The 57671-nt window shown below is 56.1% G+C and carries 54 protein-coding genes and 4 tRNA genes (1 of these 58 running past the window's edge); 42 read left to right on the top strand and 16 right to left on the bottom strand.

Going from position 1 to position 57671, the window contains the following annotated elements; all coding sequences use genetic code 11:
- From hslU to rpe, 16 genes are all read left to right on the top strand, one after another.
- Positions 1–383, top strand: the final stretch of a protein-coding gene (gene hslU / locus II896_08115; protein MBQ4444595.1) for an ATP-dependent protease ATPase subunit HslU. It extends 928 nt beyond the left edge of the window; 383 of the gene's 1311 nt are visible here — the last part of the coding sequence; its start codon lies off the left edge, out of view; its stop codon occupies positions 381–383.
- 10 nt (positions 384–393) lie between these two features.
- On the top strand, positions 394–1638 hold the full coding sequence (locus II896_08110; GenBank protein MBQ4444594.1) for a histidine--tRNA ligase: 1245 nt from the start codon (positions 394–396) through the stop codon (positions 1636–1638).
- A gap of 1 nt (position 1639) precedes the next feature.
- A complete protein-coding gene (locus tag II896_08105; GenBank protein MBQ4444593.1) occupies positions 1640–2776 on the top strand; it encodes a cysteine desulfurase in 1137 nt (378 codons plus the stop codon).
- Between the two features lie 206 nt (positions 2777–2982).
- Complete coding sequence (locus tag II896_08100) at positions 2983–5196, top strand: UvrD-helicase domain-containing protein (protein MBQ4444592.1); 2214 nt, start codon at positions 2983–2985, stop codon at positions 5194–5196.
- 8 nt (positions 5197–5204) lie between these two features.
- Positions 5205–7145, top strand: a complete 1941-nt coding sequence (gene ligA, locus II896_08095; protein ID MBQ4444591.1) for an NAD-dependent DNA ligase LigA — start codon at positions 5205–5207, stop codon at positions 7143–7145.
- A gap of 163 nt (positions 7146–7308) precedes the next feature.
- A complete protein-coding gene (locus II896_08090; GenBank protein ID MBQ4444590.1) occupies positions 7309–8184 on the top strand; it encodes a YicC family protein in 876 nt (291 codons plus the stop codon).
- 3 nt (positions 8185–8187) lie between these two features.
- Positions 8188–8805 (top strand): guanylate kinase, encoded by a 618-nt coding sequence (gene gmk / locus II896_08085; protein ID MBQ4444589.1) that lies wholly within the window; start codon positions 8188–8190, stop codon positions 8803–8805.
- On the top strand, positions 8799–8993 hold the full coding sequence (gene rpoZ / locus II896_08080) for a DNA-directed RNA polymerase subunit omega (protein MBQ4444588.1): 195 nt from the start codon (positions 8799–8801) through the stop codon (positions 8991–8993). The genes gmk and rpoZ overlap by 7 nt, the downstream gene beginning before the upstream one ends.
- The gene (coaBC, locus tag II896_08075) at positions 8993–10165 is read left to right on the top strand and encodes a bifunctional phosphopantothenoylcysteine decarboxylase/phosphopantothenate--cysteine ligase CoaBC (protein MBQ4444587.1); all 1173 of its coding nucleotides are present in this window, start codon (positions 8993–8995) and stop codon (positions 10163–10165) included. The genes rpoZ and coaBC overlap by 1 nt, the downstream gene beginning before the upstream one ends.
- Positions 10162–12363 (top strand): primosomal protein N', encoded by a 2202-nt coding sequence (priA, locus tag II896_08070; protein MBQ4444586.1) that lies wholly within the window; start codon positions 10162–10164, stop codon positions 12361–12363. The genes coaBC and priA overlap by 4 nt, the downstream gene beginning before the upstream one ends.
- A gap of 28 nt (positions 12364–12391) precedes the next feature.
- Positions 12392–12841 (top strand): peptide deformylase, encoded by a 450-nt coding sequence (gene def / locus II896_08065; protein MBQ4444585.1) that lies wholly within the window; start codon positions 12392–12394, stop codon positions 12839–12841.
- Positions 12834–13763, top strand: coding sequence for a methionyl-tRNA formyltransferase (gene fmt / locus II896_08060; GenBank protein MBQ4444584.1), 930 nt, complete (start codon positions 12834–12836; stop codon positions 13761–13763). The genes def and fmt overlap by 8 nt, the downstream gene beginning before the upstream one ends.
- The gene (locus tag II896_08055; protein ID MBQ4444583.1) at positions 13760–15025 is read left to right on the top strand and encodes a hypothetical protein; all 1266 of its coding nucleotides are present in this window, start codon (positions 13760–13762) and stop codon (positions 15023–15025) included. Before fmt ends, II896_08055 begins: the two co-directional genes overlap by 4 nt.
- A complete protein-coding gene (gene rlmN / locus II896_08050) occupies positions 15022–16059 on the top strand; it encodes a 23S rRNA (adenine(2503)-C(2))-methyltransferase RlmN (GenBank protein ID MBQ4444582.1) in 1038 nt (345 codons plus the stop codon). The genes II896_08055 and rlmN overlap by 4 nt, the downstream gene beginning before the upstream one ends.
- Entirely contained in the window at positions 16049–16915 is an 867-nt protein-coding gene (gene rsgA / locus II896_08045; protein MBQ4444581.1) for a ribosome small subunit-dependent GTPase A, read from the top strand. The genes rlmN and rsgA overlap by 11 nt, the downstream gene beginning before the upstream one ends.
- Complete coding sequence (rpe, locus tag II896_08040) at positions 16908–17555, top strand: ribulose-phosphate 3-epimerase (GenBank protein ID MBQ4444580.1); 648 nt, start codon at positions 16908–16910, stop codon at positions 17553–17555. The genes rsgA and rpe overlap by 8 nt, the downstream gene beginning before the upstream one ends.
- 264 nt (positions 17556–17819) lie before the next feature.
- Here the strand turns inward: rpe and II896_08035 are convergent, their stop codons facing one another.
- Genes II896_08035 through maf form a run of 3 tightly spaced genes read right to left on the bottom strand, consistent with a single transcriptional unit; the run spans position 17820 to position 20149 of the window.
- Positions 17820–18584 (bottom strand): type III pantothenate kinase, encoded by a 765-nt coding sequence (locus II896_08035; protein MBQ4444579.1) that lies wholly within the window; start codon positions 18582–18584, stop codon positions 17820–17822.
- Positions 18585–18586: 2 nt separating this feature from the next.
- Entirely contained in the window at positions 18587–19591 is a 1005-nt protein-coding gene (locus tag II896_08030; protein MBQ4444578.1) for a rod shape-determining protein, read from the bottom strand.
- A gap of 3 nt (positions 19592–19594) precedes the next feature.
- Complete coding sequence (gene maf / locus II896_08025) at positions 19595–20149, bottom strand: septum formation protein Maf (GenBank protein MBQ4444577.1); 555 nt, start codon at positions 20147–20149, stop codon at positions 19595–19597.
- A 148-nt stretch (positions 20150–20297) separates the two neighbouring features.
- Between maf and II896_08020 the strand changes: the two genes are divergently transcribed.
- The 9 genes from II896_08020 to rpmA all read left to right on the top strand — a co-directional run bounded on the left by II896_08020 (position 20298) and on the right by rpmA (position 26382).
- The gene (locus II896_08020; GenBank protein MBQ4444576.1) at positions 20298–21506 is read left to right on the top strand and encodes a tyrosine--tRNA ligase; all 1209 of its coding nucleotides are present in this window, start codon (positions 20298–20300) and stop codon (positions 21504–21506) included.
- Complete coding sequence (locus tag II896_08015; GenBank protein ID MBQ4444575.1) at positions 21503–22129, top strand: YigZ family protein; 627 nt, start codon at positions 21503–21505, stop codon at positions 22127–22129. The genes II896_08020 and II896_08015 overlap by 4 nt, the downstream gene beginning before the upstream one ends.
- Positions 22126–22734, top strand: a complete 609-nt coding sequence (locus II896_08010; protein ID MBQ4444574.1) for a RecX family transcriptional regulator — start codon at positions 22126–22128, stop codon at positions 22732–22734. The genes II896_08015 and II896_08010 overlap by 4 nt, the downstream gene beginning before the upstream one ends.
- The gene (locus II896_08005) at positions 22712–23419 is read left to right on the top strand and encodes a biotin--[acetyl-CoA-carboxylase] ligase (GenBank protein ID MBQ4444573.1); all 708 of its coding nucleotides are present in this window, start codon (positions 22712–22714) and stop codon (positions 23417–23419) included. The genes II896_08010 and II896_08005 overlap by 23 nt, the downstream gene beginning before the upstream one ends.
- Positions 23413–24300 carry a P1 family peptidase gene (locus II896_08000; GenBank protein ID MBQ4444572.1) on the top strand — a complete coding sequence of 296 codons (888 nt, stop codon included), beginning with the start codon at positions 23413–23415 and terminating at the stop codon, positions 24298–24300. The genes II896_08005 and II896_08000 overlap by 7 nt, the downstream gene beginning before the upstream one ends.
- A gap of 66 nt (positions 24301–24366) precedes the next feature.
- Complete coding sequence (locus II896_07995; GenBank protein MBQ4444571.1) at positions 24367–25254, top strand: hypothetical protein; 888 nt, start codon at positions 24367–24369, stop codon at positions 25252–25254.
- A 212-nt stretch (positions 25255–25466) separates the two neighbouring features.
- Entirely contained in the window at positions 25467–25772 is a 306-nt protein-coding gene (gene rplU, locus II896_07990; protein MBQ4444570.1) for a 50S ribosomal protein L21, read from the top strand.
- Entirely contained in the window at positions 25772–26107 is a 336-nt protein-coding gene (locus II896_07985; protein ID MBQ4444569.1) for a ribosomal-processing cysteine protease Prp, read from the top strand. Before rplU ends, II896_07985 begins: the two co-directional genes overlap by 1 nt.
- A complete protein-coding gene (gene rpmA / locus II896_07980) occupies positions 26104–26382 on the top strand; it encodes a 50S ribosomal protein L27 (GenBank protein ID MBQ4444568.1) in 279 nt (92 codons plus the stop codon). Before II896_07985 ends, rpmA begins: the two co-directional genes overlap by 4 nt.
- Before the next feature lie 127 nt (positions 26383–26509).
- On the opposite strand, the gene II896_07975 is transcribed toward rpmA, so the two are convergent.
- Positions 26510–27184 (bottom strand): uracil-DNA glycosylase, encoded by a 675-nt coding sequence (locus II896_07975; GenBank protein MBQ4444567.1) that lies wholly within the window; start codon positions 27182–27184, stop codon positions 26510–26512.
- Positions 27185–27193: 9 nt separating this feature from the next.
- The gene (locus tag II896_07970; GenBank protein MBQ4444566.1) at positions 27194–28339 is read right to left on the bottom strand and encodes a class I SAM-dependent RNA methyltransferase; all 1146 of its coding nucleotides are present in this window, start codon (positions 28337–28339) and stop codon (positions 27194–27196) included.
- Between the two features lie 81 nt (positions 28340–28420).
- Here II896_07970 and II896_07965 point away from each other — a divergent pair, with 81 nt between their 5' ends.
- Entirely contained in the window at positions 28421–29569 is a 1149-nt protein-coding gene (locus II896_07965) for a 1-acyl-sn-glycerol-3-phosphate acyltransferase (GenBank protein ID MBQ4444565.1), read from the top strand.
- A gap of 108 nt (positions 29570–29677) precedes the next feature.
- On the opposite strand, the gene II896_07960 is transcribed toward II896_07965, so the two are convergent.
- From II896_07960 to II896_07945, 4 genes are all read right to left on the bottom strand, one after another.
- On the bottom strand, positions 29678–31354 hold the full coding sequence (locus tag II896_07960) for an alpha-galactosidase (protein MBQ4444564.1): 1677 nt from the start codon (positions 31352–31354) through the stop codon (positions 29678–29680).
- Positions 31355–31551: 197 nt separating this feature from the next.
- On the bottom strand, positions 31552–32268 hold the full coding sequence (locus tag II896_07955) for a hypothetical protein (protein ID MBQ4444563.1): 717 nt from the start codon (positions 32266–32268) through the stop codon (positions 31552–31554).
- Positions 32265–32555, bottom strand: a complete 291-nt coding sequence (locus II896_07950) for a TfoX/Sxy family protein (GenBank protein ID MBQ4444562.1) — start codon at positions 32553–32555, stop codon at positions 32265–32267. The genes II896_07955 and II896_07950 overlap by 4 nt, the downstream gene beginning before the upstream one ends.
- Positions 32556–32566: 11 nt before the next feature.
- Positions 32567–33073 carry an HD domain-containing protein gene (locus tag II896_07945; protein ID MBQ4444561.1) on the bottom strand — a complete coding sequence of 169 codons (507 nt, stop codon included), beginning with the start codon at positions 33071–33073 and terminating at the stop codon, positions 32567–32569.
- Between the two features lie 154 nt (positions 33074–33227).
- On the opposite strand from II896_07945, the gene II896_07940 reads away from it, so the two are divergent.
- Both II896_07940 and II896_07935 read left to right on the top strand, forming a co-directional pair.
- A tRNA-Gly gene (locus tag II896_07940) sits at positions 33228–33302 on the top strand.
- 466 nt (positions 33303–33768) lie between these two features.
- Positions 33769–34512 carry a class I SAM-dependent methyltransferase gene (locus tag II896_07935; protein MBQ4444560.1) on the top strand — a complete coding sequence of 248 codons (744 nt, stop codon included), beginning with the start codon at positions 33769–33771 and terminating at the stop codon, positions 34510–34512.
- A gap of 520 nt (positions 34513–35032) precedes the next feature.
- Here II896_07935 and II896_07930 read toward each other — a convergent pair.
- Positions 35033–35755, bottom strand: coding sequence for a folate family ECF transporter S component (locus II896_07930; protein MBQ4444559.1), 723 nt, complete (start codon positions 35753–35755; stop codon positions 35033–35035).
- Between the two features lie 209 nt (positions 35756–35964).
- Complete coding sequence (locus II896_07925; protein ID MBQ4444558.1) at positions 35965–37488, bottom strand: oligosaccharide flippase family protein; 1524 nt, start codon at positions 37486–37488, stop codon at positions 35965–35967.
- 49 nt (positions 37489–37537) lie between these two features.
- On the opposite strand from II896_07925, the gene II896_07920 reads away from it, so the two are divergent.
- On the top strand, positions 37538–37810 hold the full coding sequence (locus II896_07920) for a LysM peptidoglycan-binding domain-containing protein (GenBank protein MBQ4444557.1): 273 nt from the start codon (positions 37538–37540) through the stop codon (positions 37808–37810).
- 79 nt (positions 37811–37889) lie between these two features.
- On the opposite strand, the gene II896_07915 is transcribed toward II896_07920, so the two are convergent.
- Positions 37890–42002 carry a hypothetical protein gene (locus II896_07915; protein ID MBQ4444556.1) on the bottom strand — a complete coding sequence of 1371 codons (4113 nt, stop codon included), beginning with the start codon at positions 42000–42002 and terminating at the stop codon, positions 37890–37892.
- A 104-nt stretch (positions 42003–42106) separates the two neighbouring features.
- Here II896_07915 and II896_07910 point away from each other — a divergent pair, with 104 nt between their 5' ends.
- From II896_07910 to rny, 13 genes are all read left to right on the top strand, one after another.
- Positions 42107–42574 (top strand): sulfite exporter TauE/SafE family protein, encoded by a 468-nt coding sequence (locus tag II896_07910; protein ID MBQ4444555.1) that lies wholly within the window; start codon positions 42107–42109, stop codon positions 42572–42574.
- Positions 42562–42966 (top strand): sulfite exporter TauE/SafE family protein, encoded by a 405-nt coding sequence (locus tag II896_07905; GenBank protein MBQ4444554.1) that lies wholly within the window; start codon positions 42562–42564, stop codon positions 42964–42966. The genes II896_07910 and II896_07905 overlap by 13 nt, the downstream gene beginning before the upstream one ends.
- A gap of 118 nt (positions 42967–43084) precedes the next feature.
- Entirely contained in the window at positions 43085–43795 is a 711-nt protein-coding gene (locus II896_07900; GenBank protein ID MBQ4444553.1) for a nucleotidyltransferase family protein, read from the top strand.
- A 160-nt stretch (positions 43796–43955) separates the two neighbouring features.
- The gene (locus II896_07895) at positions 43956–45614 is read left to right on the top strand and encodes a ribonuclease J (protein ID MBQ4444552.1); all 1659 of its coding nucleotides are present in this window, start codon (positions 43956–43958) and stop codon (positions 45612–45614) included.
- Between the two features lie 47 nt (positions 45615–45661).
- Positions 45662–46843: a hypothetical protein gene (locus tag II896_07890; GenBank protein MBQ4444551.1), complete on the top strand. Its 1182-nt coding sequence runs from the start codon at positions 45662–45664 to the stop codon at positions 46841–46843.
- A gap of 9 nt (positions 46844–46852) precedes the next feature.
- The gene (locus II896_07885) at positions 46853–47389 is read left to right on the top strand and encodes a peptidylprolyl isomerase (GenBank protein ID MBQ4444550.1); all 537 of its coding nucleotides are present in this window, start codon (positions 46853–46855) and stop codon (positions 47387–47389) included.
- Complete coding sequence (locus II896_07880; GenBank protein MBQ4444549.1) at positions 47389–48693, top strand: DUF512 domain-containing protein; 1305 nt, start codon at positions 47389–47391, stop codon at positions 48691–48693. Before II896_07885 ends, II896_07880 begins: the two co-directional genes overlap by 1 nt.
- Positions 48686–50005: a ribosome biogenesis GTPase Der gene (der, locus tag II896_07875; protein ID MBQ4444548.1), complete on the top strand. Its 1320-nt coding sequence runs from the start codon at positions 48686–48688 to the stop codon at positions 50003–50005. The genes II896_07880 and der overlap by 8 nt, the downstream gene beginning before the upstream one ends.
- Positions 50006–50093: 88 nt before the next feature.
- A complete protein-coding gene (locus II896_07870) occupies positions 50094–51359 on the top strand; it encodes an aminotransferase class I/II-fold pyridoxal phosphate-dependent enzyme (protein ID MBQ4444547.1) in 1266 nt (421 codons plus the stop codon).
- Positions 51360–51371: 12 nt separating this feature from the next.
- Positions 51372–52190, top strand: a complete 819-nt coding sequence (locus II896_07865; GenBank protein ID MBQ4444546.1) for a bifunctional hydroxymethylpyrimidine kinase/phosphomethylpyrimidine kinase — start codon at positions 51372–51374, stop codon at positions 52188–52190.
- Positions 52191–52312: 122 nt separating this feature from the next.
- Complete coding sequence (gene spoIVA, locus II896_07860; protein ID MBQ4444545.1) at positions 52313–53785, top strand: stage IV sporulation protein A; 1473 nt, start codon at positions 52313–52315, stop codon at positions 53783–53785.
- Positions 53786–53986: 201 nt separating this feature from the next.
- Positions 53987–54610, top strand: a complete 624-nt coding sequence (locus II896_07855; protein MBQ4444544.1) for a helix-turn-helix domain-containing protein — start codon at positions 53987–53989, stop codon at positions 54608–54610.
- Positions 54611–54839: 229 nt separating this feature from the next.
- Positions 54840–56417 carry a ribonuclease Y gene (gene rny / locus II896_07850; protein MBQ4444543.1) on the top strand — a complete coding sequence of 526 codons (1578 nt, stop codon included), beginning with the start codon at positions 54840–54842 and terminating at the stop codon, positions 56415–56417.
- 162 nt (positions 56418–56579) lie between these two features.
- Here the strand turns inward: rny and II896_07845 are convergent, their stop codons facing one another.
- The 4 genes from II896_07845 to II896_07830 all read right to left on the bottom strand — a co-directional run bounded on the left by II896_07845 (position 56580) and on the right by II896_07830 (position 57634).
- Positions 56580–57128 (bottom strand): shikimate kinase, encoded by a 549-nt coding sequence (locus II896_07845; GenBank protein MBQ4444542.1) that lies wholly within the window; start codon positions 57126–57128, stop codon positions 56580–56582.
- Positions 57129–57349: 221 nt separating this feature from the next.
- A tRNA-Lys gene (locus tag II896_07840) sits at positions 57350–57425 on the bottom strand.
- Between the two features lie 5 nt (positions 57426–57430).
- Positions 57431–57505, bottom strand: a tRNA-Gly gene (locus tag II896_07835).
- 26 nt (positions 57506–57531) lie between these two features.
- Positions 57532–57634, bottom strand: a tRNA-Gly gene (locus II896_07830).
- Positions 57635–57671: the final 37 nt, after the last annotated feature.

The raw sequence follows: 57671 nt of genomic DNA, 5'->3' as shown, positions 1-57671 counted from the left end.
AAGACCTCATCCCCGAGTTGCAGGGGCGTTTCCCCGTGGTGGTGGACTTGCTGTCCCTCACCGAAGAGGACTTCGTGCGCATTTTGACCGAGCCGAGTAACGCCATCACCAAGATGTACGCCGAATTGCTCAAAGTGGACGGCGTGGAGTTGACCTACACCGAGGACGGCATCAAACGCATCGCCGAGATCGCCGTGTACGACAATGCCAACCACGAGGATATAGGCGCGAGACGCTTGCACGCTCTATTAGAGAAACTCCTCGAGGAAGTGAGTTTCCAAGCGTGCGGCAACGAGATGAAAGTGACGGTGGACGCCAAGTACGTGGACGAACACCTGAACGCCAAGTCTTTGCAAGAGGACTTGCGCAGATACATTATTTGAGGAAAAATATATGATTACGATACCCAAGGGCACGAAGGATTTGCTGCCGCAAGACAGTTATAAATGGCACTATATCGAGGAGAAGATCCGCCGCATCGCGGGGTTGTTCGCCTTGCAGGAGATACGCACGCCGACTTTTGAACACACCGAACTCTTTTTGCGCGGCGTGGGCGATACGACGGATATCGTCAATAAGGAGATGTACACCTTCGACGACCGTAGCGGGCGTTCTATTACGTTGAAGCCCGAGGGCACGGCCTCGGTGGCCAGAAGTTTCATCGAGAACAACCTCAGAGAGAGCGTGCTACCCCTACGGTGCTACTACCAAACGTCCGTATTCCGCTACGAGCGTCCCCAGGCGGGGAGATTGCGCGAGCACCATCAATTCGGTGTGGAAGTGTACGGCGCGGAGGGCGCGGACGCGGACGCGGAAGTGATTGCCATCGCCAAGTATTTGTTCGACGACCTCGGACTGCACCCCACGTTGTACGTCAATTCCATCGGCTGTAAGACCTGCCGCAAGACCTATCACAAGGCGTTGGTGGGCTACTTCGAGAGCCAAAAAGAGGGGCTGTGCGAGACCTGCCGCGAGCGATTGACGACCAATCCCTTGCGCATACTCGACTGCAAAAACGACCGCTGTGCCGCCATCGCCAAGGGCGCGCCCAGCATTTTGGACTATTTGTGCGAGGATTGCAACGCCCACTTCGAGGCGTTGAAACACAACCTCGACGCGATGGGTATCGCCTACCAAGTCAATCCCACCGTGGTGCGCGGATTGGACTACTATACTCGTACCGTGTTTGAGTTCGTGTCCGAGGATATCGGCGCCAAGAGTACGGTGTGCGGGGGCGGTCGATACAACGACCTCATCGAGAGTATCGGCGGCAAGGCGTGTCCCGCCGTCGGCTTCGGCATGGGCAAAGAGCGCCTGCTGTTGACGATGGAAGCCGAGGGCGTAGAGATACCCAACGAGGAGTTGCCCACCGTATACGTCGCCAATATGGGCCAGGCGGACGCTTGTATCCGCTTGACCGAAGAATTGCGCCGCGCGGGCGTATCGGCCGCGACGGACATTATGGGCAGAAGCCTCAAAGCGCAGATGAAGTACGCCGACAAGTTGGGCGTGCGGTACTGCGTGGTGCTGGGCGAGAGCGAAGTGGAAAGCGGCGTCGTAAAAGTGAAAAATATGCGTGAAAACGCGGAGGAGACCTGCGCTATCGCGGACTTGACCAAGTATTTCGGCGGTAAATAATATGGCGATCTACCTCGACCACGCGGCGACTACGGCCATGGACGGCGACGTATGGGAAGCGATGCTTCCCTATTTCGGCGCGGCCTACGGCAATGCGAGTAGTCGTCACGCGTTGGGACGAGAGGCCGAAACGGCCGTGGACAGAGCGCGCGAAAAAGTGGCGAAGGTTTTGGGCGTATTGCCCGCCGAAGTCTACTTTACGTCGGGCGGTACCGAGAGCGACAACTGGATATTGAAAGGCGTAGCCTACGCCAATCGCGACAAAGGAAGGCACATAGTGGCGACCGCCGTAGAGCATCACGCCGTGCTGTCGGCGCTCGAACAGTTGGCGAAAGAAGGCTACGAGGTGGACTACGTACCCGTGGACGAAGCGGGGCTGGTGCGCCCCGACGTCTTCGCCTCGTACCTGCGCCGCGATACCGTGCTGGCGACATGTATGTACGTCAATAACGAAGTGGGCGCGGTGGAGCCCGTAGGCGAGATTGGCGCGATTTGCCGCGAACGTGGGGTACTTTTCCATACCGACGCCGTGCAAGCGGTGGGGGTCTTGGACCTCGACGCGGGGCGGCTGAACGCGGACTTTTTGAGCCTGTCGGCACATAAGTTCTACGGGCCGAAAGGCGTGGGAGTGGCGTATATACGCAAGGGCGTGAAGATAGAGCCGCTACTTGCGGGCGGCGCGCAAGAGCGAGGTCTGCGGGCGGGAACGTACAACACCCCCGCCATCGTGGGCCTTTCGGTCGCTTTGGAAAAAGCGGTGGCGAACGCGGAGGCGAATCGCGCCTACGTCAAGGGGCTTCGGGACGACTTCGTCCGCAAAGTGCTGGCGCGTATCGAGGGCGTAACGGTGAACGGCGACCTCGGGCAAACGGCGCCCTCTATCGTCAATCTGCGTTTTGCGGGAACGTCGGGCGAGCGGATACTCAACCAACTCGATTTGGCGGGGATTTGCGCTTCGGCGGGTAGCGCGTGCACGGCGGGTACGTTGGAAGTAAGCCGCGTATTGCGGGCGATGGGCCTTAGTGAGCAAGCGGCGCGGGAGTGCGTGCGCTTCAGTTTCGGACGGGACAATACGCCCGCCGAAATAGACGAAACGGCGGACGTTTTGGCGAAAGCGGTGGCGAGGTTGCGAAAATAGACCTATCCTAATTGTGGGATAAATTGGCAACGAAGGAAAGCGGGGCTGCCTTGGCGGCGGCGCATACTATCCGAAAAGGAGGTGTGCCTATGAGACGATTCAGCCTTGGCTTGTTTGTCGGTATGGTGCTCGGTATGAGCGCCGTGGTGGCCAACAAAAACAGCAAACAACTCATCAAGAAAGCAAAGAACGCATTGAACATCTAAATGGAGTGGGAAAAATTACTGAATGAACAGCAACTGAAAGGCGTGTACCAGACCGAAGGCGCGGTGTTGGTGATAGCGGGAGCCGGCAGCGGCAAAACCCGCGTTTTGACCTACCGTATCGCGTATCTATTGCAAGTGATGCACGTCGCGCCCACGCGCATTTTGGCCATTACCTTTACCAACAAGGCGACCAAAGAAATGAAAGAGCGTATCGAGAGCCTTTGCGAAAATTCGCAGGGGCTCTGGATATCTACGTTCCACGCAATGTGCGCGCGCATTCTTAGGCGGCACATAGACCTTTTGGGGTACACCAAGGACTTCACCATCTACGACGACGTGGAGTCCATGCGTTTGATAAAGAAAATCATCAAGAACAAGCAACTCGACGAGAAAATGTACCTCAATAAGTGCATTTGGCATATATCCAACGCCAAGAACAAGGGGTTGTCGCCCGATAAGTACGTGCTGGCGGTGGGAGACCCCAACGCCAATATCATTTGCGAAGTTTACGAGCGATACGAGGAGGAGATGAAACTCAACAACGCCTTGGACTACGACGATCTCTTGCTCAAAACGGTCATACTTTTTATGCAGTTCCCCGACGTGTTGCGGCAGTACCAAGAGCGTTTTTTGTATATACATATCGACGAATACCAAGACACCAACAAGATACAGTACGCGTTGGTGAAAATGCTGGCCGAACTCCACGGCAATATCTTCGCCGTGGGCGACGAAGACCAGAGTATCTACGGCTGGCGCGGCGCGGACATCAACAACATATTGAGTTTCCGCAAGGATTTCGCGGACGCGACCGTCATCAAGTTGGAGCAGAATTATCGCTCGACCGAGAATATTTTGGCCGCATCCAACGCCCTCATCAAGAATAACCGCAACCGCTTCGGCAAGACGCTGTGGTCGGACAAGGGCAAAGGCGACGCGGTCGTGGTGGAACACCGCGCGACGGACGGCGAAGAGGCCGAATACGTGGTGTCGCAGATAGGCAGTATGCTGCGGTCGGGCGAGTATGAGGCCAAGGACTTTGCCGTATTGGTGCGGTTGAACGCATTGACGAGCAAGTTCGAGGAGCGGTTCAACAGTTACAACATACCGTACAAGGTGTTCGGCGGCTTCCGCTTCTTCGAGCGCAAAGAAATAAAAGACGTGCTGGCCTATTGCCGCCTACTCGTCAATCCGCGCGACAGCGAAGCGCTACTGCGCGCCATCAATACGCCCAAACGCGGCATCGGCGACAAGGTGGTGCAAGACCTCGTGATCTACGCCGCCGAACGCAGTATGGCGCCCGGTGAAGTGCTCTTTGACGGGTTGGAGTTCGCCGAAGAGTTGAGCCAAACCACGCGCAAGAAATTGATGGTATTCCGCGACCTGTACGCCGATATTTTCAACTACCATCTCGAGCACGGCGTGGGCGATACCGTGCGGTACATAGCGGAACGGGCGGGCTTCGCCATGGCCTACGCGGGCGACGACGAGGAAAACTACAACAAGCGCCTGAATATCGACGAGTTGATACAAAGCGCGGAAGAGTACGAGCGCGAGAACGAGGGCGGCAGCCTCAGCGAATACCTGCAATCGGTGACGCTCAGTTCGGACTCGGACGAGATATTGGAAGACAATTACGTCACCGTGGCCACCGTGCACGCGGTCAAGGGATTGGAGTTTCCCGTCGTGTTCGTGGTGGGCTTGGAAGAGAATATCTTTCCGTCGGGCGCGTACAGCAAGACGGACGTGGAGATAGAAGAGGAGCGCCGCGTGATGTACGTGGCGATGACGAGAGCGCAAAAGAAGTTGTATATGACCTATTGCGACAGCCGCTTCCGCTTCGGTCACTACGAATACAACCGCGAGAGCCGCTTTTTGACCGAGATCAAAGAGGCGATGGGTTGGGAAAAACCGCGTCCCAAACAAAAACAATGGAACACGCAAGGCCAAAGAGAGTGGGGCGCAAGAGCCACTGCGGCCTCTACGCAGTCGGGCACCTTGGACGGCAACCTCAATCAGGTGTACCGAGGCGGCACGACGCCCGCCGCAACCGCGCGCCCGCAAGGCGCTTTCCGCGTGGGCGACCGAGTGGCACACCCCAAGTTCGGCAAGGGTATGATCATCGGGGTGGACGGCGATACGGCGACCATCGCTTTCGAGTCGGTCGGCGTGAAGAAATTGAGCCTGAAGATCGCGCCTTTGAGCAAGCTGTAGGAGGAAGTATGGAGAGAATGATAGAATTGGTGGCACTGCTTAACCGCTACGCCAAGGAGTATTACGAAGAAGACAATCCTACCGTATCCGACGCCGAATACGACGCTTTGTACGACGAATTGCTGGAACTCGAAAAGCAATACTACGTGTTGCCCGATTCGCCGACGAGACGGGTGGGCGGCGCCGTGCAAAAGGGCTTCCAGACCTATACGCACCGCGAAAGACTGTACAGCCTCGACAAGAGCAAGACCAAGGATGGCATCGCCGACTGGATAGACAAGGTGGTGGAAGAAAACGGGGAATGGGCGCCTTTGACGCTCGAATACAAGTACGACGGCTTGACGCTCAATCTTTCGTACGAAAAAGGTCACTTCGTGCGCGCGGTCACCCGTGGCGACGGCGTGACGGGCGAGGACGTGACGCAACAGGCCCTGACCATCAAGGATATACCGCGCAACATTCCCTTCGAGGGAAGCGTGGATATACAGGGCGAATGTATTATGCGCCTGTCGGTATTGAAGGCGTACAACGACGTCGCAGAGGTGCCTCTCAAAAACGCGAGAAACGCCGCGGCGGGCGGCATACGCAACACGGACGTCAAGGAAGCCGCCAAACGAAAATTGTCCTTTATGGCCTATAACGTGGGGTACGTGGAGGGGGAATCCTTTACCACGCAACGCGATATGCACGCTTTTTTGGAGCGTAACGGCTTCTGTCAAAATCAATACTTCAAAGTGGTCGAAAAGGGCGACGATTGGAAAAAATGGCTGGACGAAGTAGAGGTGGCGCGCCCCGACCTCGACTACCTCATCGACGGTATGGTATTCAAGGTGGACGACCTCGCTTTGCGCGAAGAGTTGGGCGTGACGGCCAAGTTCCCGCGGTGGGCCATGGCCTACAAGTTCCACGCCGAAGAAGTGACCAGCCGCGTGCTGGACGTGGTGTGGCAAGTGTCCCGCACGGGGAAACTGAATCCCCTGGCCGTATTGGATACGGTGGATATAGGCGGCGTGTCGGTAAGCCGCGCCACATTGTCGAATATCAGCGAAATACGGCGCAAGGATATCCGCATAGGCTCGGACGTTTTCGTGCGAAGAAGCGGGGACGTGATACCCGAAATCCTCGGGATTGCACGACATAACGAGGATAGCAAAGAGGTGGAAGTGCCCGCCGTTTGCCCCGCCTGCGGCGCCAAAACCGAGCAACGCGGCGTGTTCGTGTATTGCACCAATCCCGAACATTGCGCCCCGAGAGTGATCGCGACCATCGAGCATTTCGCGGGGAAGGACGCGATGGACATAGACGGCTTGAGCGCGAAGACCATTGAATTGATGTACAACGAATTGAACCTACGGCGCGCGGACGAATTGTACGACCTGACGATGGAAAAACTGCTGACGCTGGACGGGTTCAAAGAGAAGAAGGCGAGCAACTTGCTGAAGTCCATCGAAAAGAGCAAAACCACTACGTTGCCGCGCTTCCTCACCGCCCTGGCCATACCCAATATCGGCAAGCGCACGGCAGAGCAAATGACCGCGGCGTTCGGCAGTCTGGAGGCTATTGAAAACGCCACCGTGATGGAACTCATCGCCTTGGACGACTTCGGTCAGGTGATGGCCGACAGCGTGGTCAATTACTTTGCGGATGAGGAAAACCGCAACTTTGTTGCGGCGCTACTGGGAAAAGGCGTGCGGATAGAGGAACAAAAGACGACGGACGGCGTGTTCGCGGGGGAGACCGTGGTGCTGACCGGCGCGTTGGAAAGCTACAAAAGAAGTCAAGCCGCAGCCCTCATCAAAGAGCGGGGCGGGCAGGTGGCCGATTCGGTATCCGCCAAGGTGACCTTGGTGGTGGCGGGCGCGGACGCGGGCAGCAAGTTGGCCAAGGCCGAGAAGCTGGGCATAAAGATCATCGACGAGAGCGTCTTTTTGGATATGTTGAAAGCGTAAAAGGCTATTTTCGTGCTTTGCACGACCGATTGAAAAGAAAATGCGCAAGGATTTTGGCGAAATTGAGCAAAGTCCTTGCATATTTTTTGTTTTAGTGCTACTATAATCTTAATTACGCGGGCGTATGCCCGTCTACGCCCACGACGGGCGCAAAGAGGTGTGTATGAACAGTATGACCGGATACGGCAAAGGCGAATGCTCCATCGAGGGGAAGAAAGTGGTGATCGAACTCAAATCGGTCAACAACCGCTTTTTGGATTTGAATATCAAAATGCCCCGCGTCTTTAACTTCGCCGAGGACTTTTTGCGCAAGTCTCTTTCCGAGCGGCTGGCGAGAGGACACGTGGACGTGTTCGTCACCTACGAGGACCACAGCACGGACCGAGTGGGGCTTACCCTCGACAAGGCCGTGGTGCAGAATTATCTGGATATGGCCAAGACGTTGGAGAGCGAATTCGGTCTCGTCAACGACCTGACCGCCGACCGCGTGCTGCGCCTCAAAGACGCGGTGGTGGAAGAGGTAGCCGAAGCGGACGAGGGGCAGTTGTCCCTATTGCTGTCCGTGGCCCTGTCGGGTGCGTTGGACAACCTGTGCGCCATGCGCGAGAAAGAGGGCAACGCGCTCCTTATGGACTTGCAGACGCGCTTGGACGTGGTGGCCGCTTTGGTCGACGAGGTCGCCCAAAAAGCGCCCTCGGTGGTGGAGGACTACCGCGTGAAATTGCGCGAGCGCGTGACCGAAGCCTTGGGCGAGGTGCCCTTGGACGAGGTGCGGCTCATCAACGAAGTGTGCGTGTATTCCGACCGCGTGAATATCGACGAGGAGATAACGCGTATGCGGTCGCATATCGACCAATTCGAGCACTTGCTGGCGCAAGAAACTCCCGTGGGGCGCAAGGCCGACTTTTTGATGCAGGAGATGAATAGGGAAGCCAACACGATGGGCAGTAAGGCCAACAACGCCGAATTGCTGACCTTGGTGGTGGCCATCAAGAACGAATTGGAAAAAATGCGCGAGCAAATACAAAACCTGGAGTAGGCTATGAAAAATGCGAAAATCGTGGTATTGTCCGGCCCGTCCGGCGTGGGAAAAGGCACCGTGCACGCGGCGTTGCGAGAGAAGTGCGAAGACTACGGCTTCTCGGTGTCCGTGACGACGAGGGCCCCGCGCGAGGGAGAACAAGAGGGCGTGCATTACTTCTACCGCACGCAAGAAGAGTTCGACCGTATGATAGAGGAAGGACTGTTCGCCGAATATATCCGCATTTACAACAACAGTTACGGCACCTTGAAGAGCGAACTCGAGCGCATCACCAAGAGCGGCAAGCACGTCCTATTGGACATTGAGTTCGAGGGCGGGCTGAACATCAAGAAGGCCTTTCCCGACGCCGTGCTCATCTACCTGTTGCCCCCGTCCTTGGCCGAGTTGAAAGCGCGCATCGAAAAGCGGGGCAGCGAAACGCCCGAAACCCTCGCCGTGCGCTACGGCAAAGCCGTCGCCGAATTGGAATACGCCAAGCAATACGACTACGTGCTCGTCAACGACCGCGTGGACGCGTGCGTGGCGAAAATCAACGAAATCGTGTCCGCGGAGCAACAGCGCTCCAAAGATAATCTGGATTTGATAGAAAGCCTGAAAGGAGGATACAGAATATGTTAGCAGACCCCCCCATTGATAAGTTGTTGGAAAAGACCGAGTGCCGCTATATGTTGGCGGTGGGCGTGGCAAAACGCGCCAGACAGTTGATGCAACAATCGCCCGAAATGTTTCAAAACGACAAGTTGAAACCCCTCTCGGTGGCCGCTAAGGAAGTGTACGAAGGTACGGTTACCATCAAGCGCGACTGATGAGAAAACGGGTACTGTTGGGCGTAACGGGCGGTATCGCCGCGTATAAGGCGGCGTATATCGCTTCGCGGTTGACCAAGTTCAACCTGGACGTCGTGGTGGTGATGACAGACGCCGCCACGCAGTTTATTACGCCCCTCACGATGGAGACTTTGTCCAAAAACCGCGTGATAACCGATATGTTTTCGCGCGATTTTCCCTATGAGGTGGAGCATATTTCGCTGGCGAAAAGCAGCGATTTGGTGCTGGTAGCCCCCGCGACGGCCGACTTTATCGGCAAGGCGGCGGGCGGATTGGCGGACGATATGCTGTCCACCACCTATATGGCGTGCAAGGGTATCAAGGTGATGTGCCCCGCTATGAATACGGCTATGTATATGAGCGAGGCCAACCAACGCAATATGCGTATGCTCGAAGAGCGCGGCGTAGTGATGATAGAGCCCGAGGACGGTTTGTTGGCCTGCGGCGACGTAGGCAAAGGCAGATTGGCCGAACCCGACTACATAGTGGATAGGGTGCTGGACCTCTTGTCCGTCAAGCCCGACCTCGCGGGGTGGAACGTGCTGGTGACGGCGGGCGCAACCCAAGAGAATATCGACGGCGTGCGCTATCTGTCCAACCATTCATCGGGGAAGATGGGCATCGCCATCGCCGAGGCCGCACGCGATAGAGGCGCCGCGGTGACTTTGGTGGCCGGCAACGTGTCCGTGCCCTTGCCCGACGGAATGGAGATCGTGCGCGTGACCTCGACCGCCGATATGTACGAGGCGGTCCTCGGCAGAGTGGGCGATATGGACGTGGTGGTCAAGGCCGCCGCCCCCGCCGACTACACCGTGGAAAAGGCCTTCGACAACAAGTATAAGGGCGATACGCTCAACCTGCGGTTGGTGAAAACGCCCGATATAGCCGCCGCCGTCGGCAAGGTGAAGGGCAACTGCAAGTTGGTGACTTTCGCCGCCGAGACCGAGCGACTTATCGAAAACGCGCAAGAGAAGTTGAAGAAGAAAAACGCCGACTTGATGGTCGCCAACGACCTGACGCAAGAGGGCGCGGGCTTCGCGGTGGATACCAATATCGTGACGTTTATCACCGAAAACGCGGTGGAGCCGCAACCTTTGATGACCAAGGAGAAGTTGGCGCACGTCATTTGGGACAAGGTGCTGACGCTGTGATCGCCGAAGTCATCGTCGACATATCCACGGCGGAGATAGATAGAGTATTCGATTACGCGGTGCCCGAAGATATGGTTATCTCGGTGGGCGACCGCGTTTTTGTCGGTTTCGGCAGGCAACGCATCGAGGGTATCGTGGTCGGGCTGAAAGAGACCAGCACGGTGGAAAAACTGCGCCACATCGAGAAAAAGGCGGACGACTTCACGGCCGTCATTCCCGAAATGGTGGCGTTGATGGATTATCTCGCCAAGCGATGGTTTTTGCGCAAAGCCGACGCGTTGCGCCTTTTCGTGCCCGCACAGATGCGCGGGGGCAAGGTGCGCGAGTTGGAGCGGTTGGCCGCTACCGTCAACAAAGAGATACCGTTGGACGAAATGCTCGCCAAACTGCGCCAAACGGCCGTCGCGCAAAGAGGACTGCTTATGCACCTCGCGGGGTGCGCGTGGGAGTGGTGCGCCTCGCTGGCCGAGCAGTTCGGCACGTCCGCCGTCAAGGCGTTGGAAGAGAAGGGGTTTATCGTCGTAGAGCCGAAAAAGGTGGGGCGTAAACCCTATACCGCGTTGGTGGGGAAGGCCCCCAAAGTGCCTTTGACCGCCGAACAGCAGGCCGCCGTGGCCGCCATAAGCGACAACCCCACGGGCACGTTTTTGCTGCACGGCGTGACGGGTAGCGGCAAGACCGAAGTGTATATGACCTGCATAGAGCGGTGCGTCAAAGAGGGGAAGGGGGCCATTATGCTGGTGCCCGAAATATCCCTGACGCCCCAGACCATGCAGCGCTTCCGCGGGCGGTTCGGCGACAACGTGGCCCTGTTGCACAGCGGGTTGTCGGCGGGGGAACGCTACGACGAATGGCTGCGTATATTGCGGGGCGAAGCGCGTATCGTGGTGGGCGCCCGTAGCGCCGTGTTCGCGCCCATACGCGACGTGGGTATGGTGATCATCGACGAGGAACACGACGGCAGTTACGTCAGCGAGTCCAACCCCCGCTACGAGACCATAGATATCGCCACCTTCCGCGCAAAATACAACAAGGCCGCGTTGGTGCTTGGCTCGGCGACGCCCTCGTTGGAGAGTTATCGCAAGGCTATGACGGGCGAATATACGCTCGTGAAAATGTCGCACCGCGTGGGCGACCGCGTGATGCCCACCATGCAGATAGTGGATATGTGCGAGGAACTCAAAAAAGGCAATAAGAGCATATTGTCGGACGCGTTGCTCACTGGCTTGGCCGAGACCTTGGCCAAGAAACAGCAGGCAATGGTGTTTTTGAACCGTCGCGGGTATTCGAGTTTTATGATTTGCCGAGAGTGCGGCAAGGTCATCAAGTGCGCGGCGTGCGACGTCAGCCTGACCTGGCATAGAGAGGAAAACCTCTTGAAATGTCACTATTGCCGCAATCAATACACCGTGCCGACGAAGTGCCCCTCGTGCGGCTCGCCCTCTATTCGATACGGCAGAGACGGCACCGAAAAGGTGGTGGCCGATCTGCAAGCGCATTTCCCCGAGGCGCGACTCCTCAGAATGGACAACGACACCACGCGCGGCAAGACGGGGCATTTGTCCATACTGACCGCGTTCGGCAACGGAGAGGCGGATATATTGGTGGGCACGCAGATGATCGCCAAGGGACACGACTTTTCCAACGTGACCTTCGTGGGCATATTGGACGCGGATATGAGCCTGTATATCGGGGATTATCACAGCGTGGAGCGCACTTTTCAGTTGGTGACGCAGGTGGCGGGGCGCGCAGGCCGTGATAAGTTGCCCGGTCGCGTGGTGTTGCAGAGTTACAGCCCCAAGCACTACGTGTTCTACTTCGCGTCGCTGTACGACTACGAAGGGTTTTATAAGAAAGAAATCAACGTGCGTGAGGTGACGGAGTTTCCGCCTTTCACCAAAATCGTGCGGATATTGGTGGTGTCGGATACCGAGGACGAGGCCTTCCGCTACGTCAAGAAAGCGTTGAGCAGCGCAAGGATCGTCGCCACCGAATACCCCAACCAGGTGTTGCGCTTGCAAGGTATGCGCGCACCCATCGGGCGAATGGAAAACAAGTACCGCTTCCAACTGATCATGCGCCTCAAAGGCGACAAGGTGGACGAGATAACCACCAAGATGTTCGAGGTGGCGACGGCTTCGCTCGAGGGATGCAACGTGCGTATGTTCTTCGAGCAAAACCCGCAAAACATTACGTAAGAGGGGCTACCCCCAAGGAGTGTTATATATGGCATTGAGAGACATTGTAAAAGACGGAGACAGCACTTTGCGCCGCACTTGCCGCGAAGTGACCACGTTCGACGAGAAGTTGGGACGCATATTGGACGATATGCTCGAGACTATGGTCGCGGCGGACGGCGTGGGCTTGGCCGCCCCTCAAGTGGGAATCGCAAGGCGGTACGCCGTGTGCCTGATGTCGTCCAAAGAGGTGGTCGAATTGATCAACCCCACCATTTTGGAAGCGTCGGGCGAGGAGATCATGAAAGAAGGGTGCTTGTCCTGCCCCAACAAATATCTGCCAGTCAAGCGGGCCGCCAAGGTACTCATTCGCTACCAAAACAGACAGGGCGAGTGGATAGAACGCCGCTTCGAGGGCTTCGACGCCAGAGTGTGTCAGCACGAGATGGATCACTTGGACGGCATTCTCTTCTACGACAAGGCGGTCAAAGATGAGTAGGATATTATTTGCGGGAACGCCCGACTTTGCGTTGCCTTCCTTAGAGGCGTTGGTCGAAAACGGCTACGACGTGGTGGGCGTTTTGACGCAACCCGACCGCGTGGGCGCCAAGAATAAACTCTTACCGCCGCCGACCAAAGTGATGGCCGAGCGGTTGGGCATACCCGTATTGCAATTCGAAAAGGTGCGCCGCGACGGCGTGGAAGCCATACGGGCGCTTCGTCCCGACGTCATCGTGACGGCGGCGTACGGCCAAATCATTTCGCAGGAGATCATCGATATACCGCGCTGTGGCGTGATCAACGTGCACGGCAGTTTGCTACCACTTTTGCGCGGCGCAAGTCCCATACAGCAGGCCGTGTTGGACGGCATGGACAAAACGGGTATCACCATCATGCGCACGGCTTTGGCCGTGGACAGCGGGGATATCGTGTTGCAAAAGGAATTGCGCATCACCGAGGACGACACGGCGGGCACCTTGTTCGACCGTATGGCCGTTTTGGGCGCGATGGCCCTATTGGAAGCGTTGCCCGCCGTCTTGGACGGTACGGCCGTCTATACGCCGCAAGACCACAGTAAAGCCACCTTTTGCAAGATGCTCAAAAAAGAGGACGGCGCGATCGATTGGAATAAGACACTTTGGGAATTATCCTGCCACGTGCGGGGTATGAACCCGTGGCCCTCGGCGTTTTGCACAGTGGGCGGCAAACTGTTCAAAGTGTGGAAAGTGGCGAAGTACGACGACGAAGTGGTCGCACCCGTGGGTACCATAGCGATCGCCAACGCCAAAGAGGGCATCGTCGTGCAGGTCCGAGACGGCCGCGCGGCGCTCGTCGAAGTGCAACCCGAAGGGGGACGACGCATGAGCGGCAAGGAGTATATGGTGGGGCACAGCCTACCGGTGGGCGAGGTGATAGCATGAATAATTGTATCCTTTTCGCCTACAACGTGTTGGCCGACGTGTATAGACGGGGCGCCTATCTTTCGGTGGCGTTGGGGGACGTGCTACCCGCGCTCGGGGAGCAGGATCGCAAGCAGGTGAAACGCCTCACGATGGGGGTGGTGGAACACGAGATGGAGTTCGCCTACCAAATCGGCCGCTTGTGCGCCAAGTCGCCCAAAGCCGTGGTGCGCGTGATACTCAAATTGGGTATGTATTTGATAAAATACACCAATTCGATGCCCGATTACGCCGCCGTCAACGAAACGGTGGAGTTGGCCAAGGCCGTCAAAAAGGACTTGGCGGGGCTGGTCAACGCCACGTTGAAACACTATATCGAAGTGAAAGACGACCTGCCCGAGACGGGGTTGGAAAGCCTGTGTATCAAGGCCAATATGCCCGCATGGCTCGTCAATAGGTATTTCGACCAATACGGCATAGACGAGGGAACGCGTTTGGTCACGGCAAAGTATAACCACACGCATATACGGTGGAACGAAAAGAAATATTCGCGCTACGAATTGCGCAATTTCATCCTGGGCAAAGGGTTGCCCGCCGTGGATACGCCGTACGGCTATCTGGTGGGGGCGACCGAGCCTTTCGCGGCGCTCATCGCCGAGGGCAAGGTGACCGCGCAGGCCTTGGACAGCGTGTATATCTGCCGCGCCGTGATGGAAGACGGCATAACGGGCGAAGTGCTCGACCTGTGCGCGGCGCCGGGCGGTAAGAGCGTGTATTTGGCCGAACATAACCCGGTGGAAGTGACCGCGTGCGACGTGCACCCGCACCGCGTGGGTTTGATAGAGGCATACGCGAAGCGTATGGAGGTGGAAAACGTCAAGGCGATATGCCACGACGGCACCGAGTACGTCGAGGAATGGGCGCGGCGATTCGACGCCGTGTTGGTGGATGCGCCCTGTTCGGGATTGGGTACGCTGGGCGAAAACCCCGATATGATATTGAACCGCACGGAAGAGGACATAGCGTCCCTTGCCAAATTGCAAAAGAAATTGCTGACCATCGCCTCGCGCTACGTCAAGCAATTCGGCGTGCTGGTGTATAGCACCTGCACCAATCTGCGCGAAGAGAATACCGACGTGGTGACCGCGTTTTTGTTGGATAATCCCGACTTCGCCTTGGAAGGTATGAGCGCGTTGCCCGAAAACGAGGGTATGAAGCAATTTATGCCCGACGAAAAGGGAAACGACGGCTTCTTCGTGGCGCGTATGCGTAGAAAAGTATGAAAGCGTTGCTGTCCGATATGAATATAGAGGCGCTTCGGGCCGTGGCGGAAGCATACGGCGAAAAGCCCTATCGCGCCAAACAACTGTTCGAGGGGATTTGCCAAGGCAAAGACTGGGACGAGTTGACGACCTTTTCCAAGTCGTTGCGGGCGCGTATGGCCGAGACCTACGACGTGCAAGGCGTGCGCATCGTGGAGAAGTTGGTGGCCAAGGACGGCACGACCAAGTATTTGTTCGGCCTGAGAGACGGCAATATCGTGGAGGGCGTGGTGATGCAATACCGTTACGGCAACACCATTTGCATCAGTACGCAGGTGGGGTGCCGCATGAATTGCGCCTTTTGCGCGTCGGGAATAGACGGCTTGGTGCGCAACCTCTCGGCGGGCGAGATGCTGGGCGAGGTGGTCGTGGCCAACCGCGATTTCGGCGGAGACCTCACCAAACGCGCCATCACCAACGTGGTGTTGATGGGCTCGGGCGAGCCGATGGACAACTACGACAACGTGGCCGCGTTTTTGCGCCTGTTGTCCGACGAAAACGGGCTGAATATCAGCCTGCGCAACGTGTCGCTGTCTACGTGCGGCGTGGTGCCCGGGGTGGATAGGCTCATCGAGGACAAACTGTGGGTGACATTGACCTTTTCGCTACACGCGCCCTTTGACGAGACGCGTAGCAGTATTATGCCCGTCAACAAGGCCTACTGTATAGGCGAAGTGATGGCCGCCGCCCGTCGCTACTTCGAGGCGAGCGGCAGGCGCGTCGTCTTCGAGTACACCTTGATAAAGGGTACGAACGACAGCAAAGAATGCGCGCGGGCGCTGGCGAAACTCGTGCGCGGTTTCCCCACCCACGTCAACCTGATCGTGCTGAATTACGTCAAAGAGAAAGGATTGAAAGGGACGGGAAGAGAGGAAGCGAAAGCGTTTTTGCAAGAGTTGGAAAAAGAGGGCGTGTCGGCGACCATCCGCAGGACGATGGGCGCGGATATCGACGGCGCGTGCGGACAACTGAGGAGAAAACACGTTGGCAGTTAAGAGTATAGAGGGTATCATCGTCAAGAGCGTGGGCGGCATTTTTAAGGTGCAGACGGCCACCAAAACGTACAAGTGCACGGCGCGCGGTATTTTGAAGCGCGACGATAAGTTGTACGTGGGCGACAGAGTGGTGTTGCGCGAGGAGCGCGGCACCTACTACGTCTACGACCTTTTGCCCCGCAAAAACCTGTTGATACGCCCCTACGTCAGCAACGTGGATTGTTTGGCCGTCGTCATCGCACCCGTGCCCTTTTGCGACTGGGTGATGGTGGATAAAATGCTGTTGGCGGGCGAAGTACACGGTATACGTGTGGTGCTTATTTGTAACAAAGCCGACCTGGACGACGCCAATTATACCTATGCGAAAAAGGTGTATGCCGACCTCGCGGACGTGTATTCGGTGAGCGCGGAAACGGGCAAGGGCGTGGGCGAATTGGCGAAGAATCTGTCGGGCGTCGTGTGTCTGGCGGGGCAATCCGCCGTGGGCAAAAGCAGCCTGATGAACGCGTTGGCCGACATAGGCCAGGAAACGGGCGGATTGAGCAAGATACAAAGGGGGCGCAACACCACCAGACATATCGAGTTGTTCGGGATACGCGAGGACCTGCGCATTATGGATACGTGCGGTTTTTCGCTCCTCGAGCCCGAGGACGTCAAAGAGGGCGAGTTGGCGCTTTATTATCCCGATTTCGTGCGGCTGGGGCGGTGTAAGTTTCACGGCTGTACGCATACGGCCGAGCCCGAGTGCGTGGTGAAAGAGGCCGTTGAAAAGGGCGCGTTGGACAGAGGCAGATACGAACGCTACGTGGCGATTTATAACGAACTTGCGGAAAGGAGAAAAAACAGTTATGATTAAGATTGCACCGAGTATTTTGAGCGGCGATTTCGCCAATATGGGCAAGAGCGTGGAAGACGCGACCGCCTGGGGCGCGGATTATATCCATTTCGACGTGATGGACGGCGTGTTCGTGCCCAATATCACCTTCGGTATGCCCATGTGCAAGGCCATTCGCAAGCATACGACTTTGCCCATCGACGCGCACTTGATGATCACCTTGCCCGAGAAGTATGTGCAGGCCTTTTGCGACGCGGGCGCGGATATCGTGACCTTTCACCCCGACGCGTCCCAAGACGTGGCGGGCGCGTTGAACGTCATCAAGAAGAACGGCAAGGCGTGCGGCCTCGTGCTCAATCCCGACAAGGGGTTGGAGTTGGTGGCACCCTATATGGATAGGATAGATATGCTCGTTTTGATGGGCGTGTACGCGGGGTTCGGCGGGCAGAAGTTCATCCCCGAAGTGCTGGGTAAAATCAGCGAGGCCCACCGCATGATCGTAGAGTCAAGGAGGGATATACGGCTCGAGTTGGACGGCGGCGTGACCGAAGAAAACGCCAAGTCCATGACCGACCGCGGCGTGGACGTCGTGGTGGGCGGCAGCAGCGTGTTCCGTAGCGCGGATCCCGCGAAGACCATTCGCATTCTGCGCGGCGAATAAGGGTGGCGTTGCTCGACGGATATATTTCGTTTGGTACGCTTCGAAACCTCTTTGCATATACTGCTACAAACGAGGAGGCTTTATGAAGTTTATTTGTATCAATCCGCCCGAGTGCGTCAAGGCGTTTTTGCGCCTGTTCAAAAGGAAAGAAAAGTGATCGTGCGTATCCCGTCGCGCCGTGGCGGCGCGAAAAAGGGGGTAACGTACATACGAAAATACGGCATTCCACAAAGGAGTGCCGTATTTTTGCCTTGCGAAACGCGGTCAGGCGTTCAGTAGATAGAGTTGCAATAGGCCTTTGAGCGTAAGCGCGCGGTCGTAGACGTCGATGAAGGTGCTGTCGTTCAACAGTTCGGTCAGTCCGCCCGTGGCGATGACTTTGACCGTATCGTCCCCGAGTTCCGCTTTGATTTGCTGTACGACGCTTTTGACCAACCCGCTGAAGCCGTAGATGGCGCCCGCCTGAATGTTGGTGATGGTGCTGTCGGCTATGATGGAGGCGGGCTTGGTGAGTTCGACCAAAGGCAGTTGGGAGGCCTGCTTGGACAACGCGTCCACGCCCGTCTTGATGCCCGGGGCGATGCAGCCGCCCAAGAAGCACTTGTTGCGGTCGATGACGCCGAACGTGGAGGCCGTGCCCAAGTCCACGACAATGGCGGGCGCGCCGTAGTGGGACACCGCGCCCACGGCGTTGGCGATGCGGTCCGCGCCCAAAGAGTGTGGATCGGCATAGCCGAACGTAAGCCCCGTGCGGAGCGTGCAGTCCACCATGATGGGCGTGCGCTTCATATAGAACTTGCAGGCGTGCGTCAAGGTGTAGTTGAGAGAGGGGACGACCGAACTCATGATGACGCCCTCCACGTCGGCGAACGAATAGCCGCGCGTGGCGAACAGATTGCCGATCTCCACCCCGAACTCGTCCGCGGTGCGCCCCGTGCGGTTGCTGACGCGCCAGCTCATTACGATGGCTTCACGCGAGCAGAGGGCCAGCTTGATATTGGTATTGCCTACGTCGATGACAAGAATCATAATTATTCCCCGCGAAGACCGATCATACGGTATAGTTTCGCACGGTCGTCAAAGAATACGGCCGCGCCGCGCGCCACAGACGAAACGTCGGGGTGAACCTCGACGGCAAGGTTGAGTTGATTCGTCAGATAGGTGTCCAGATAGCGTATGCCCGAAAGACCGCCGTACAGTTGCAACCCGCCGTGCTTCAGCGAATCCGCCAAGTTTTCGGGGCACAATTTGGACATGGCGATGATGCTGTCCACCAACGCGTTGACGATGGGCAGAATGGCGTTGCGCACGTCCTGCGAAGAAATCTCTATCTTTTTGTAGTCGCCCGTGGCTACGTCCTTGCCCGAAATGAGGGTGACGCCGTTCTCACGCTCAAAGAGCGTGCTACGCTCGTTGAGAAGTTGCTCGGCACGGGCTTGGCTGATGGTGACGTTGTAGTGACGGTAGACGTACTCGTAGATGGCCTCTTGCATCTTCGCGCCCGAAATGCTGACGCTGCAACCCGTGGCGATGCCGTTCTCCTTGACGATGGCGATGTCCGTGACGCCGCCGCCCATGACGACGACGAAACTGCACCCCGTCACCACCGACGAAGCCGCCGCGATGGGCGCTTCGAGCAAGGTGACCGTCTTGATGCCGAGGTGATAGAACACGTTTTCGAACTCCAGCCGTTCGGTGGTGTGCAGACCGCAACTGACGACGCATATCACGTCGATTTGCGGACGGACGATCATGGGCTTGGTGATGCGCTCGATGAAGGCTTTGAGCATAAGACACGCCGCCTCGGAATTGACCACGTTGCCGTCCTTGACGGGGTAGACGTAGTACACGTCCTGGGGCTTGTGCTTGGAAATCTTCATCTTGTACGCCTCTTTGCCCACGGCGACCGTGCGCATTTTGCCGCCCACTTTTTTGACGGCGATGAGCGTCGGCTCCTCGACGACGCGGCCTTGCTTGCGCTCCACGATGACCGTGTTGGACGTACCCATATCCACGATTAAACTCAATTTACACATACTTTACTCCTTATAACCGAACGCGGCGAGGTGTCGACGAAGGGCCTCGACGGGGAGACCGACGACGTTGTCCAAACTGCCCGACAGCGTGGTGGCCGTGAGCGTGGGGTCCTGTATGCCGTAGGCACCCGCTTTGTCGCGGGCGTAGCCTGCCGACACGTAGGCGTCGATGGCTGCGTCCGTCATGTCTATGCGTACCTCGCTGGCCTCGAAGAACAGGTCGTACCGCGTGCCGTCCGTAAGACAAACGCCCGTGTAGACCGTGTTGACCGAGTGATTGAGCGAGGTGAGCATACGCTTGGCGTCCTCGTCCGAAGTGGGCTTGCCGAGGAACGCGCCCTTGTGGCACACGATGGTGTCCGCGGTGACGAGCCATTCGCCCTCGGCGAGGCGCACGCCCCTTGCCTTTTTGGCGGCCGTGTACATCACGTATTGGGCGGGAGAAGTCAGTAGACAGCGCTCGTCCGCAGAGGAACGGCGTACCTCGAAGTCGGATACGACGCGTCCAAGCAGTTGTTTGCGTCTCGGGGAGGCGCTACCCAATACGATTTTGCTCATAGACCTATTATATACCATACGAGCGCCCATTGTAAAGTGTAAATTGCGCGACTTGGCGTATTCGGGGGATAAACGCTTGCAAGAAACGAACGATTATGGTATGATAGTATAAGATTATATTTGCGCGAGCGCATTAGGAGGTACGTAGATGAGCAACGTGATGGATACGTTACGCGAAAGAGGATTTATCAAGCAAGTCGTGTTCGAAGAGGACTTGTACAAGCTTTTGGACACCGAAAAGGTGAGTTTTTATATCGGCTTCGACCCCACGGCGGACAGTTTGCACGTGGGACACTATTTGGCGATGATGGCCATGGCGCATATGCAGAGAGCGGGGCATCGCCCCATCGTCCTCATCGGCGGCGGCACGGCTATGGTGGGCGACCCCTCGGGACGCACGGATATGCGCCAAATGATGACCAAAGAGGTCATTGCGCACAACTGCGATTGCTTCCGCAAGCAGATGAGCCGCTTCTTCTCGTTCGAGGGTGATAACGCCGCCATTATGGTCAATAACGCCGATTGGCTGTTGGGACTCAACTATATCGACTTTATCCGCGATATCGGCAGTTTGTTCTCGGTCAACCGTATGCTCACCGCCGAGTGCTTCAAAACGCGTATGGAGAAGGGCTTGAGTTTCCTCGAGTTCAACTATATGTTGATGCAAAGTTATGACTTCTTGGTGCTCTTCCAAAAATACGGCTGCTGCCTGGAGTGCGGCGGCGACGATCAATGGTCCAACATTCTTGCGGGCGCCGACCTCATTCGCCGCAAGGAGCGCAAGGACGCGTACGCCATGACCTTCCAACTGCTCACCACGTCGGAAGGCAAGAAAATGGGCAAAACGCAGTCGGGCGCCGTTTGGCTCGACCGCGAGAAGACTTCGCCCTACGATTTTTATCAATATTGGCGCAACGTGGACGACGTGGACGTGGAGAAGTGCCTGAAACTGTTGACCTTCCTGCCTTTGGACGAGATCGCCGAGTTGGTGAAATACCGCGACGAGCGTATGAACGCCGCCAAAGAGCGGTTGGCCTATGAGATCACCAAAATCGTGCACGGCGAAGAAGACGCCGCCAAAGCGCAACAGCAGGCGAGAGCGGCCTTTGCGGGGGACGGGGACAATATGCCCACCGCCACCATCGGCAAGGACGTCGTGAGCGTGGTGGACGTGCTGGTGGCCACGGGGCTCGCGCCCAGCAAGGGCGAAGCGAAACGCTTGATATTGGGCGGCGGCGTGTCGGTGGACGGCAACAAGATCGCCAAAATCGACGAGGCGTTGACGGATAGTCAACGGGCCAACGGATTCGTGCTGCATAAAGGTAAGAAGACGCATATCAAAGTGACCGTAGAATGAGCGAATACACCACCATCAAAGAGCAAGTCGTTTCGGTCGTCACCATCAAGCACAGCAAGTTCATAGCGACTGCGGTGCCCGTGGCGGACTATGACGACGCTTTGGAGAAGGTGGCGCAGATCAAAAAACAATATCCCGACGCGACGCACAATACGTACGCGTTGGTGGCGGACGAAATGGGCATGCAATGCAAGTATTCGGACGACGGCGAGCCGTCGGGTACTGCGGGCGTGCCCATTCTCGAAGTGATAAAAAGAAAGGGCGTCACGCACGTTTTGGTGGTGGTGACCCGATACTTCGGCGGGATAAAGTTGGGCGCCAACGGCTTGGTGAGCGCATACGCCGGCGCGACGGCCGCCGCTCTGGATGAGGCGACCAAAGTGCGTATGGTGATGAGCGCCGTGTGTAAGGTCAAGTTGGACTACGCGCTCGGCGGGCGCATCAACGCCCTCGCGCAAAAAGCGGGCGGCAGAGTGGAAGCCACCGAGTACGTGGACGGCGTGACGGCGACGGTGGTATTGCCCGACGAAGCGGCGGAAGGGTTTCGACTCGACCTCGTGGAATACTCCAAAGGAACGGTCGAATTTGCAATAGAAGGACACGAATACCGGGGGTACGTATGACCATTACCGCTATCAATAAGCGCAAAAGACAGGCGCGTTACGATATCTTTTTGGACGGCGAATATTTCGCCACGTTGTCCGATCAAGCCATTCTGGAAAACCGTTTGAAAGTAGGTGACGAGGTGGACGGCGCGGCGTTTGCCGAACTGGTGAAAGACGCCGAGAAGCAGGACGCGGTGCACTACGTTTTGGCGGCGTTGAGCGCGCGCGCCTACACCGAAAAAGGGGCGAGAGATAAGTTGAAAGACCGCGGGTTTTCGCCCGAGGCCATCGCTTACGCCTTGGAGAGAATGGCGTATTACGGCTATATCAACGACGAAGAATACTGCAAAGATTATATCGCGGAGTGTCATAATACCCGCTCCAACCGCCGCATTAAGCAGGACCTGTGGGAAAAAGGGATTAAGGACGCCGTGGCCGAGAAGTATCTCAAAGACAACGACGAGCACGACGCATGTATGCTGTCCTTGACGCGCAAAGCGCGCGGAAAAGAGTGGACGGAAGAGTTTGTGCTCAAATTGACCAAATATTTGCTCGGTCAAGGCTACGAATACGACGTGGTGAAAACCTGTCTCGGTGAGTATGCGACGCGCGACGAAGATTAGGTGGATCCGCCTCGCAGAAACGGACAGCACCAACGAGTACGCCAAAGGGCTACAAGCGGTGCATAATACCGTGGTGATGGCCGACCGGCAGACGGCGGGTAAAGGGCGGGACGGCCGCTCGTTTGCGTCCGAAGAGGGCGGCGTATATATGAGCGTGGTGCGCATGGACGACCTGCCCGTACGCGAAAGCGCCAAATACTATTTGGCGGCACCTTTGGCCGTGGCGGACGCTTTGGCCGAATGGGGGCTGGACGCGCGTATCAAATGGCCCAACGACGTGAGAGTGGGCGACGCCAAGATCGCGGGGATATTGGTGGAAACGGTGTGGGAAAACGACCGCGTAAAGCGCGCCGTGGTGGGCATAGGCGTCAACGTGCGTAACGACCTCGGCGGCGTGCCCGTGCGGGCGACCTCGATGAGGCTGGAGGGCGCGGACGCGTCCCCCCGCGAAGTGGCAAAGCGCATCGCTTGTCGATTGGACGAGCGGTTGGCCCAAACGCCTGCGGAATTGATAGAGGCGGTCAAAGAGAAATTGATCAATATCGGCAGAGCCGTCGTGTTCGGCGACGGCACGGAGGGCGTCGCCGTGGATCTGGCGGACGACGGCAGGTTGGTCGTCCTGGTGGGCGACAAACGGCGAATGGTAGCGGCGGGAGACGTGTCGCTGAAGGAGGAAATATGTTAAACGCATTTCGATTGGGACATTTCGAGGACGTATCGTTGGGGACGGGCGTGACCGTCGTATTGGCGCCGTTCGGCGCGACCGCTTCGGTGTCGGTGCAGGGCAACGCCCCCGCGACGAGAGAGACCGACCTACTGCGCAGCGAATGCACGGTGGAGAAGATAAACGCCGTGGTGCTGTCGGGCGGCAGCGCGTTTGGACTGGACGCCTGCTCGGGCGTGATGCAATACCTCAAAAAGCGCGGCTACGGCTACGATACGGGCGCGTACAAAGTGCCCATCGTGTGCGGCGCTTCGTTGTACGACCTCGAATACAAGACCTTCGGCTATCCCGACGCGGATATGGGCTTGTATGCGTGCGAAACCGCGGGCGACTTCGTGGATATCGGCGGTAGTTTCGGCGCGGGGTGCGGCGCAACCGTGGGTAAGTTGATGGGTATGGCGCACGCCGCTAAGGGCGGATTGGGCGTAGCAGTCATCAAAATCGGCGCGGTGGAGATGGCGGCCGTGGTGGCCGTCAACGCGTTCGGCAACGTGTACGACCCCGATACCAAGACGATGATCGCGGGCGTCACAAAGGACGGTAAAGAGGTGAATATCGAGAGCAGTCTGCGCTACGGCGTGGAGGGCATAGCGGGGATGAATACCACCATCGGCTGTGTGGTGACCAACGCCAAATTGACCAAATCCCAGTGTAACGTGGTGGCCAAATCGGTGCACGACGCCTACGCGCGGTGCATTCGTCCCGTGCATACCGTGTTGGATGGAGACGCCGTGTTCGTGATGAGTTCGGGCGAGGTGGATTGCAATCTTTTGGCCGTGCAGTCCGAGGCGACCGTATTGATGATGCGCGCCGTTAAAAACGCATTCCGCAAGGATTGTTAAAATGTATATTGACAAAGGCGTCTATTATATGTATAATAGATGTATGTAAACTCTTGGAGGCTACTTATGGAAGGAAAATCCGGCATTAACTTTGTTTTGATGATCGTCGCGGTGCTGTTCGTCGTGATCGGCGTCGCCTTTTGCGTGATGTTCGGTATCAATATGACTATCCCCGGCAGAACCTACGACGTTTCGGTCAACTTGTATATCGGTTTGGCCGCCATCGGCTTGGGCGTGTTGATGCTCATCGGTTGCAATATCGCCACCAACGTGCGTATCACCGCCGACAACAGTTACGATACGATGCGCCACGTGGAAATGCTGTGCAAGAAAGAAGGTATCAGTTTGGCAGACCTCGCGAGAAAGGACGCCAAGACCGCCAAGAAAGAGGCGGAACTCATAGAGAAAGAGCGCAACAAAGCCTTCGAGGAGCAAGCGCAAGCCTTGGGTCAGGCACAGGCACAGGCCATCGCCGCGGCGCAAGCGCAGGCTATCGCCGACTTCCAAGCGCAACAGGCGCAACAAGCGCAGCAAGCCCCCGCGCAACAAGCCCCCGTGCAAGAGCAAGCGGCGGCCGAAGCGCCCGCCGCCGAGGAGACGGAAGCCCCCAAAGAGGCCGCTTCGCAAGAGGCTGAAAAAGTGCAGAATTGCGGCATCGAGTACGCCGAGTGGAAAGAGAAAGTGGAAGCCATCGGCATCACCTGCGGCACTTGCGGCGGGGAAATGAACGTGCGCAATACCAAGAAAGGCATCGTCGTGTTGGCGTGCAAGAACGTGGCGGACGGCAGTTGCAAGGCCACCCCGTTGCCCGTGGAAAATATGGCGCAACAATTCGTGGAGTGGTACAACGCCGCCTTCGGCGGAGAACTCGAGGCATTCGATATGGATACCTTCGTCAATACGGTTGGCTCCATCTCCGTGACCGACGGCACGGTACGCTTCGCCGGCAAATAATCGAAAAGACAATCGAAAAGCACCGCACGACGCGGTGCTTTTTTTGCGGGAAGAGGTTTCGACCTCGTGGGGCAATAATAATATATACTAAATTGAAAAAAGTATTTGACAGCGGGGAGTGGATATGGTACAATCGAAAATAGCCGCGTGGAAAGGGTTTAAGTGGCTGCGGCCCACCCGTACAGCGAGACTGGAGAAGAGGAGGTAGAACTATGTACGCTATTATCAAGACCGGTGGCAAGCAATACAACGTGCAAGCGGGCGACGTCATTCGCGTGGAAAAACTCGAAGAAGAAGCCGGCAACACCATCAAGTTGGACGTGTTGTATATCAATGACGAAGGCACTGTGTTGGTCGGTAATGACGTGGCAAACGCTTACGCTGAGGCAGAAGTGTTGGGGAACGGCAAAGGTGAAAAGATCGTCGTTTACAAATACAAAGCCAAGAAGAATATCCGTCGTAAGCAAGGTCACAGACAACCGTTCACGGCGCTCAAGATCACGAACATTGTCAAGTAATGACGAAGGCAGTATTTACTGTAAAAGACGGTAGAATAGTTCAAGTGGCGGTCAACGGGCATACCGGCTATGCGGCGGCAGGCGAGGACATCGTGTGCGCGGCCGTGAGTTCGGTGGTGCAGGGCGCGGCGCTCGGGGTACTGAAAGTAGCCAAAGCCGAAGCGACCTATCGGACGGACGACCGCAAGGGCGCATTGTCGTTGGCCTTGGCCGAAGGGCAAAAGGAAACGGCGGCGCACGACGCGGAAGTTATATTGAGGACGGCACTCGCGGCCGTAGAGGACATTGCCAAGGGCTATTCGCAATTTGTTAAAGTGGAGGTAAAAGAATTATGACGTTTATTAACATTCAGTTATTTGCTCATAAGAAAGGTGTCGGTAGTTCGCGTAACGGTCGTGATAGCCAATCCAAGAGATTGGGCGCCAAGAGAGCGGACGGTCAATTCGTGTTGGCCGGCAATATCTTGGTTCGTCAACGCGGCACCAAGATCCACCCCGGCAACAACGTCGGTCGTGGCAACGACGATACCTTGTACGCTTTGATTGACGGCGTGGTCAAGTTCGAGCGTCTGGGCAGAGATAAGAAACAAGTCAGCGTTTACGCAAAGTAATTGCCGCAAGGCAAAAAAGAAAGGCTGTTGAGAATTAAACCCAACAGCCTTTTTGTATGCCTTTTTGTATGCCTTTTCGTTTGCCCTGACGAGGTGCGCCGTGGGCGGCGAAGCCGAACGATACGCCTTAGTCCAAGGATAACTGCCAGCGAATGGGGGTTTGGCCGTGCTTTGCTAAAAACTCGTTGGCGCGAATGAAATGATTGCACCCGAAGAAGCCGTTGTAGGCGGAGAGGGGGGAGGGGTGCACGGATTGCAATACGAGGTGGCGGGATTGGTCGATAAGCGCCGCTTTGCTGCGGGCATTGGCTCCCCACAAGAGGAAGACGATGGGCTCCTTGCGGTCGGACAGGCGGCGAATGACCTCGTCGGTGAAAGTCTCCCACCCCTTGCCCTTGTGCGAGTTGGCGGCGTGCTCGCGGACGGTCAGCACGGTGTTGAGAAGGAATACGCCTTGCTCGGCCCATTCGACCAAATAGCCGTGGTTGGGAATGACGAAGCCCGTCTCGGCGTGCAATTCCTTGTAGATATTTTGAAGAGAAGGGGGAACGTCCACGCCTTTCTGCACCGAAAAGGCCATGCCGTGCGCTTGCTTCGGCTCGTGGTAGGGGTCTTGCCCCAAGACGACCACTTTCACTTGGTCGTAGGGGGTGTATTTGAACGCGTTGAAAATGTCGTACATATTGGGGTAGATCGTCCTCGTCGCGTATTCGCGTTTGAGAAATTCGCGGAGTTCCAAATAGTAGGGCTTGTCGAATTCGCCCGCGAGAACGGCGTCCCACTCGTTGCCGAAATGAACCATATTGACCTCTCAGACGTTGGATTTGGGCGGTTTTTTGCCCATATATTGATATAGGCGGCATTGTATCTTGCCGTTGTACATTTTGCGATTCTTGTCCGCTTTGCGCCCGAACGCCTGCTCCAAAAACGGATAGGCCGATATGAGATAGAGACTCCAATCGGGCAAAGCGACGTAGACCTGCCAAAAGTCGCGCATGAGCGTATCGACCTGCCTGTCGTCCAGAAGCCGCTCGCCGTAGGGCGGGTTGGTGACGATGACGCCGTAGGGGTGGGAAGACCTGACCTCGCGCATATCCATACATTGGAAGTGCACGTCGTCCGCCACGCCCGCGTTGGCGGCGTGCGTCCTGGACAACTTGACGGCGGCGGGATCGACGTCGAAGCCCGCTATGCGTAGGTCGCCGCCTTGGCGAATACGCGCTTGCGCTTCCTCGCGCACCGTGCGCGATATCGAGTCAAAGCCCGTCCAACAGTCACAGGCGTGCGTACGCCTTAGCCCGGGGGCTACGTTGCGCGCCATCAAGGCCGCTTCGATGGGAATGGTGCCCGAGCCGCAGAAGGGATCGACGAGGGGCTTTTGGGGGTTCCAGACGGACAAAAGCAGTAGCCCCGCCGCCATCGTCTCTTTGATGGCCGCCTCGCCGACCAAATTGCGGTAGCCGCGCTTGTGCAAGCCCACGCCCGACGTGTCGATGAGGAGAAGGGCCTTGTCTTTGGTGAGGCGCACGGTGACGTCGTATTCCACCCCGCTTTCCTCGATAACGGGGGTATGATAGGCCTTTTTGAGTGCCACGACGATGGCTTTCTTGGTGATGGACTGGCACGCGGGCACGCCGTAGAGCACGCTTTGGGCGCTCTTGCCGTGGACGTGTACGCGGGCGTCCTCGGGTAGATACGCAGCCCACGGTAGGCTCTCCACGAAGTCGAAAAGGTCGTCGAAGGTGGTGACGTTTTCCTTGGCGCCGACCACAACGAACACGCGCTCGGCCGTCCGTAGGTACATATTGCATCGGACGATATCTTCCGCCGTGCCCTCGAAGGTGAGCATACCGTTATCGGCGGGCGCTTTGGCTATGCCCAAAACGTCGCGCAGCTCTCGCTGTGTGACCGCTTCCAATCCGAAATCCGTCGTGACGCCTATCGTATATCGTTGCATACGCATATTATATCACATTCGCGGGCGTTCGTCTATGCGTTGGGATTGTATTTTGCTTGAATTTGTGGTAGAATACCTATAATGAACGAAGTGACGAAGGGCAAGAAGAAGAGAGAATGGCGAAAAGGCCTGTTCGCCCTCATACGCCCCGCCGTGCGATTGGTGGCGCGGGTGTTTTTCGGCGCGTCGACCAAGGTGTATCGCCATATCGAAGGGCCGTATCTCGTCATCGGCAACCATACCTATATAGCGGACGCGATGCTGATGGGCGCGGCCTTCCGCGAGCCATTGCATATCGTGGCGGCTTCGGCTACCTTGGCTTCGAGCGGCTGGGGGCGCGTGGTGCGGTTTTTGGCCGACCCCATCCCCGTGGACAAGGCGGGTATGGACGTGAAGGGCATCAAGCGTATGTTGTCGGAGGCCCGTGCGGGGCACAGCATAGGGCTTTTCCCCGAAGGGAATATCACCATAGACGGCAGTCCGTTGCCCTTTGACCGCGCGGTGGCCAAGTTGGCCAAACAACTGCGGCTGAAAGTGGTGTTGTACCGCATCGAGCGCGGCTATCTCAAGAAACCCAAATGGGCGGAATGCAAGCGCAAAGGGCGCGTATGGGGTAGCGTGACGGACGTCATCGAAGTAGACGAAGTGGCGGCGCTTTCGGTCGACGAATTGTACGAGCGCATACGACGGGGAATAGACTACGACGTGGTGGCGGCGCAAAAGGCGGCGCCCGTGGCTTTCCCCGCGAAACGGCTTGCCGCCGGTATCGAACGACTGCTGTATTATTGCCCCGAATGCGGAGAGAAAGGGGATTTCCAAATAGAAAAGGACGATTTTCGCTGTGCGCATTGCGGGCACATGTATCACGTGGACGAATACGGGTTTATCGGAAACGCGCCTTTCGACAATACCGAGGATTGGAATCGCTGGCAGTTGGCACGCGTGCGCAAGGAAGAAGCGGTCGAGACGTTTGCCGTGGAGGGGAAACTCTTGCACGTCGGCGAAAAAAACGTCGTTGGCGTCGGGCTGCTCGCGGCGACCGAGACAGGCGTGGGCATAGGCGGCCGGGCGGCCGCATACGACGAGATCGAGGGCGTGGTGCTACACGATTGCAACAACCTATTGCTGACCGTCGGCGGGGAAGAGTACCGCTTCGTGCCCGACGATCGTCACGCCAACGTGATGCCCCTTTTGACCGTGATAGAGGATAGAATCGGGAAAAGACAATAAGCGTAGCGCCGTTGTGGGCAAGTCTTCGATATTGACCGCGTAAACGACGAAAGCGGAATGAAAAAATCCGACACCATAGGTGTCGGACGTTTTTCGTATAGGGGTGTCCTAGGCTTTGATGAGGTCGCGCACGTTGCTTTCGCCCGTTTTGAGGTTGAAGCGAAGCGTCTCTTGCTTGCCGTCTCGCTCGAAGACGAGCGCGATATCGTCCACGCCCACGTAGTCGGCCGAGACGATTTTGGCGTTGGATTCGCCGAAGAAGTACTTGACGTATTTGAGCGCCTCGTCGTCGTACTTGCCCACGTCGTCCGAAACGAACAACACGCCGCCGCAGAGGTGGTTGACGAAGCCCAGCAACAACTTCTGGTCCATCGTGAACTTGAGGTTGAAATCACGCAGGAAGAAGACGTCGGGATCGTTGACGAAGGCTCTGCCGTTGAGGTGACGGCGGAAGATGGCGTTGACGATGGAGTTTTGCGCAGAGGGAACCTCGGCGGCCAATTTGAGACGATTGACGTAGGTGCCCGCATATTGCGGCGCTACGTCGCAACCGATGCGGCAGGCGTCGAATACGCCGAAGCCCGCGCCCAAAGGTACGCCGCAACCCAAGAACAACTTGTCGCCGCAGCATTCCCTCAGGAAGTCGACGGCTTCGCACATGATCTCGCCGCGCGTTTTGCCGTTGCGGGGGAACATGGCTTGCGAGTAGAGGAAGTCCAACTTGACCATATCGAAGCCCCAATCCTCGAACACCGTGCGGAACACCTCTTTGATATGGGCGCGGAACTCCTCGTTGTACATATCGAACGCCAAGGCGTTGAAGCGGGCGAACAGACCGCGGACGGGTTTGTCCTCGTGCATAATGAGCCAATCCTTGTGCTCCTTGTACACCTTGGAGCCCATGGTGCAGTTGAAGGGGGCGAGCCACAAGCCGGCGTTGTAGCCTTTCTCGTGGATCTTGTCCGTGAGGTAGCGCATACCGTGGGGGAAACTCTCCTTGAGGGTGGTCCAGTCGCCGACCTTGGTCATAAAGCCGTCGTCGATCTGGAAAATGTTGGCCGAGTCACCCGCGCGGGTAAGCCCCTCGATGTCGCGGACGATGATATCCTCGGTGATATTCTTGAAATAGTTGTACCAGCTGGTATAGCCGCTCATGCGGGTGATGCGGGGCTTTTGGACGCCCAACGCCGCGAAGTAGGCGTCGAACACCTCGTCGTAGCCGCCCGTAAAGTGCAGAATGTTCATCGCTTCGTAGGGTTCGCCCGCCGCAAGCGTCTTGCCCTCGATGTCCTTCCTGATGGCGAAATTGCCTTCTATCATGTCGGCGACGAAGATGGTGTAGCCCGTGCGCTCGGAGGTGGAGCCGTAGAAATCCAACTTGCCGTCCTTTTTGTAGTAGGTGTACGTCCAACTGTGGAAGTGGCCGGCGCCTTTGTCGGGGGCGAAGAAGCGATAGTCGCCCGAGCAGGTGACGAAGTCGTCCGCCATCTTGCCGAGGTGGCGCAAAGGCGTGCAATATACTTGAGAAACGTCCGTCTTCTTGTACTCGCGCGAGGTCGTCCAGGCCTGGAAACCGTTGGCGAAGAAGACTTCGTCCTCGTCCGACGCGTGCGGGCAGTCGAGACTGATCTCCAGCATTTGCATATCCACACGGGGATTGACGATCAATTTGATGCTGTCTTCGGTGACGATTTTGTCAATCGTGTAGTGTACGCAGCGCTCTTTGTGCGTTTGGAACAGCACGCCGTCCACGCGATATTTGACGGTAAAACGGTATTCTTCCATATTATCCTCCTAATAAAATATAGAAATATATACCCATTATAAACTATTTCGGGTGAGGTTTCAAGACCGTTTGGCGAATTTTTTGCGTGAAATCGTGAGTTTTTGCGATGATTTTACGCCGAATTACCATCGTAAACGGCAAGGCGCAAAAAAGCCCGCTATAAGCGTGCCTATGAGCCGACGGGATATACCGTGAATCAATAGCCGAGTAGGGAAGCGAGTACGGGGGTAATGGCGTCGGTGAGGACGGTATAGCCCTCGTGCGTGAAGTGCCCGCCGTCCACGGTGTATTCGCGTTTCATTTCGCCCGTGGTGACGTCAAAGAGAGGGGTGTAGAGGTCTACGAACGTATAGCCGTACAGTTGGGCGTACCGCTTGATATAGGCGTTGGTGTAGGCCGCAAGTTGATTGTTGTACGCCCAATAGTCCGCCATAGATGTGAGCGAAAGAAGGACGATCTTCGTGTCGGGGATATTGGTTTTGAACCCTTGCAGAATAGACTCGTAATTGTCCAGCATCGTGGCGAGATTGTTGACGCCTATGAGCATGACGGCCACCTTGGGTTTGACTTGATAGACGGAGACGTCCAGCCGATTCTCGAGCCCCACGGTTGTGTCGCCGTTGATGCCGCGGTTGAGAGTGACGTATTGGGGGTAGTAGCGCGCGAGGTCGTAGCCGTCGGTGAGACTGTCGCCCAAAAAGACGACGTCAATTTGCCGCCCCGCGTTCTCGGCGTTTTGGGTGGCGAAAGACTCGACTTTGGCGTTGTAGTAGTCGTTGAATATCTTGCGGTATTGCTCCGTGCGCTCTTGCTTGGGACGGTAGGACGCGAAATACCATATAAGGACCGCGGTGCCCGCAAGGACGAGGACGCATAGGCATATAAGGAGAATAAATAGAGGTTTCTTTTTCATTTCTTTCGAAGGTCTTCGATGGCACAAGTGACGCATTGCACGAGAAAATCCCTATCGTCGGCATCCATCAGGTACATCGGCTTGGCCCCGTCGTAGGGAATGGACGAGGGGAGATTCTTCGCCGCGTTGGACGGCGTGATTTTGAGGAGAAGTCGGTCGTCGTAGACGCCGCCCCATAAGGTGCCGTCGGTGTAGAGAAGATACTCGCCCATCATCTTGCGATGGGTGACCGAAAGGGGGGATAGCTGATCCAGACAGTATTGCAAATAATCTTGTGTGGCGGGCATGGCGTGACTCCTTATTCGTTCAGTTGGCGGATATAATCCGTTTGCGCTTGGGATCGCGTGTAAAACTCGTCGTATAACCCGCCACAGGCGAGCCCGTGCGTTTCGTAGACGCGGGCTTGCTCGACGGCGTCCGCCTTGTCGAGGGCCTTGACGAATTGCGCCTCGGGGGAGACGCCCTCTTCGAATTCCAACCAAAGAGAGAGTATCTCGGGCATATCGTAGGCGGCGGCGATGCGCCGAATGGCGGACAGTTCCATCTCGTATTTTTCTTCGCGCGAAACGTTGTCGCAGGGCGTGATGTCGCCAACGTCTATTTCGCCGAGTTCGTGGTAGGCGATCATCTTGACTACTTTGAGTTGGTCGAGGGGCATATCCTTGCGCGCCATAATGCGGAGCGCGACCAAAAGCATGGAGAAAACGTGCTCGGCATCGCTCTCTACGCGCCCATTCACGTGGCGATAAAGCCAGCCCGTGCGCAGTAGGGTCTTGAGTTTGAATAATTCTTCGTAGAAGTCCATATAATACCTTCCTTGGCGTCGGTTCACCGCCTATATTATATATGACCGCGCGGAAATTTGCAAGAGGTTAGCGCTCTGCGGCAAAATGTTTGGGAAATCGACGCTTTCTCCATTGACAAACGAAACGGTTTAGGGTATAATAGAAAGGCAATATGCGGAAGTCGCTCAATGGTAGAGCGCTGGCTTCCCAAGCCAGTTCCCGCGGGTTCGATTCCCGTCTTCCGCTCCAAAAAAGGCACGCAAGAAGCGTGCTTTTTTTTGAAGCCTTGACGGTAATCGAACCCAAGGGTTCGCGCCTCGCAAAGCTTCGGCCCCCCAGGGCGCAAATCGATTGCGCTCCGCTTAGGCTACCGACACCGCACCGTGGTGTCGGCTTAACGCCACGCGCCCGTCTTCCGCTCCATGAAAGAAACCCGATTTGTCTACCAAATCGGGTTTCTTTCAGTTATATTCGCCTGTGGCGAGTGATATTGGGCTTCGCCCAGTTATATTCGCTTCGCGAGTGATATTGGGCTTCGCGCAGTTTGGAGGCGAATATAATATAACTTCTCGCGTCAGCGAGAAATATAACTGTCCCGAAGGGACAATATCACTGCGCCGCAGGCGCAATATCACTTGATAATTTCACATTTTTATGTTATAATGAACCGTGAAAAGAACTCAACAAATCGGGATTTGGGAAGGATGTTACTGTTATGGCAAAGCAGAATATTTATGATAATGAGATTTTTTTTAGCGAATACAGAAAACTTCGGGAGCGTGAAAATAATGCAAACAACCTGTTTGAAATACCGACACTGATCTCGTTGCTTCCTAAGCTAGAAGGGAAAATAATTCTTGATCTTGGCTGTGGATCAGGCGAGCGCTGCGTTGATTATATAAAGCGTGGGGCGGTCAAAGTTACCGGTGTTGATATTTCAGAGAAAATGTTGTCTGTAGCTCAAAGCGAAAATAGTGATCCTCATATTACTTATCTTAAAATGCCTATGGAAGATATTGATGCAATAAACGAAACTTTTGATGTGGTGATCAGTTCGTTGGCCTTCCATTATGTCGAGGATTTTCAGGGGGTAGTAAGAAACGTTTCCAGATTAATAAAAAAGAGCGGTAGCTTCATTTTCTCCCAGGAGCACCCGCTTGTTACCTGCTATTCTGGTACGGGCGACAGATGGACGCGTAATGAAAACGGCAAAAAACTTCATGTAAATATATCTAATTATTGTGTGGAAGGAAAAAAAGAATCCAAATGGTTTGTTGAAGGTGTTCAAAAATATCACAGGATGTTCTCCACAATTGTGAATACACTATCTGACAACGGCTTTATGATACTTAAGATGGAAGAACCTTATCCGACAGAGGAGATTTTAAGGAAGTATCCTGAATACTATGATCTTTATCATAAGCCGGATTTTCTTATTATAAAAGCTGTAAAGCTATAGAATAATTCCGGATTGTAGAGGCAGTAGGCGCGTATCTTTTAGGTGGTTTTAGCTTGGAAATGTATCTTTTAGGCGCTCTTAGACAAAAAAGGCACGCAAGAAGCGTGCTTTTTTGAAGCCTTGACGGTAATCGAACCCAAGGGTTCGCGCCTCGCAAAGCTTCGGCCCCCGGGGCGCCCGTCTTCCGCGCGAATCGCGCTATTGACAAATGGGAAAATCGTGCTATTAGTATTAGCAGAATAGGAGGTATGAACTATAAGCAAAACCTTTTTTGATATAAAAACGGATAATTGCGGTATATCGGTCGGCGGGCATACCTACGTGAACGACGCGGGTAACGTCCTCGTGGAGGTGTGCGACGGCGTGGCGATAGACGTCGATACGGGGGCCGTGCATCCCATCGCTACCTTCGGTACGGACGACGACGAGGATTAGCGCAAGATAGCATAGTAAAAACGAGAAAATATAGAAAAACCGCGTGCATTTCGCAAGGAAGCACGCGGTTTTTGCTTCGTTGGGGTTATACTCTGCAATACAGCACGCCGATAAGGACGGCGACCAAGATGACGCCCGTGACGATGGTGGCCGCGAGGAAGGGGTTGAGATAATCTTGGCATAGCACTTGCTTGACCGTGCGCCGAGGGCGCGGCGCGGGGGGCACGTCCTCGTCCTTGCGCTCCTTGATCTTTTGAATGACCGAGGTGGGCGAAACGCGCAACACGCGGGACAGGACGGGGTAGAGGACGAGCGAAAGCCCGAGATTGATAGCCCAAACGATGGTCTGCAAGGGCAGGCGCGCGAGCATATATACCCAATAGGTCTTGGACGCGCGGGCGTAACTGAACCACAGGGCAAAGGTGTTCCAGAACACGGTGACGACCACGTAGGTGACCACGAAGGATACGACCGTCCAAAGAGGCGGATAGAGATCCTTTTTGACCTTGGCGCGGCGCGAAAGGAGTTGGATAAGCCCGGGGAGAAGACCGACGAGCACCGAACCCACCAAAATGAGGGGGTTGGGCGAATAACCCTTGACGAAACAGCCCACGATGTCGCCTATGCCGCCTACGAGCGCGCCTACCAGCGGGCCGAAAAAGTGCCCCGCGATGAAACACACGGTATAAGTAAACGTGACGGAGTGCGTGCCCGTATCCAAGGCGAAAGAGTTGGTGACGATGCCCAATGCGACCAAAACGGCCGAGAAAGCCACGTCGCGCGTGGTGAGTAAAGTGCGTTTTTTCATATAACCCTCCAAGCAAAGGAAGGTCCATTGACGTGCAACGGACGCGACGCCGCACCGCAGGGCGTACCATTTCGTTTGCAAGCAACATCCCATCTTGCAACACTCAAACGCGCGGCGTCTACTTTGCACTATCAGTATAGCACTATGCTATGACATAATGCAAGGAAAAAGCGGTGGATAAGCGATTTATCGGGAATATACGCCGCTTTCTATCCTTGCGCGGAATGGCGCTTGCTCTTCTTGCGGCGATCATGCAAACGCAGAAAGTCGAAGACGACCTGCACGTTGAACGACTTGGTGAGAAGTACCAACGCGACGTACAGTACGCCTGCCGTAGCGCCGCAGATGATCGTGGACGCCAAGAGGTTGGCGTTCGAGAGCCATAGCCGCATGAGTGTGGTGAGCGCGGTGATGAGCACGCTCCCCGCCGCTATTTTGAGGAAGGGTTTGGCAAATGCCATCGCCGTGTAGCCTTTGCGGGCAAGCACCAAGAAGTTGGCGGTGAAGGAGACGAGGAAGAACGCCGTTTGCGCGACGGCGAGGGCAAAAACGCCCAATACGGCGGGTAAAAACCACAGGCAAAGTCCCATAGCGGCAAGTCCCAAAAGGCTGTTGAAGAAGCATTTGAGTTCCAATCTGAGGGAGTTGAGGGCCGTGTTGGTGAGTTGGGCCAAGGTGAGCGGAAAGACAAGCCCCGCCGCGAACGTGACGAATTCGCCCGCCGCTTGGTTGCCGTAGATGAGAGTGCCCAACTGCGTGCCCAACGCGGCGTAGACGATGAAGAAAAAGGATGAGATGAGTAGGACGTAGTGCATCCCCGTATCAATCTTTTTGGCGACGTCGCCGGGGCGACCGCCCACGTTGAGACGGGCGAGTTCGGGCAATAGCACGACGGACAGCGAGGATGTGACGGCAAGAGGGGCGAAGAGGAGGGGGTAGGCCATGCCTACGGCTTCGCCGTAAGCGGCGGTGGCACCCGCGACGGTCATACCCGCCGCGACCATACGGTTGGGCAATACGACGGCCGTAAAGGTGGCGGCAAGCGCGGTGAAAAGGCGCATCAAGGTGATGGGGGTACTGCTCTTGACGATAGGCGCAAGGGGCGCGGGGCGCGCAAGACGACCGCGGAAGACGAGATAGAGCACGACCAATAGGATAAGCGTGGCGACGTCGCCCACGAGGAAGGCCGCGGCCAGCGTTTCGCCGCCCGACAGCGCCACGTATCCGCCGTACATAACGAGCAAAACGACTACGACGTTGACGATTTCCTCGAAGGTTTCGGTGACGGAATAGGCGACGTAGTGCTTGCGCCCCATCATAAAGGCGCGCAGTACGTTGTAGACGCACGTGCTGAACGTGGCGGGCAACATGATGAGCACCACCTTTTCGGCGCGTTGGTCGGCGAATAAGCCCAAAATGGGGTGGCGGAGAAGAATAAAGAGCCCCACCGTAAGGGCGTTGACGGCGAGGGCGAGCAGTAGCCCCGTCGATACGGTGGAGAAGGCTCGGCGGTCGTCCGTCGTTTCGGCAACACGGCGCGATACGGTGAGCGGAATGCCCGACGAGGGTATCATGGTGAGAAGGCCGAAAACGGCCGTACCCATGCCGAACAGCCCCAAAGCCTCCGCCCCCAATGTGCGCGAAAGGAATACCTTGAAGAGAAAGGCGATAAGGCGGGTGACTAAGGAAAAGCACATGACGATGATGGTGGTGTTGGCAACGGTCTTTTTCACGATATACTGTATGTCGGCGGTGCGGCATATAGTATGATGAGGTGAAAAAATGATAATTTCGGTCAAAAAAGGAGAGAACATTGCGTCGCTTGCCGCACGATACCATACGACGGTCGACCGCATAGCCGAACTGAACGCGTTGGAAGACGCGGCGTTGTATGCGGGGCAGCGGCTATGGGTGGAAGGGTACCTTATGCATACCTGGGCGCCGTACGACACCGTGGAAAACGTGAGCGCACGCTACGCGGTGCGCAAGGAAGACGTGGGGGAGGGGGGCGCGCCGCCAAGAGTAGGCGAGCGCGTGCGGATACGCATACGATAGAACGCGCGCAAAGGAATTGCTCGCGGCACAAAAAAAGCACCCTGCGGTGAAGCAGGGTGCTTTGGTTTGAAAACGGGGATTAGTCTTTGAACTCGTCGTCCGTCTTCTTCTCGTCCTTGGTGGACTTGGCGTTCGCATTCTCGTCGCCGTTGTTGCGGTCGTAGTCGACGTCTTTCTTGGTGCGCTTCAACACCTTCTTGGGCATAAAGCGACGGATAAGCCATACGACGATAACGATAATGAGGATGCCGGCGATGACGATGGAAGTGATGTAGAGCCACAGGAGAGAAGAGTCGGTCTTTTCGGGCTCTTTCTCATTCTCTTCATCTTTCTTTTCGTCCTCGGGATCGCTGGAGTAGTCGTCCGAGATGCGCACGGCCTTGGCGGAGAGTTGATAGCGGTCGGCACCGGCGGCTTTGACGTCGTTGCCCGCTTCGTCCTTGGTGACTTCGTTCTCGGCGTTGAGAACGTACACCTTGGCGTACTCGGTGTTGAAGGCCTCGGCGGTGATTTGCTCGAAGGTGACGTTGTCGAACAAGGCGGTACCTCTGACGGCTTGCGAACCGTCCACACCGGCCTCGAGGGCGGACATACCGAGCATCAACTGAACGTACGCCGTGACGGAAGTGGACTTGGCGTTCTGCAAGTAGAAGGAGAGACGCGTCCAAGCGCTACCTTTCGCTTCGTAGACGTTTGCGCCGTCCGCCAAGACGTAGTTGCCGGCCTCGTCTACTTTGTAGACGTGCTCGCTGTTGAAGGCGAGGTCGAAGTTGTCGTCACCGACGGAAACGCGCACGCGGGCAAATTCACCCTCGGCGATATTGAAGGTGCGCGCGTCCAAGGTGAGCGCGTAAGCGGTCTTGGAAGCCAAGGTGAGGGAAGCGCTCTTGTAGTTGTAGTAGCCCGCCTCCTGGTTGTTGATGACCAAGACGCCGTTGCCCAAGTCGGCACCCGCGGTGAGGCCGGTGGCGTCGAACACGTTGGCGGCGGTGAGTTCCTTCTCCTCGATGGACTGGGTTTCGGTCTTCTCGTTGCCTTCCTCATCCACGGTCTTCACTTTGTCTTTGTACTCCAACTTGGTCGTGGTGTAGTTGCGGTTGTAGATGCCTTTGACCCTGGCGTTGTCGGAGGAGCCGCTACCCGTCCAGGAAGTGGGCTCAACGGGCTCGGTGGAAGTGGTGGCCTTCTCGAAGGTCTCGGTGGTGAAGTTGGCACTGTCCGCGCCGTTGTCCACGAATGCCGCGTAGACGTCCTCGTCAATGGCGTAGCAGGTGAAGGAGTCGGCGAAGATGACGCCCTGATAGGTGGGCTTGTCCGCGTCGGCGGCGTTCTTGTCCTCGGAGTAGTTGCCGAGGTAGACGTTGATGGTGGCGGAGACCGAGCCGAAGCTGCCCGTGCGGACGGCGAAGCAGATCTCTTCCCAAGCGCTCTCTGCGACGGGAGTGGTGGTAACGGTGCCGTCTTCGGCGGTCTTGACGCCGAAGTCAACGACGACGCTTTCTTTGTTGCCCGTCGTGGAGAACTCGATTTGGCCCCTCGTGCCTATGGCACGAACGTAGCAACGAATGATATAGTATTTGTTGGTGCTGAGGCTTATGGAGCTGTTGTTGAGCACCTTGACGGCTTTGACGGCCTCGTCTTTGGTGGTGTAGGCCATGAAGACGTTGGGCGCGCCGAAGTCCACGTTGTAGTCGCGTTTGACGTCCTCGGCAACCGAATCCGCCCAAGCGTTGTACACCTCGCCGAAGTCGTATTGGGTGAGCGTTCTCAATTCGTCCACGAAAGCGGTTTGGGTGACGTTGAGGATGCCGGCGTTGACGTTGGCGGCCGAAGTGACCGTCCAAGAAGAGGGCTTGTAGAGACCTTTTTGCGTGCCGTCCGCATTGACCTTGTCGGCGTCGTAGGTGACTACGTCGAATTTGCTGTCGGCGAAAGCACCGCTCGTGGAACCGCTGGACGCGGCGAACGAATAGGACTTGCTGTAGGTCGAATTGGAGGAGTGGTCGGAATACTCGCTCTCGTCGATTTGTTGCATATTGACGTTGGCGATGAAGACCTTACCGGCCAAGAACTCGTCGGTGTCGAAGTTGTTGCCCGTGCCGAAGGTGATGAGGATATAGACCTCTTTGTTGTCGCCCGTGGCGGTGTTTTCGGTGACGAGGTTGCTACCTTTGACGTAGAACTCCAACTGCTCGTAGCCGTTGACGCCCTCGATCTCGTTCTCGTAGGAAGCGGTATTGACGGTGCTGAAACTGGACAAAGCGGTATCGCCGTCCGCGTTCATCAAAGCCACGGTGATGCCTTTCTCGCTGTCAATGTCGGCGGTCTTCACCCAAACGGCCACGCGATAGAAGAGGTTGGCCTTGATTTGGACGGTGCCCTCGGTGCGCACGCGATAGGCGCTGGGGTTGACGTTGTTGATCATCAACACGGGGTTGAAGGTGTGGGGCGCCAAGGGGTTGGCGTCCAAAGCGTAAGTTTCTTTCCACCAAGCGGCGTCTTTGTCCGCGTTGGCGACGGTGTCGATGACGGCGGTCTTGACGTCGGCGGCGGTGTCACGCACGCCGTTGACGGCCTCGAGCGTCCAACCGTTGGTGCCGTCTTGGAAGTTGCCGTTGGCGATAAGTTCCTCGGCGTTGTCGGCCATATTGACCACCAAAGCGCGACCGTCGGCGGTGGCGACGAACTCTTGGCAAGCGGCAATGGCGGCCTCTCTCGTGGCGTAGTCCAACGGGGTGAGGGTGAGGTTGTCGAAATAGACGGTGCCGCTGGCGCGGGTCGCGTCGTCCATACCGCCTTTACCAAGCCACAACTCGACGTTGACGTCTTTGTAGCGCGTGGCGGAACCGATGACGTAGAAGGTGTATTTCTTCCAAGTCTTTTGGGTGTCGATATTGTTGAAGGCGAAATCGCCGAAACCGCTGAAAATGACGTTGGCACCAAAGGTGGTGTGGTCTTTGTCGCTATCGAGGTCGGTGGCCTCGCGGGCGGTCATGGCTTCGGTGACCTCGGCCGCGGTGTTGAGGTCGGTGTACACCCACACGCTCAAAGCGTAGGCGGTGTTGGGCGCGATGTGCATCTTCATCGTGTTGGTGAAACCGTAGGAAGTGTAACACTCCTCCAAGAGTTTGGCACCGGCGGGGGACAACGCGAAGTCGTTGCTGATGGCGAGGATCTTCCCGTCCGAGGACAAGCCGTCCTTGACTTCCTCTACGTCATAGGGGGTCTTGACGTTGTCGGCGGTGAGAGATGCGGCGTCGTTCCAGGCGGCCCAACCGTCGGCGTCCGTGGTGACGATGCCCGAACGGACGTAGGTGCTGTTGGCGTTGCTACCGTTGCCTTTGCCGCTATTGCCCGACCAAGTGGCGGGCGTCTTGACGGCGGAAGTGTCTGTGCTGTTGATGAAGTTGCCGTCGGGTACGAGCATACTGTACGCCGCGGTCTTGGCCGCGTCGGTGAGATCGGCCTCGGCGTATTGGGCGGCCGTGATCTTCTCGGCAACGACGTTGTCGAAGAAGACGTAACCCGCGGAGGGGTTGCCGTCGATGCCCAAGGACAAGGCTACGTTGACCTTTTGCTCGGACGCTTGCGAGGCGGCGACGTACAAAGTAATCGTTTGCCAGCCGTCGGTCTCGGCGAAAGGTCCGAATTGATGATAGACCGAACCCGTGAAGGTGACGTAGGCACCGCTACCTGCGGAAACGCCGACTTCGCCGCTCTTGACCAACAACTGCACCGAATACTTGTAGTAGGCGCCGATGGTCGTGGTAAGTTGCGCGGTGGGCTTGTACGTGTATACGGTAGCCCCGCTGTTGTAGATTAACATTACGTGGTTGTTCTCCTCCGCTTCGGGCACGTTGCCGGGGTAGGCCAGATTGTTCCACTTGCTCATAGCCGCGTTGTAGTCGGCTTGCTTCATGGGAACGACGCCCGCAACGGTGTCGACGGTAGAGTCGGACGTGGAGCCCGACCAAGAAGTCGCCGTGTTGGGGGCGGAGCCTTCGCCGAATTGTTCGAACCTGCCGTTGCCGACGAGGAGAGACTCGGTTTCTTTGGTCTCTTCCGCTTTGGTCTCTTCGGTCGTACCGGAAGGCTCTTCGGTTTTGTTCTCGCCGCAAGCGACAGCCACTAAACAAAGGCTGAAGCAAATGGTGAGGACAAGCAATACTGTCAATAAATGTTTGAATTTCATGTCGTTTGACCACCTTTTTGTGATTGTTTACTATTTTGTCACGCGTGCACACGCAAGCATAGACCAATACATTTTAATATAAACGTCCAAATAAATCAAATTAATTGAGCCTCTTTTTTGATAATTTCACACAAAAATTAGTAATTTTTGGCATATATTTCACCGTTCGAGACACAATAGCCTTGATGAACGCGGAGAAAAAGAGCAACTTGAAACGAGCGGCCCTGGTGCTGTCGGGCGTGCTGATAGGGGCGTTGAACGGGCTTTTGGGCGGGGGCGGCGGTATGGTGACCGTGCCCGCTTTGCACTATCTTGGCGGTTTGCCCACCAAGAAAGCGCACGCGACGGCCATCGGCGTAATGTTGCCTTTGTGCGTGCTGAGCGCGGTGACCTATACGTTGTCGGGCGTGCATCGGTGGGCGTTGGGCGGCGTTTCCGCCCTGACCGTGACGGTAGGGGGCGCGATGGGCGCGTTGTTGCTTGCCCGCTTGAAAAACGGCGTGGTCGCCTTGCTCTTTTACGCCTTGATGACCTTGGCGGGCGTTTTGGGTATCGTCAAATGGTTTGGCTGATCGTAGCGGGGCTGGTCGCGGGCGTTTTGGGCGGTATGGGTATGGGCGGCGGCACGGTGTATATCCCCATCCTGACGCAGGGGCTTAGCGTGCCGCAACACCTTGCGCAATGGCTCAATCTGGTGGCGTTCGTGCCCATGGCGTCGGCGTCTTTGGCCGTGCACGCCAAGCATAAATTGCTGGATAAGAAAGGCTTTCGGACGCTATTGGCGCCGTCTTTGGCGTCCGCCGTGGGGTTTTCGCTGTTGGCGGTCAAATTGTCCGCCGCCGTATTGGGGGTGATCTTTGCGTTCTTCCTGGTGGCGATGGGGCTTGCGGGCCTCGGCGTGACCGTGGCGGGGCTCGTGAAGAAGCGTCTGAACGACAAACCGCACGAGCCGAAAGACCTGTGAGCAAGACGGCGGGCGGCCGCGCCGAGGTCGCCGTCCGCACTTTGAAAACGCGCAAAAGTGCGTGAATGCACGGGGAAACGCGATATTTGCCGACGGATACATAAGCAAGGAGGTATGTATGAAAGGTGTGATAATGGCAGGCGGAAGAGGCAGTCGATTGATGCCTTTGACCAATCATTTGCCCAAGCCCTTGGTGCCCATTTTGGACAAGCCGGTGATGTGGTATATCGTGAGGCGGCTTCGCCTTGCGGGCGTGACGGATATAGCGGTGACGCTGGGGTATATGGGGGATAAAATAGTGGAGGCATTCGGCGACGGCGCGGAAATGGGCGTGCGCTTGCACTACTTTCGAGAGGAGAAGCCCTTGGGAACGGCGGGCGGCGTGAAAAACGCGGCGTCCTTTCTCGACGAAGACTTTTTGGTGGTGTCGGGCGACGCCTATACCGACTTTGACCTCGGGGCGTTGGCGGACTTCCATTACGAAAAGGGCGGATTGGTAACCATCGCTTCCTATCGGGTGGAAAATCCCTCGCGCTTCGGCGTGATCGTCGCCGACCAAAACGGGTTGGTGCGCTCGTTCGAGGAAAAACCGCTACACCCGACGTCGCGCCTGGTGAATACGGGTATCTACGTTTGCGACCGCCGTTTGCTACACTTCGTGCCCGACGGATTCGTGGATTTCGCCAAGGACGTTTTCCCCGCGCTATTGGGGAATCTGTACGCGAAAGAGTGCGCGGGATTTTGGTCGGATATCGGCACTTTGCCCACCTATTACGAGACCAATCTGCACGTGGTGACGCAACGACAAGTCGCCGCGGACGCGTTGTAAGCGACGCCAAACGCAGGCGAAAAACGTAGCGAAAGGGCGGGATTCGACAAAATAATCGGGGATTCCGTCCTTTTTGCACGCAAAAAGAGGTGAAATGACTTGCCAAGACCGCCGAATAATTGTATAATAATTTAGTTTATTACAATTATGGAGTGAAGCATTGGCTAAATTGAAAAGCGTTACCGTCGGCTTTTTGGGCGGTGTAGGCGAAATCGGCAAGAACATGACGGTCTTGGGTTTCGGCAATAAATACATTATCGTGGACGCGGGGCAGTCCTTCCCCACGGAGGACACGCCGGGTATCGATTACGTGATACCCGATTCGACGTTCATTCGGGAGAACTACGCGAATATCGTAGGTCTTTTTCTTACGCACGGGCACGAGGACCATATCGGCGCCGTGCCTTACCTTTTGGAAGAATTCGACCTCGCCGTGTACGGCAGCGACCTGACCATCGCCTTGGTGCAGAGCAAGTTGGAAGAGCGCGGTGTGAAGAGCCGCAAACTGCACGTGGTGAAGGCGGGCGACGTGACCGTATGCAATCCCTTCCGCGTGGAATACGTACACGTCTGCCACTCGATAGCGGGTGCGTTCGCGTTGTCCGTGGCGACGCCTGCGGGCGTGGTCTTCTTTACGGGCGACTACAAGTTCGACTACACGCCCCCCGAGGGCGGGTTGACCGACATTCCGCGTTTGTCGCGTATCGGCGACAAGGGCGTATTGTTGATGCTGGGCGAGAGTACCAACGTGGAGCGCGAGGGTAGCACGGTCAGCGAGCGTATGGTGGGGGAGAACTTCGACGTGCTTTTCGACGACAATATCGGCAGACGTATCATCGTGGCCACCTTCGCCAGCAACGTCAACCGTTTGCAACAAATCATAGATACCGCCGTCAAATACAAGCGCAAAGTGGCCTTTGGCGGCAGAAGTATGGTGAAGATAGCCGAAATAGGCCGACAACTCGGGCTGTTGCACGTCGCCAACGAGAATATCGTGGATATCGACAAAATCAAACGGATCCCCGACGGGGAGTTGGTCGTGGTGAGCACGGGCAGCCAAGGAGAGCAGATGAGCGCCTTGTCGCGTATGGCGATGGGCGAATACAATAAGATAAAGTTGGGCGGTAACGATACCGTCATCATTTCGGCAAGCCCCATTCCCGGCAACGAGCGCTCGGTGTACTCGGTGATCAACAACCTGTGCCGCTTGGGCTGTCAGGTGGTGTATCACACCCTGAAAGATATCCACGTATCGGGGCACGCGCATAGGGAAGAGTTGAAGTTGATGCTGTCTTTGATACGCCCCAAGATGTTTATTCCCGTCCACGGCGAATACCGTCACCTGACCATGCACGCCGACCTCGCCGAGACCATGGGCGTGTCGCGGAAGAATATATTGATACCCGAGATAGGTATGTTGGTGCGCGCCAACGCCCGCAGCGTCAAGCAAGTAGGCACTATCGCGGCGGGTAATACCTATATAGACGGCGCCGAATCGGGCGAGGACAGTATGGAGTCCATCATCCGCGACCGTCGCAAGTTGGCCAGCGAAGGTATGGTGCTGGTGTTCGTGAGCATTCGCTTGACGGACGGTACTTTGGTGGGCGCGCCCGAAGTGATGCTGCGCGGCGTCGCGGCGGCGGAAGATTTCGCGGGCGCCGTGAAGACGGATATACAGCAGTTGATGGCCAAGGAACGCTACAAGGACGCGGACAAGCGCAGCGCCTTGAAAGCCAAGATTGCCCGCGCCGTGCGCAACCGCGCAAGGCAGTCCATCCATTCGGTGCCCATGGTGGTGCCCGTCGTGGTGGAAGTGTAACGACACGCAAAAGGAAATTCGTGTAAAACACGAATGGGGAGTGTACGATGGAAGTAAGGTGGAACAAACACGTCGTGATATTGTACGATAAGGACACGGACGAGCCGGTAGCGGACGCCCTGAAGTTCTACATACAACAGGAGTTTCGCCCCTGCGACGTTATTTTGGTGGATCACGCCGCCTATACCAATACGGTCATTCGCCGCGCGCAGGACGCCGCCAAATGGTTCGTCGTGCGCCACGCAAGACGTCTTTTGCACCTCTATTCGGAGAACCGAGAAGCCAAGGCTTTGCAGAATATCAAAGAGCAAAACAAAAACAAATACGCCAAAACGAACGACAAAGAAAACAGGGATATCGAGGTGGGTAGAGTGCTGAACGTATTTAAACGCTTCGACCCCGTGATGGTGATATGCACGACGCCTTACGCGTTGAATTTGGCGCTAAGAGCCAAAAATCTGTACGGCAAGCCCGTGGGCGTGGTGGGCGCGGTGACCGATTTCGCCCTCGATCCCACCTTCGTCCGATTGGACGCGGACGGGTATTTCGTGGAAAACCCCGAGATAAAACAAAACCTCGTAAAGTTCGGCGTGGATATGGACAGGATCTCCGTCATAGGTATGCCTTCGCTCAAAATCGACAACGGCATGACCTTGGCGGATAAAAAGCACCTCTTGGGCATCGGGGACGACCTGCCCGTGGTGGTGGTGAACGGGGGAGAATACGCCACGGATACCATGCGCGAGGACGTCGAATTGCTGATGCGCAAAAAAGAGAACTACAACCTCATCATCATCACCGCCAACAAGACCTTGCGCCGCCATTATATGGAGTTGCCCGAGTTCAAGGCGGGCGTGCTCATCAACGACAAGTTGGACGACAATATCCTGGACGTCGCCGATATATTGGTGACCGTACCCCAAAGCAAGCCCGTATTCGCCGCCTTTATGCGCGGTGTGAGCGTGGTGGTGACTACGGCGGTGACGCAACACGAGCACGAAGTCCGTCGCTATCTGGTGAAGCGGGCGCTGGTCATTCCCAGCCGCACGCCGATGGAGACCTTGTTCGCCGTGGACGAACTCCTGGTGGACGTGGAGCGGCGGCAGGAATTCCATTCGCGCGGGGTGACCTACGCGAGTATGAGCCTGTCGGATATCGTGAATATCGCGCCCCAACTGCGGCACGAAATGAATTTGAGAATAGAAGGCGGCGGCACACCGCCGCAATAAGGAGATATTATGAGAACGTTTGCCACTATCGAATTGGAAGACGGGCGCAAAATTCGCTGTGAATTATTCCCCGAATACGCCCCCATCACCTGTGAAAACTTCGTCAAGCTCGCCAACGAGAACTTCTACAACGGCTTGATCTTTCACCGCGTGATCGACAGATTTATGATACAAGGCGGCGGTATGACGCCCGCGTTGGAGGCCAAATACACGCCCTCTATCAAGGGTGAATTCCGCTCAAACGGCGTCAAAAACCCCGTGAAGCATACCCTCGGCACTTTGTCTATGGCGCGTACCAACGTGCCCGACAGCGCGTCGTCGCAATTCTTCATCTGCGTCAACAAATGCGACTTTTTGGACGGCGAATACGCGGCGTTCGGTCGAGTGGTGGACGACGAAAGTATGAAAGTGGCCATCGCCATCAGCAAGGTGGCTACGACGAGCAAGGTGATACAGACCAAGTTGGGATATCCCGCTCGCTACGACGACGTGCCCGTGAGGGATATCGTCATCAAGAGGGTGTATATACAGACCTTTGAAGAATAATGCCGTTATCCGTTACGAAAGTGCACTTTATGTCGGCGGCGTTCCGCGCGGGACTACGCAAAGGCGACGTCATTGCGGCGTTCGACGGCTATCCCTACCAAGACGCATTGGACTTTGCCTATTACGACGGGCAAAGTGAGTTCGACGTTACCTTCCTTAGGGAAGGTAAGGAGCACAAAGCACACCTTCGCAAAGAGGATTATCAGCCGATGGGTATCGAATACGAATCGGTGGATATGCCCATCAAGCCGTGCACCAACCGCTGTATATTCTGCTTCGTGGAACAATGTCCCAAAGGAATGCGGCCTTCGCTGTACGTCAAGGACGACGACTACCGCACCTCGTTCGCGTGCGGCTCGTACGTGACCTTGAGCAACCTCAAAGAGGAAGACGTAGAGCGCATATTGCGCCTGGGGCTGTCGCCCCTCTACGTGTCCGTGCACGCCTACGACCCCGACGTCAAGAAATTGCTGTGCGCCAATCCCCAAAGCACCAAAGTGTTCGAGTATATGCGGCGGTTTGCCGAACGCGGGATAGATATGCATACGCAAATCGTGATGGTGGAGGGGATAAACGACGGCGAGGTGCTACGCGAAACCCTGGTGAAATTGTACGAGTTGACGCCGCACGTGCGCTCGGTGGCCGTGGTGCCTGTGGGATTGACCGAACACCGCGAAGGGTTGTACCCCTTGCACCCCGTCGGCAAACGGTGCGCGGCGGAGACCGTGCGTATGGTCGAAGAGATGCAGGCGATGTGCGTGGAGGCCCTCGGCACGCATTGGGTGTGGTGCTCGGACGAGATGTATATATTGGCCGACCTGCCTATGCCCAAGTACGAGACCTACGAGGACTTCGTGCAGATCGAGAACGGCGTGGGTATGGTGAGCACGTTTTTGCGGGAAGCGGACGAAGCGTTGGCCGCCAATCCCCGATTGTCGGGCAAATATACGCTGGTGACGGGCGTGGCCTTTGCGGGAATACTCGAAGGCGTCGTCAAACGCATCGCCGACGGGGGGCAACCCGTCGAATTGGACGTAGCCGTCGTCAAAAACGATTGGTTCGGCAAAACCGTGACGGTGGCGGGACTGCTGACGGGCGGCGATATCGTAAAACAGTTGAAGGCGCGGGGCTATCACAAAGACGTGATATTGCCCGATACAACCTTGAAAGAGTTCGAATCCGTGCTGTTGGACGGCATGAGCGTGGTCGATCTCGAGCGCGAATTGGATTGCAGGATACATATATGCGAGGGCGGCGGAGACCTCATCGGGATCCTCGCCCATAGGAAGGAAAGAAATGAGTAACAAATTGGTAGCCGTGGTCGGCCGCCCCAACGTGGGCAAATCGACCTTTTTCAATCAGGTGGCGGGCAAGCGTATTTCCATTACGCTGGATATGCCCGGCGTGACGCGCGACCGTATCTACGCCGACGTGGAGTGGTGCGGGCATTCTTTCACTATGATCGACACGGGCGGCATCGACGTGAAGAGCGATGACGTTATGTGGCAACACATCAAACGGCAGGCGGAGTTGGCCGTGGATATCGCGGACTGCATCGTATTCATGGTGGACGGCAAGCAGGGCATCGTGTGGGACGATTATCGCATCGCCACCTATCTGCGCCATACGCAAAAACCCGTCGTGCTGGTGGTGAACAAGTTGGACAATCCGGGCGAAACGCCCTACGATTTCTACGCCCTCGGGCTGGGCGATCCGTACGGCGTGAGCGCCGAACACGCCAAGGGCATCGGCGACGTGCTGGACGCCGTGGTGGAGGCGCTGGGTACGACGGCAACGCCCGAAGACAAGGAAGAAGGACTCAAAATCGCCGTGGTCGGCAAGCCCAACGCGGGCAAGAGCAGTCTGGTCAACAAATTGCTGGGCGTAGACCGCAACATCGTGACGGATATAGCGGGCACTACCCGAGATTCCATCGACAGCACGCTGAAACGGGGGGATAAGACCTACACCCTCATAGATACGGCGGGTATGCGCAAGCAAAAAGCCGTCGGCGAGGACGTGGAATATTACTCGGTGATGCGGGCTTTGGCTAGCGTGCGCCGCGCGGACGTGGTGCTGTTGGTCATCGACGCGCAAACCGAGATCACCGAGCAGGACGTGAAGATAGCGGGCTATATCCACGCCCAAGGCAAGCCGAGCGTGCTGGTGATCAACAAGTGGGACGTCATCGAAAAAGACAACGATACGGTCAACCGCTACAAGAAGATTTTGTCCAACAGCCTCAAGTTTATGGATTACTACCGCGCGGTGTTCGTGTCCGCTTTGACGGGACAGCGGGTGGAGAAGATCCTCGGCGAAGCCGAGATCGCCTACCAAAACGCCTGCAGACGGGTGTCGACGGGGACCTTGAACGACGTTATCGCCGACCTCATCGCCGTCAACGAACCGCCCACAAAGAACGGCAGAAGACTGAAAATATACTACACCACGCAGACGGATATCTGTCAGCCGACGTTCGTCATGTTCGTCAACGACGAGACCTTGATGCATTTCAGTTACAAGCGGTATCTGGAGAACGGCTTGCGTAAAGCGTTCGACTTTTCGGGCACGCCCATCAAGTTGGTGCTACGCAACAAGCAAGAGGAACAACTGTAAATTGTGCGAAATATGCGCGAAGTCGGTCATTCGTTTGACACTCGTCGCGTGAAAGTTATACAATGACTATATACAACGGAGGAATATAATGGACTATTCGACGATGAGCCGCGAGGCATTGCAAAGCAGTTTGGCAAACGCTAGGAAAAGGCATAATCTGTTGGTAAAAGAGAAATTGAATCTCGATTTGTCGAGAGGAAAACCCTCTCCCGAGCAGTTGGACCTGTCTATGCCCCTTCTCAATATTTGCAATTCCACTTTCAAATCGCCCAAGGGCGCGGATTACCGCAACTACGGCTATTTGGACGGCGTGCCCGAGTTGCGCGAAGTGCTGGCCGATATCCTGTCGGTCAACAAGGAAAACGTGATGGTCGGCGGTAGCAACAGCCTCAACCTGATGTACGACGTGCTGTCGCGCGCTTATTGCTTCGGCGTGTGCGGCTCGACGCCTTGGTGCAAGCTGTCCGAGGTCAAGTTCATTTGCCCCGTGCCCGGCTACGACCGCCACTTCACCTTGCTGGAACAATTCGGTATACAGATGATTTCGGTGCCGTTGGACGAGAACGGGCCGGATATGGACCTCGTGGAGGAGTTGGTCGCGGGCGACCAGAATATCAAGGGTATGTTCTGCGTGCCTCGGTTCAGCAATCCCACGGGTATCGTCTACTCGGACGAGGTGGTGACGCGCTTGATGAATATGCGCACCGCCGCCACCGACTTCCGCATCTTTTGGGACAACGCCTATTTCGCGCACGACCTGTATCCCGACGCGCCCAAACTCAAAAACGTGTTTTGCGAGGAGAATCCCAACATAGATAGGTTCTATATGTTCGTTTCCACGTCCAAAATCACCTTCGCTTCGGGTGGCATCAGCGCGTTGGTGTGTTCGGACAAAAACTTCGTGTCTATGCACAAGATGCTGTCTGCGCAGACCATCAATTATGACAAAATCAACCAGTACGCGCACGCACAGTTCTTGCAATCCGCCGAGAATCTGCGCGTACATATGGAAAAGCACGCCGCTATCCTGCGCCCCAAGTTCGAGGTGATCATCGCGGCGTTGCGAGAGACGTTTGACGGCTGCAAAGCCGTCAAGTGGACGGAGCCGAAGGGCGGCTATTTTATCACCATCACCACCTTGCCCAAAGTGGCGCACCGCGTCATCGAATTGTGCCGCAAGGCGGGCTTGAAATTGACCGAGGCGGGTTGTGCGCATCCGTTGCACCGCGACGATATGGACAGCACTATCCGCGTGGCGCCGAGTTACGCGCCGATGGAAGAACTGGACCTTTGCGCTAAGGTGTTGGTGACAAGTTTGGAATACGCGACTCTGGAGGAGTTGTGCAAAAAATAGGAGGAGTTCGGTATGAAACAGGTCGTAGTGTTTAACGATATCGCAGGTATTGCCGCGTGCACCTTGGGAGTGGCTATGCCCATCCTTTCGGTGTGCGATTGCAAAGCGTATCCTGTCCCGACCGCGGTGTTTTCTTCTTCTACCCGCGTAGCGGGCGTTCAATTTGCGTCACTTAGCGAGTTTTTGCCCAAAGTGGCGGCGCATTGGGCGACTTTGGACTTTGCGCCCGACGCCGTGCTGACGGGCTGTTTCGCCGACGATAAGGGCGTCGAAGCCGTTTTGCCCGCGGTGGAGCGTTTGAAAAAGGCGGGCGCTTTTGTCATGGTGGATCCCGTGATGGGGGACGACGGCCGATTGTTCGCTTCGGCCGAACACGTCGAAGCGTCCTTGCGGTTGGTGCGCTTGGCCGACTTGACCTGCCCCAATTTCACCGAGTTTTGCGCGTTGACGGGCGCGGATTACGCCAAGTTGGACGGCGTGGAGTATGCGGAGAAAATCGCGTTTTTGCAAGGTCACGCAATGGCGTTGGGCGTCAAGCGCGTGGTGGTGACGGGTATCCGCAACGGCGACGAGGTGGCCAACTTCGTGTACGACGACGGACAAATCGACGTGTTTACGCATCCTTTCCACCATCAGGGCGTGTGCGGTACGGGCGATATGTTTTCCAATATCGTGCTGACGCGCGTGCTGTACGGCAAAGGACTTGCCGAGGCCGTGCGCTATGCGGGAGAATGGATCGCCGACTTGATGAAAGAATTGCCCGAAAAACCCGAATACGGTATGTATATCGGGGGCGAGCGGCTGTTGGCTTTGCGAAAGGGTATTCTATAAGTTCGTGCGCATATGCGCGCGTAAAAGGCGTCGGGTAATTTCCGACGCTTTTTTTTTGTGCCGCGGGGCGTTCTAACGCAAGGCGTTTCGTCATACATTGTAGCAAAGTTAGGGAGGACAAAATGGACACGAATAATTTGTATAACGATATTGCCATGCGTACGAACGGTGAAATTTACATCGGCGTGGTCGGCCCGGTGCGGACGGGTAAGTCCACGTTTATCAAAAACTTTATGGAATTGGCGGTTATGCCTCGTATCGAGGACGAAAACGAGCGCAAACGCGCCCTTGACGAATTGCCTCAGTCGGCGGACGGCAAAACCGTTATGACGACGCAACCCAAATTCGTGCCCGCGAAAGGCGTGGACGTGGCGTTCGGCGAAGTGCTGACGGCCAAGGTGCGCTTGATAGACTGCGTGGGGTATATGATCGACGGCGCGATGGGCGCTACCGAGGACGGGAAGGCGCGTATGGTCAAAACGCCGTGGCAGGCCGAGGAGATGACCTTCTCCGAAGCGGCCGAGTTGGGTACGCGCAAGGTGATACGCGACCATAGCACCATCGGGTTGGTCGTGACCTCGGACGGGGATATCACTGATTTGCCTCGCCCCGCCTACCTCGGCGCCGAGGGCAGAGTGGTGGACGAGTTGCAAAAGGAAGGCAAGCCTTTCGCCGTGGTGCTGAACACCAAGACGCCCAATGCGGCGGATACCTTGAAATTGCGCGACGCGCTGGCCGAACGATACGGCGTGCCCGTATTGGCCGTGGACGTGCTCAATATGAGCGAAAAAAACGTGGACGAAATCATGTCCGCGGTGCTTATGGAGTTCCCCGTCAAGCGCGTGGACGCCTTGTTGCCCGATTGGATGGCGGCGTTGGACGCCGATCACCCGCTGGTCTCGGCACAGTTCATTCGCTTGGCCGAGGCGACCGCGGAAGTGGTCAAAATGCGCGACGCCATGCGGATAGCGCCCCTCATCGTGGGGGAGGAAGTGGAGGATTGCACGATCGGTTGCGACCTCGGCACGGGTACGGTACGGCTGGAATACAAGATGCAACCGCAACTGTTTTACCACACGCTGGGCGATTGCTGCAGCCGAGAGATATCGGGCGAATTCGATTTGCTGTCCTATGTCAACGCCCTCTCGCGCGACGCCAAACAGGTGGCGCGTCTCAAAAAGGCGCTCGAACAGGTGGAGGAATGCGGCTACGGGTTGGTCGAACCCACCGAGGACGAGATGGAATTGGCCGAGCCCGAGATCATGAAACAGGCAGGGCGCTTCGGCGTGCGCCTGAAAGCGTCGGCTCCCAGCCTGCATATTATGAAGGTGGACGTGGAGACCGAGGTCAATCCCGTGGTGGGCAGCGAGCAGCAGAGCGAGGAGTTGGTGAAGTATCTCCTGAGCGAATTCGAGACGAATCCCAAGGGTATTTGGCAAACGAATATGTTTGGGAAATCCCTGTCGAGCCTGGTCAACGAGGGGTTGAACAACAAGTTGAACGCCATGCCCAAGGACGCGCCCAACAAGATGCGCAAGACGTTGGGGCGTATCGTCAACGAAGGCAAAGGCGGAATGATTTGCATATTGCTGTAAGCGCAAATAGACGGCGGGGCGCTCGAAAGAGCGACCCGCTTTTTTGTCGGCTTCCGTCGGGCGGCGTTTCGTCGGGGGAAAAGCGTCCATCTCTCTGTTTTTGTCTAAAAATACAATAAAAAGTTGTAAATTAGAGAAAAAATATGATAAAACCTCTTGCAAAATACAAATATTTATTGTATTATAATAGCGAGGTGTGTTATGAACGGAAGCATTTTGAAAAGAGAACGCAAGAAAAATCGCTTGACGCAAGCCGAAGTCGGCGAGAAATTGGGCGTGTCCCAACAGGCCGTCGCCAAGTGGGAAAACAATACCACCGAGCCGAAAGCGCAAGACCTTTTGGCACTCGCCGCCTTGTACGACGTGACCGTGGACTATTTGCTCGGGAAAGAAAGCGACAGGGATACGGGCGTGCAAGCCATCATTCAGGACGGGTTGCCCTATAAACGTCTGCCCGTGTTGGCGTCCGTGGCGTGCGGCGCACCCATCTACGCCGAGGACAGTTACGAGAATTATATCCTGCAAAGCATGGAGACTAACGCCGACTTTTGCGTGGTGGCGGAAGGCGACAGCATGATCAACGCCCGCATTTTCGACGGGGATTTGGTGTTCGTGCACAAGCAGGAGATGGTCAATAACGGCGAGATAGCCGTGGTGGCCATCGGCGAAGCCGCCACCATCAAACGCGTGTACTATTATGACAAGCAGAACAAGTTGGTGTTGATGCCCGAAAACCCCGCGCACGCCCCGTTGGTGTACGTGGACGACGAGTTGGAGAACGCGCGCATATTGGGCAAAGTTGTGTCCTTCTTCTCACGCGTGTAGCGGCAACGGTCGCGCCGAGGGGTTTTGTCAAAGGCGTTTTTCGATGGCTTCGAGGAGCGGATTGATTAACTTATGACAAAATATTCCGCGTTTTAACTAAATAATATTGACAATAATAGTTGAAGTAGAGTATAATCGAAACAGTTTATAATTTCTGCTTTCGCAGTATATTGTTACTTGAAATTTGAATATTAGGAGGTTGAACATGATTATCAGTATGGTTGCGACTATGCTGTTGTCTTCCGTCCCCGGTTGGGGTATCGCGCTTATTGCCATCGCAACGGCGGCAGTGGGTGTGGTAGGCGGATTTTTCGGATACAAAATGTTTGTAGGTAAGAAATTCAAAAGCGCCAAAGCGGAAGCCGAACGAATAGTCGAAGAAGGCAAAGTTGAAGCAAAAACGCTTCGTAAAGAAGCGCTACTCGAGGCAAAAGAAGAGCAACACAGGCTCCGCGCGGAAATCGAAAAGGAAAGCCGCGCCGCTCGCCAAGAGAACCAACGCACCGAACAGAGATTGGCCGCCAGAGACGACCAACTCAACAAAAAAGAGGAAGTGTTGGACAAAAAAGCGCAGGAATTGGACAATACGCGCGCCAAGCTCGCCGAAACCGAGCGTAACTTGGAGACCAAACGGGAGCAGTTGGACGTGCGTGAAGGTCAAATCGAAAGCGAATTGGAACGCGTGGCCGGTATGACCAAAGACGAAGCCAAAGCGGAGTTGGTCGCCGGTATGGTGGAAGAAGCCAAACGCGACGCGCTGAACGAGTGCAAGGCCATCGAAGCACAGGCCAAAGAAGAAGCCGAAAAGAAGGCCAAAGAAATCATCACGTTGGCGATACAGCGTTGCGCCACCGATCACGCGAGCGAAATGGCCGTGTCGGTCGTGGCCCTGCCCAACGAAGAGATGAAAGGCCGTATCATCGGTAGAGTAGGTCGTAATATCCGTGCATTGGAGAATGCGACCGGTGTGGATATCATCATCGACGACACCCCCGACGTAGTGACGTTGTCCGGATTCGATCCCGTGAGACGTGAGATTGCCCGCGTCAGTTTGGAAAAACTGGTCGCAGACGGCAGAATACACCCCGCCCGTATAGAGGAAGTGGTGGACAAATCCCGTAATGAGATCGAAAATCAAATGAAAGAAGCGGGCGAACAGGCTACTTACGATTCGGGCGTATATAATTTGCACCCCGAGTTGATCAAACTGCTGGGACGGCTGAAGTTCCGTACCAGTTACGGTCAAAACGTGTTGCAGCACTCGTTGGAAGTCTGCTACCTTTCGGGCGTGTTGGCCGCGGAATTGGGCGCGGATATCAAGATCGCCAAACGTGCGGGTTTGTTGCATGATATAGGTAAGGCCATCGACCACGAGGTCGAGGGTACGCACGTCGCGCTTGGCGTGGAATTGACCAAGAAGTTCAAGGAAAGCCCCGCCGTCGTACACGCTATTGAAGCGCACCACGGCGACGTGGAACCCAAGACGTTGGAGGCCATGATTGTGCAAATCGCCGACGCCATTTCGAGCGCCCGTCCGGGTGCGAGACGTGCGTCGTTGGAGAGTTACGTCAAGAGACTGGAAAGCATCGAGCATATCGCCAATTCCTTTGACGGTGTAGAGCAGAGTTATGCGATTCAAGCCGGCAGAGAGATCCGCGTTATGGTCAAGCCCGAGCAAGTCAACGATGAAAAAACCTACTTTATGGCTAAGGAAATCGCCAAGAAATTGGAAATCGAATTGGAATATCCCGGCCAAATCAAGGTTTGCGTCATTCGAGAGTTGCGCAGCGTCGAGTACGCCAAATAACACCATCAAATCAAAAAAAGAGATTGCCAAGAGGCAGTCTCTTTTTTTTTATGTGAAAATCAGGTTCGACGGTTTGCGACGATTGACGTAGGGGGTAGGCCGAAATGGCGGCGAGGGGTTCTATACGAACCGTGCTTCACTTGCATTCGTCGGCGGTCTTATCTATAAGTCAAATCTTTGTTTTATCATCAAGGCAACGTCGCTTGCCGAGAGGTCTGTGTTGTCGATACGCATATAATTGTCAAAGGGGATCTCTCCATCTTTGCTGATGAGGCGATAGTTTTCCTCGTGCTGCAAGCGCTCCATAGAGCGCTCTATATCGGCCTTTGACGGTTTGTTTTTGATCCGATTTTCGGTTACGTTTCGTAACATACGCACCTCTTTTGTGGCAATCAGCTCTACATAGTAGAACTGCGTACCGTATGGGTTGAAGATGTCCTTTACGTGTTCGATATAATCCCAATCGGACGAATGATCAAACGCCCACATATAGGTAAAAATCATTCCGTAGTTTTGAGAGGCCGCAAAGTTTTTGAATATAACCTCGCGCAACTCGTCTACGGCTTGCCCGTCGTAATAGCCGAAGATTTCGAGAACCGGCTCTATGGTCATGTGATTGTGAAAGAGGCGCAAATCCGTGATTTTGGTCAATTCTTGGCCTACGGTCATTTTGCCGACCGCACCGCTGCCGAAAATAAATACGAGTTTCATTCAGTTTCTCCTTATTCGTATATATTATAGCACATACCAAACGAATATTCGAACGTTTGGCGGGAGAATAGGGGGAGAAATGAATGCGGATCGGTGCGTAGAGTGCGGTTTGCGGGAATGATAGACGGCGATTGAGGGTAGGAAGTGGCGGGATACCGTCCGGCGGAGGGCGAGAATCCCTGTGGGGCAACAAAAAAGGCAAGCACAATGCTTGCCCGATTTGGTGCACCATCAGGGATTCGAACCCGGGACCCACTGATTAAGAGTCAGTTGCTCTACCAGCTGAGCTAATGGTGCATATTTGGAGCGGGAGACGGGATTCGGACCCGCGACATTTGCCTTGGCAAGGCAACGCTCTACCACTGAGCCACTCCCGCATGGAGTGTTTTCTGTTTTGTACTCGAGCGGGAGACGGGATGGCCATCGCTTTGGCTCGGCGTGCTTCCGCAACGAACCCGCGACATTTGCCTTGGCAAGGCAACGCTCTACCACTGAGCCACTCCCGCATGGAGTGTTTTCTGTTTTGTACTCGAGCGGGAGACG

It is taken from the genome of Clostridia bacterium (assembly GCA_017394805.1).
Lineage (GTDB): Bacteria > Bacillota > Clostridia > Christensenellales > CAG-1252 > RUG14300.
This window is presented reverse-complemented; position numbering and strand designations above follow the sequence as displayed.

Coding starts and splice junctions, on each gene's coding strand:
- gmk (MBQ4444589.1), top strand. CDS start 8,188: ATGAAAAATGCGAAAATCGTGGTATTGTCCGGCCCGTCCGGCGTGGGA.
- II896_07870 (MBQ4444547.1), top strand. CDS start 50,094: ATGGACTATTCGACGATGAGCCGCGAGGCATTGCAAAGCAGTTTGGCA.
- def (MBQ4444585.1), top strand. CDS start 12,392: ATGGCATTGAGAGACATTGTAAAAGACGGAGACAGCACTTTGCGCCGC.
- II896_08015 (MBQ4444575.1), top strand. CDS start 21,503: ATGAGCGAATACACCACCATCAAAGAGCAAGTCGTTTCGGTCGTCACC.
- II896_08105 (MBQ4444593.1), top strand. CDS start 1,640: ATGGCGATCTACCTCGACCACGCGGCGACTACGGCCATGGACGGCGAC.
- II896_07900 (MBQ4444553.1), top strand. CDS start 43,085: ATGAAAGGTGTGATAATGGCAGGCGGAAGAGGCAGTCGATTGATGCCT.
- II896_07945 (MBQ4444561.1), bottom strand. CDS start 33,073: ATGGACTTCTACGAAGAATTATTCAAACTCAAGACCCTACTGCGCACG.
- ligA (MBQ4444591.1), top strand. CDS start 5,205: ATGGAGAGAATGATAGAATTGGTGGCACTGCTTAACCGCTACGCCAAG.
- rpmA (MBQ4444568.1), top strand. CDS start 26,104: ATGACGTTTATTAACATTCAGTTATTTGCTCATAAGAAAGGTGTCGGT.
- II896_07890 (MBQ4444551.1), top strand. CDS start 45,662: ATGGAAGTAAGGTGGAACAAACACGTCGTGATATTGTACGATAAGGAC.
- spoIVA (MBQ4444545.1), top strand. CDS start 52,313: ATGGACACGAATAATTTGTATAACGATATTGCCATGCGTACGAACGGT.
- rpe (MBQ4444580.1), top strand. CDS start 16,908: ATGATTAAGATTGCACCGAGTATTTTGAGCGGCGATTTCGCCAATATG.
- rpoZ (MBQ4444588.1), top strand. CDS start 8,799: ATGTTAGCAGACCCCCCCATTGATAAGTTGTTGGAAAAGACCGAGTGC.
- II896_07985 (MBQ4444569.1), top strand. CDS start 25,772: ATGACGAAGGCAGTATTTACTGTAAAAGACGGTAGAATAGTTCAAGTG.
- II896_08030 (MBQ4444578.1), bottom strand. CDS start 19,591: ATGTGTAAATTGAGTTTAATCGTGGATATGGGTACGTCCAACACGGTC.
- II896_07970 (MBQ4444566.1), bottom strand. CDS start 28,339: ATGCAACGATATACGATAGGCGTCACGACGGATTTCGGATTGGAAGCG.
- rlmN (MBQ4444582.1), top strand. CDS start 15,022: ATGAAAGCGTTGCTGTCCGATATGAATATAGAGGCGCTTCGGGCCGTG.
- II896_07855 (MBQ4444544.1), top strand. CDS start 53,987: ATGAACGGAAGCATTTTGAAAAGAGAACGCAAGAAAAATCGCTTGACG.
- fmt (MBQ4444584.1), top strand. CDS start 12,834: ATGAGTAGGATATTATTTGCGGGAACGCCCGACTTTGCGTTGCCTTCC.
- II896_07950 (MBQ4444562.1), bottom strand. CDS start 32,555: ATGCCCGCCACACAAGATTATTTGCAATACTGTCTGGATCAGCTATCC.
- II896_07975 (MBQ4444567.1), bottom strand. CDS start 27,184: ATGGTTCATTTCGGCAACGAGTGGGACGCCGTTCTCGCGGGCGAATTC.
- II896_07880 (MBQ4444549.1), top strand. CDS start 47,389: ATGCCGTTATCCGTTACGAAAGTGCACTTTATGTCGGCGGCGTTCCGC.
- der (MBQ4444548.1), top strand. CDS start 48,686: ATGAGTAACAAATTGGTAGCCGTGGTCGGCCGCCCCAACGTGGGCAAA.
- II896_08035 (MBQ4444579.1), bottom strand. CDS start 18,584: ATGATTCTTGTCATCGACGTAGGCAATACCAATATCAAGCTGGCCCTC.
- II896_08020 (MBQ4444576.1), top strand. CDS start 20,298: ATGAGCAACGTGATGGATACGTTACGCGAAAGAGGATTTATCAAGCAA.
- II896_07920 (MBQ4444557.1), top strand. CDS start 37,538: ATGATAATTTCGGTCAAAAAAGGAGAGAACATTGCGTCGCTTGCCGCA.
- II896_08055 (MBQ4444583.1), top strand. CDS start 13,760: ATGAATAATTGTATCCTTTTCGCCTACAACGTGTTGGCCGACGTGTAT.
- II896_08100 (MBQ4444592.1), top strand. CDS start 2,983: ATGGAGTGGGAAAAATTACTGAATGAACAGCAACTGAAAGGCGTGTAC.
- II896_07885 (MBQ4444550.1), top strand. CDS start 46,853: ATGAGAACGTTTGCCACTATCGAATTGGAAGACGGGCGCAAAATTCGC.
- maf (MBQ4444577.1), bottom strand. CDS start 20,149: ATGAGCAAAATCGTATTGGGTAGCGCCTCCCCGAGACGCAAACAACTG.
- II896_07865 (MBQ4444546.1), top strand. CDS start 51,372: ATGAAACAGGTCGTAGTGTTTAACGATATCGCAGGTATTGCCGCGTGC.
- II896_08000 (MBQ4444572.1), top strand. CDS start 23,413: ATGTTAAACGCATTTCGATTGGGACATTTCGAGGACGTATCGTTGGGG.
- II896_07960 (MBQ4444564.1), bottom strand. CDS start 31,354: ATGGAAGAATACCGTTTTACCGTCAAATATCGCGTGGACGGCGTGCTG.
- II896_08110 (MBQ4444594.1), top strand. CDS start 394: ATGATTACGATACCCAAGGGCACGAAGGATTTGCTGCCGCAAGACAGT.
- II896_07995 (MBQ4444571.1), top strand. CDS start 24,367: ATGGAAGGAAAATCCGGCATTAACTTTGTTTTGATGATCGTCGCGGTG.
- II896_08005 (MBQ4444573.1), top strand. CDS start 22,712: ATGCGACGCGCGACGAAGATTAGGTGGATCCGCCTCGCAGAAACGGAC.
- II896_07845 (MBQ4444542.1), bottom strand. CDS start 57,128: ATGAAACTCGTATTTATTTTCGGCAGCGGTGCGGTCGGCAAAATGACC.
- II896_08090 (MBQ4444590.1), top strand. CDS start 7,309: ATGAACAGTATGACCGGATACGGCAAAGGCGAATGCTCCATCGAGGGG.
- II896_07915 (MBQ4444556.1), bottom strand. CDS start 42,002: ATGAAATTCAAACATTTATTGACAGTATTGCTTGTCCTCACCATTTGC.
- rplU (MBQ4444570.1), top strand. CDS start 25,467: ATGTACGCTATTATCAAGACCGGTGGCAAGCAATACAACGTGCAAGCG.
- II896_08010 (MBQ4444574.1), top strand. CDS start 22,126: ATGACCATTACCGCTATCAATAAGCGCAAAAGACAGGCGCGTTACGAT.
- coaBC (MBQ4444587.1), top strand. CDS start 8,993: ATGAGAAAACGGGTACTGTTGGGCGTAACGGGCGGTATCGCCGCGTAT.
- II896_07905 (MBQ4444554.1), top strand. CDS start 42,562: ATGGTTTGGCTGATCGTAGCGGGGCTGGTCGCGGGCGTTTTGGGCGGT.
- II896_07955 (MBQ4444563.1), bottom strand. CDS start 32,268: ATGAAAAAGAAACCTCTATTTATTCTCCTTATATGCCTATGCGTCCTC.
- rny (MBQ4444543.1), top strand. CDS start 54,840: ATGCTGTTGTCTTCCGTCCCCGGTTGGGGTATCGCGCTTATTGCCATC.
- II896_07965 (MBQ4444565.1), top strand. CDS start 28,421: ATGAACGAAGTGACGAAGGGCAAGAAGAAGAGAGAATGGCGAAAAGGC.
- II896_07930 (MBQ4444559.1), bottom strand. CDS start 35,755: ATGAAAAAACGCACTTTACTCACCACGCGCGACGTGGCTTTCTCGGCC.
- II896_07935 (MBQ4444560.1), top strand. CDS start 33,769: ATGGCAAAGCAGAATATTTATGATAATGAGATTTTTTTTAGCGAATAC.